51 protein-coding genes and 1 pseudogene (1 of these 52 running past the window's edge) are annotated in these 57,671 nt (G+C 61.5%); 11 read left to right on the top strand and 41 right to left on the bottom strand.

The window, feature by feature from the left end; genetic code table 11:
- Window positions 1–630 carry the 3' end of an ABC1 kinase family protein gene (locus tag J2858_RS23765; RefSeq protein ID WP_210107360.1) on the top strand. The gene continues 690 nt to the left of window position 1, outside the view, so 630 of the gene's 1,320 nt are visible here — the last part of the coding sequence; the start codon falls outside the window, past its left edge; the stop codon is at window positions 628–630.
- A 75-nt stretch (window positions 631–705) separates the two neighbouring features.
- On the opposite strand, the gene J2858_RS23760 is transcribed toward J2858_RS23765, so the two are convergent.
- Window positions 706–1,650 (bottom strand): MarR family transcriptional regulator, encoded by a 945-nt coding sequence (locus J2858_RS23760; RefSeq protein ID WP_210107359.1) that lies wholly within the window; start codon window positions 1,648–1,650, stop codon window positions 706–708.
- 341 nt (window positions 1,651–1,991) lie between these two features.
- Here J2858_RS23760 and J2858_RS23755 point away from each other — a divergent pair, with 341 nt between their 5' ends.
- On the top strand, window positions 1,992–3,728 hold the full coding sequence (locus J2858_RS23755; protein ID WP_210107358.1) for a ShlB/FhaC/HecB family hemolysin secretion/activation protein: 1,737 nt from the start codon (window positions 1,992–1,994) through the stop codon (window positions 3,726–3,728).
- Between the two features lie 66 nt (window positions 3,729–3,794).
- Entirely contained in the window at window positions 3,795–7,706 is a 3,912-nt protein-coding gene (locus J2858_RS23750; RefSeq protein ID WP_210107357.1) for a GLUG motif-containing protein, read from the top strand.
- Window positions 7,707–8,192: 486 nt separating this feature from the next.
- Here J2858_RS23750 and J2858_RS23745 read toward each other — a convergent pair whose 3' ends face one another.
- The 7 genes from J2858_RS23745 to J2858_RS23715 are packed head-to-tail and all read right to left on the bottom strand — an operon-like array spanning window position 8,193 to window position 15,852.
- Window positions 8,193–9,695: a tripartite tricarboxylate transporter permease gene (locus J2858_RS23745; protein WP_210107356.1), complete on the bottom strand. Its 1,503-nt coding sequence runs from the start codon at window positions 9,693–9,695 to the stop codon at window positions 8,193–8,195.
- Window positions 9,695–10,348: a tripartite tricarboxylate transporter TctB family protein gene (locus J2858_RS23740; RefSeq protein ID WP_210107355.1), complete on the bottom strand. Its 654-nt coding sequence runs from the start codon at window positions 10,346–10,348 to the stop codon at window positions 9,695–9,697. The genes J2858_RS23745 and J2858_RS23740 overlap by 1 nt, the downstream gene beginning before the upstream one ends.
- Before the next feature lie 28 nt (window positions 10,349–10,376).
- On the bottom strand, window positions 10,377–11,357 hold the full coding sequence (locus J2858_RS23735) for a Bug family tripartite tricarboxylate transporter substrate binding protein (protein ID WP_210107354.1): 981 nt from the start codon (window positions 11,355–11,357) through the stop codon (window positions 10,377–10,379).
- 42 nt (window positions 11,358–11,399) lie between these two features.
- On the bottom strand, window positions 11,400–12,248 hold the full coding sequence (locus tag J2858_RS23730; RefSeq protein WP_210107353.1) for a fumarylacetoacetate hydrolase family protein: 849 nt from the start codon (window positions 12,246–12,248) through the stop codon (window positions 11,400–11,402).
- Window positions 12,249–12,289: 41 nt separating this feature from the next.
- Window positions 12,290–13,867, bottom strand: coding sequence for a bifunctional 3-(3-hydroxy-phenyl)propionate/3-hydroxycinnamic acid hydroxylase (locus J2858_RS23725; RefSeq protein ID WP_210107352.1), 1,578 nt, complete (start codon window positions 13,865–13,867; stop codon window positions 12,290–12,292).
- 33 nt (window positions 13,868–13,900) lie between these two features.
- On the bottom strand, window positions 13,901–14,794 hold the full coding sequence (locus J2858_RS23720; RefSeq protein ID WP_210107351.1) for a VOC family protein: 894 nt from the start codon (window positions 14,792–14,794) through the stop codon (window positions 13,901–13,903).
- Window positions 14,791–15,852, bottom strand: a complete 1,062-nt coding sequence (locus J2858_RS23715; protein WP_210107350.1) for an amidohydrolase family protein — start codon at window positions 15,850–15,852, stop codon at window positions 14,791–14,793. The genes J2858_RS23720 and J2858_RS23715 overlap by 4 nt, the downstream gene beginning before the upstream one ends.
- A 121-nt stretch (window positions 15,853–15,973) precedes the next feature.
- On the opposite strand from J2858_RS23715, the gene J2858_RS23710 reads away from it, so the two are divergent.
- The gene (locus tag J2858_RS23710; RefSeq protein WP_210107349.1) at window positions 15,974–16,699 is read left to right on the top strand and encodes a GntR family transcriptional regulator; all 726 of its coding nucleotides are present in this window, start codon (window positions 15,974–15,976) and stop codon (window positions 16,697–16,699) included.
- A 10-nt stretch (window positions 16,700–16,709) separates the two neighbouring features.
- Here J2858_RS23710 and J2858_RS23705 read toward each other — a convergent pair whose 3' ends face one another.
- From J2858_RS23705 to J2858_RS23675, 7 genes are all read right to left on the bottom strand, one after another.
- Window positions 16,710–17,654, bottom strand: coding sequence for an alpha/beta hydrolase (locus J2858_RS23705; protein ID WP_210107348.1), 945 nt, complete (start codon window positions 17,652–17,654; stop codon window positions 16,710–16,712).
- Between the two features lie 90 nt (window positions 17,655–17,744).
- A complete protein-coding gene (locus tag J2858_RS23700) occupies window positions 17,745–18,179 on the bottom strand; it encodes a GlcG/HbpS family heme-binding protein (RefSeq protein WP_210107347.1) in 435 nt (144 codons plus the stop codon).
- A 31-nt stretch (window positions 18,180–18,210) separates the two neighbouring features.
- Window positions 18,211–18,978 (bottom strand): ABC transporter permease, encoded by a 768-nt coding sequence (locus tag J2858_RS23695; RefSeq protein WP_210107346.1) that lies wholly within the window; start codon window positions 18,976–18,978, stop codon window positions 18,211–18,213.
- A complete protein-coding gene (locus tag J2858_RS23690) occupies window positions 18,975–19,745 on the bottom strand; it encodes an ABC transporter permease (RefSeq protein WP_210107345.1) in 771 nt (256 codons plus the stop codon). Before J2858_RS23690 ends, J2858_RS23695 begins: the two co-directional genes overlap by 4 nt.
- Window positions 19,742–20,527, bottom strand: coding sequence for an ABC transporter ATP-binding protein (locus J2858_RS23685; protein ID WP_432443398.1), 786 nt, complete (start codon window positions 20,525–20,527; stop codon window positions 19,742–19,744). The genes J2858_RS23690 and J2858_RS23685 overlap by 4 nt, the downstream gene beginning before the upstream one ends.
- A 43-nt stretch (window positions 20,528–20,570) precedes the next feature.
- Entirely contained in the window at window positions 20,571–22,316 is a 1,746-nt protein-coding gene (locus J2858_RS23680) for a thiamine pyrophosphate-binding protein (protein WP_210107343.1), read from the bottom strand.
- Between the two features lie 78 nt (window positions 22,317–22,394).
- Window positions 22,395–23,321: an ABC transporter substrate-binding protein gene (locus tag J2858_RS23675; protein ID WP_210107342.1), complete on the bottom strand. Its 927-nt coding sequence runs from the start codon at window positions 23,319–23,321 to the stop codon at window positions 22,395–22,397.
- A 131-nt stretch (window positions 23,322–23,452) separates the two neighbouring features.
- Between J2858_RS23675 and J2858_RS23670 the strand changes: the two genes are divergently transcribed.
- A complete protein-coding gene (locus J2858_RS23670; protein WP_210107341.1) occupies window positions 23,453–24,388 on the top strand; it encodes a LysR family transcriptional regulator in 936 nt (311 codons plus the stop codon).
- 207 nt (window positions 24,389–24,595) lie between these two features.
- Here the strand turns inward: J2858_RS23670 and J2858_RS23660 are convergent, their stop codons facing one another.
- From J2858_RS23660 to J2858_RS23600, 13 genes are all read right to left on the bottom strand, one after another.
- On the bottom strand, window positions 24,596–25,672 hold the full coding sequence (locus J2858_RS23660) for an ABC transporter ATP-binding protein (protein ID WP_210107340.1): 1,077 nt from the start codon (window positions 25,670–25,672) through the stop codon (window positions 24,596–24,598).
- A gap of 12 nt (window positions 25,673–25,684) precedes the next feature.
- Complete coding sequence (locus J2858_RS23655; protein ID WP_210107339.1) at window positions 25,685–26,518, bottom strand: carbohydrate ABC transporter permease; 834 nt, start codon at window positions 26,516–26,518, stop codon at window positions 25,685–25,687.
- A 4-nt stretch (window positions 26,519–26,522) separates the two neighbouring features.
- Entirely contained in the window at window positions 26,523–27,461 is a 939-nt protein-coding gene (locus J2858_RS23650; RefSeq protein ID WP_210107338.1) for a carbohydrate ABC transporter permease, read from the bottom strand.
- Between the two features lie 107 nt (window positions 27,462–27,568).
- A complete protein-coding gene (locus J2858_RS23645; protein WP_210107337.1) occupies window positions 27,569–28,828 on the bottom strand; it encodes an ABC transporter substrate-binding protein in 1,260 nt (419 codons plus the stop codon).
- Window positions 28,829–28,873: 45 nt separating this feature from the next.
- A complete protein-coding gene (locus J2858_RS23640; protein ID WP_210107336.1) occupies window positions 28,874–30,043 on the bottom strand; it encodes a PLP-dependent transferase in 1,170 nt (389 codons plus the stop codon).
- Window positions 30,040–30,759, bottom strand: a complete 720-nt coding sequence (locus J2858_RS23635) for a FadR/GntR family transcriptional regulator (protein WP_210107335.1) — start codon at window positions 30,757–30,759, stop codon at window positions 30,040–30,042. Before J2858_RS23635 ends, J2858_RS23640 begins: the two co-directional genes overlap by 4 nt.
- A gap of 776 nt (window positions 30,760–31,535) precedes the next feature.
- Window positions 31,536–32,588: an ABC transporter ATP-binding protein gene (locus tag J2858_RS23630; protein WP_210107334.1), complete on the bottom strand. Its 1,053-nt coding sequence runs from the start codon at window positions 32,586–32,588 to the stop codon at window positions 31,536–31,538.
- A gap of 16 nt (window positions 32,589–32,604) precedes the next feature.
- Window positions 32,605–33,447, bottom strand: coding sequence for a carbohydrate ABC transporter permease (locus J2858_RS23625; RefSeq protein WP_210107333.1), 843 nt, complete (start codon window positions 33,445–33,447; stop codon window positions 32,605–32,607).
- Window positions 33,437–34,372, bottom strand: a complete 936-nt coding sequence (locus J2858_RS23620) for a carbohydrate ABC transporter permease (RefSeq protein WP_210107332.1) — start codon at window positions 34,370–34,372, stop codon at window positions 33,437–33,439. The genes J2858_RS23625 and J2858_RS23620 overlap by 11 nt, the downstream gene beginning before the upstream one ends.
- Window positions 34,373–34,382: 10 nt before the next feature.
- Entirely contained in the window at window positions 34,383–35,645 is a 1,263-nt protein-coding gene (locus J2858_RS23615; protein ID WP_210107331.1) for an ABC transporter substrate-binding protein, read from the bottom strand.
- Window positions 35,646–35,694: 49 nt separating this feature from the next.
- On the bottom strand, window positions 35,695–37,296 hold the full coding sequence (locus J2858_RS23610; RefSeq protein WP_210107370.1) for an FAD-dependent oxidoreductase: 1,602 nt from the start codon (window positions 37,294–37,296) through the stop codon (window positions 35,695–35,697).
- 5 nt (window positions 37,297–37,301) lie between these two features.
- Complete coding sequence (locus tag J2858_RS23605) at window positions 37,302–38,360, bottom strand: LacI family DNA-binding transcriptional regulator (RefSeq protein WP_210107330.1); 1,059 nt, start codon at window positions 38,358–38,360, stop codon at window positions 37,302–37,304.
- 826 nt (window positions 38,361–39,186) lie between these two features.
- Window positions 39,187–39,603 (bottom strand): DUF6640 family protein, encoded by a 417-nt coding sequence (locus J2858_RS23600; RefSeq protein WP_210107329.1) that lies wholly within the window; start codon window positions 39,601–39,603, stop codon window positions 39,187–39,189.
- Window positions 39,604–39,679: 76 nt separating this feature from the next.
- On the opposite strand from J2858_RS23600, the gene J2858_RS23595 reads away from it, so the two are divergent.
- Window positions 39,680–40,081: a winged helix-turn-helix transcriptional regulator gene (locus J2858_RS23595; protein ID WP_245367241.1), complete on the top strand. Its 402-nt coding sequence runs from the start codon at window positions 39,680–39,682 to the stop codon at window positions 40,079–40,081.
- Here J2858_RS23595 and J2858_RS23590 read toward each other — a convergent pair.
- Window positions 40,068–40,997: an AraC family transcriptional regulator gene (locus J2858_RS23590; RefSeq protein WP_210107328.1), complete on the bottom strand. Its 930-nt coding sequence runs from the start codon at window positions 40,995–40,997 to the stop codon at window positions 40,068–40,070. The genes J2858_RS23595 and J2858_RS23590 overlap by 14 nt on opposite strands.
- Window positions 40,998–41,093: 96 nt before the next feature.
- Here J2858_RS23590 and J2858_RS23585 point away from each other — a divergent pair, with 96 nt between their 5' ends.
- A complete protein-coding gene (locus J2858_RS23585) occupies window positions 41,094–41,831 on the top strand; it encodes an SDR family oxidoreductase (protein WP_210107327.1) in 738 nt (245 codons plus the stop codon).
- A 14-nt stretch (window positions 41,832–41,845) separates the two neighbouring features.
- Here J2858_RS23585 and J2858_RS23580 read toward each other — a convergent pair whose 3' ends face one another.
- The 3 genes from J2858_RS23580 to J2858_RS23570 form a co-directional block, all read right to left on the bottom strand.
- A complete protein-coding gene (locus tag J2858_RS23580) occupies window positions 41,846–42,991 on the bottom strand; it encodes an epoxide hydrolase family protein (protein WP_210107326.1) in 1,146 nt (381 codons plus the stop codon).
- A 39-nt stretch (window positions 42,992–43,030) separates the two neighbouring features.
- Complete coding sequence (locus tag J2858_RS23575; protein WP_210107325.1) at window positions 43,031–43,474, bottom strand: ester cyclase; 444 nt, start codon at window positions 43,472–43,474, stop codon at window positions 43,031–43,033.
- Between the two features lie 64 nt (window positions 43,475–43,538).
- A complete protein-coding gene (locus J2858_RS23570; protein WP_210107324.1) occupies window positions 43,539–43,910 on the bottom strand; it encodes a nuclear transport factor 2 family protein in 372 nt (123 codons plus the stop codon).
- A 112-nt stretch (window positions 43,911–44,022) separates the two neighbouring features.
- On the opposite strand from J2858_RS23570, the gene J2858_RS23565 reads away from it, so the two are divergent.
- Window positions 44,023–44,478, top strand: coding sequence for a MarR family winged helix-turn-helix transcriptional regulator (locus tag J2858_RS23565; RefSeq protein ID WP_210107323.1), 456 nt, complete (start codon window positions 44,023–44,025; stop codon window positions 44,476–44,478).
- 474 nt (window positions 44,479–44,952) lie between these two features.
- Here J2858_RS23565 and J2858_RS23560 read toward each other — a convergent pair whose 3' ends face one another.
- The 7 genes from J2858_RS23560 to J2858_RS23530 form a co-directional block, all read right to left on the bottom strand.
- Complete coding sequence (locus J2858_RS23560; protein WP_210107322.1) at window positions 44,953–46,131, bottom strand: phosphopentomutase; 1,179 nt, start codon at window positions 46,129–46,131, stop codon at window positions 44,953–44,955.
- Window positions 46,132–46,141: 10 nt separating this feature from the next.
- Window positions 46,142–46,885, bottom strand: a complete 744-nt coding sequence (locus tag J2858_RS23555; protein WP_210107321.1) for an ABC transporter permease — start codon at window positions 46,883–46,885, stop codon at window positions 46,142–46,144.
- Between the two features lie 2 nt (window positions 46,886–46,887).
- The gene (locus tag J2858_RS23550; protein ID WP_210107320.1) at window positions 46,888–47,892 is read right to left on the bottom strand and encodes an ABC transporter substrate-binding protein; all 1,005 of its coding nucleotides are present in this window, start codon (window positions 47,890–47,892) and stop codon (window positions 46,888–46,890) included.
- A 4-nt stretch (window positions 47,893–47,896) separates the two neighbouring features.
- Entirely contained in the window at window positions 47,897–48,688 is a 792-nt protein-coding gene (locus tag J2858_RS23545; RefSeq protein ID WP_210107319.1) for a nucleoside phosphorylase, read from the bottom strand.
- Window positions 48,685–49,449, bottom strand: a complete 765-nt coding sequence (locus tag J2858_RS23540) for an ABC transporter permease (protein WP_210107318.1) — start codon at window positions 49,447–49,449, stop codon at window positions 48,685–48,687. The genes J2858_RS23545 and J2858_RS23540 overlap by 4 nt, the downstream gene beginning before the upstream one ends.
- The gene (locus J2858_RS23535; protein WP_210107317.1) at window positions 49,449–50,222 is read right to left on the bottom strand and encodes an ABC transporter ATP-binding protein; all 774 of its coding nucleotides are present in this window, start codon (window positions 50,220–50,222) and stop codon (window positions 49,449–49,451) included. The genes J2858_RS23540 and J2858_RS23535 overlap by 1 nt, the downstream gene beginning before the upstream one ends.
- A gap of 186 nt (window positions 50,223–50,408) precedes the next feature.
- Entirely contained in the window at window positions 50,409–51,296 is an 888-nt protein-coding gene (locus J2858_RS23530) for a helix-turn-helix domain-containing protein (RefSeq protein ID WP_348635526.1), read from the bottom strand.
- A 337-nt stretch (window positions 51,297–51,633) separates the two neighbouring features.
- On the opposite strand from J2858_RS23530, the gene J2858_RS23525 reads away from it, so the two are divergent.
- From J2858_RS23525 to J2858_RS23515, 3 genes are read left to right on the top strand one after another with little or no spacing between them, the layout of a single operon-like run.
- On the top strand, window positions 51,634–52,482 hold the full coding sequence (locus J2858_RS23525; RefSeq protein WP_210107315.1) for a dihydroorotate dehydrogenase electron transfer subunit: 849 nt from the start codon (window positions 51,634–51,636) through the stop codon (window positions 52,480–52,482).
- Complete coding sequence (locus tag J2858_RS23520; protein WP_210107314.1) at window positions 52,482–53,417, top strand: dihydroorotate dehydrogenase; 936 nt, start codon at window positions 52,482–52,484, stop codon at window positions 53,415–53,417. The genes J2858_RS23525 and J2858_RS23520 overlap by 1 nt, the downstream gene beginning before the upstream one ends.
- Window positions 53,414–55,069, top strand: a complete 1,656-nt coding sequence (locus J2858_RS23515) for a Zn-dependent hydrolase (protein WP_210107313.1) — start codon at window positions 53,414–53,416, stop codon at window positions 55,067–55,069. The genes J2858_RS23520 and J2858_RS23515 overlap by 4 nt, the downstream gene beginning before the upstream one ends.
- Before the next feature lie 381 nt (window positions 55,070–55,450).
- On the opposite strand, the pseudogene J2858_RS23510 reads toward J2858_RS23515, so the two are convergent.
- Both J2858_RS23510 and J2858_RS23505 read right to left on the bottom strand, forming a co-directional pair.
- A pseudogene (locus tag J2858_RS23510) lies at window positions 55,451–56,166 on the bottom strand (alpha/beta fold hydrolase).
- Window positions 56,167–56,693: 527 nt separating this feature from the next.
- A partial coding sequence (locus J2858_RS23505; RefSeq protein ID WP_210107312.1) for an SAM-dependent methyltransferase occupies window positions 56,694–57,671 on the bottom strand: 978 nt, incomplete at its 5' end.

The raw sequence follows: 57,671 nt of genomic DNA, 5'->3' as shown, positions 1-57,671 counted from the left end.
CCTGTGGAAGAACTCCTGCGTCCCACGGTGCTTCCGATGGACTTTGTCGAAGGCGTTCCAATCGAGCGGCTCGCGGTGGTGCCGGAGGCAACGCGCGAGACCGCCATGCGGGCGCTTGCCGATCTCGCCCTCTCCGAACTCTTCACATTCGGCGTAATGCAGACCGACCCGAACTTCGGGAACTACCTCTGGCGGCCCGAGGATGGGCGCATCGCGCTTCTCGATTTCGGCGCCGTGCGGCCTGTCATGCCCGATAGTGCCGAATCCTATCGCAGGCTGTTGCAGGCGATCCTGAGCGGCAGGAACGAAACGGTCCGCGCGGCTTTCCTCGACATGGGCTATCTCTCGTCGGCGCAAGTCGCACGCCATGGCCGCATGCTCGACGAAATGATGTCGACAGTGCTGGAATACGTGCTTCAGGCGCCGGAAGGCCTGGTCGATTTCAGCGACCGCGGACCGCTCGTTGCCGTGCGTGAGAGGTCGCAATCGCTCTTCGCGGACCGGTCTCTCTGGACGTTGCCGTCTCCGGACAAGATGTTTTTGCAGCGAAAGATAACCGGCATGGCGCTTCTCGCCCTGAAATTGCGCGTTCGGTTACCGGTTGTCGAAATGCTGTCCCGCTACGCATAGGGCATTGGACATCCGGAAAGGCGATCGGGTTGGCGGTCTTTGACCCGCCGCTCATGGCCCGAAGCCAGCCTCGTTCTATGGGCTGCTCGGCGACGAAGCCGCCCCGCCAGGCACAGGCACAGGCAGAAGCTCCGCCATCGCGCGATAATGGGCCATCTGTCCCGCCACGAATGTGCGAAACTCCAGAAGCAGCTCCGGGGACATATCTTCGAGCCTGCCATTGACGACCCGGAACAGGCCGGCGGCCTCTCCTTCGGCATAGAGGTTGCCTATATGCTGGCGCGAGACCTGAAAGCGACGCGCCATGGCGTGATAGCTGAGCGACACGTCCCAGCGTTCATCGCCGCAGCCGCGGGCCAAGGCAGCACCCACCACGGCTGTCAGGATCAGGTAGCCGGCATCGCGACCGCTGAAGCTGACGATGGTCGGAAACGGACGAAACAGGATGTCCTGCGCATGAAACTGCCGGGTCGACAGGCCAAGCAGGCGGCATAGCACGTCGGGATCCTCGAGGAGGCGCAAATGCAGCCTGTCGGCTCCAGGCGTGATCGCCTCTGCGACCTGGAGGGCCGATAGCGGCGAACGGGCAATCTCCCGTACGAGCGACGGGCTTGGGACCAGATGCAGGGCACGGGCGTCCTGCCCGTCACGCCGGGTCTGTACATAACCGCCCGCCCTGAGGCCCCGGATCTGGTCGGCCACCTGGCGAGGGCTTGCGGGAACGACCGCCTGCAGTGCGCTAAGGCTTGGAACGAAGGCCGGATCGTCGAGTGACCGGGCATAGTTCCCGATCAGACAGTAGCAGGTGATATACCGGATCTTCTGGCCGAAAATCTTGGTCGCCGGCCAGTGGAGGTCCGGCGGCGCGCACATCAGCCGGCAATAATCGAGCAGAGCCTCCGGAAAGTCCGGCAGCGCCAGAAACGCGGCGGCCCGCAGCCACACATCCCGGTCTCGATAGGCAGAAACGGTGTGGTACAGCACCGTATCACCCGGAATGCTGTCTCGCCTCGACTGCATGAATGTCACCCTCCCCAATCCCTTCGCCGATGGCGATAACCGCGCTGCTGCACCGCACAACCGACATTATTCGGCGAACGATATATCTTGGCAAAGCATTCGTCACAAAAGACAGACTGGGCAGGCAAGGCAACCGCCCTCGCCTCTCTATTCATAGCCAGACTGAATAGCGGCAGAGTTTAGACTTTTCCATGCCCTGTGCCCCCTTCTAGAAGTTGCAGGCATGCCAGAGGTCCACAGGGGGACGGCTCATCACTGCGGATCCATCCGCGCCGACCCTTCCGGCGGATGGCTGCCGTCGTTCGGAGCCGGTTCCGTCCGCCATCATCGTCGAGAGCCTGATGACCGCAATTTCACGTCCGCATCTGCGCCTGCTGCTTGCCACCTCGTTCGCCATCGCCGTTGCCCCGCTGGCAGCGCTTGGCCAGACGGCCGGTCAACTCGTCGCGCCGACCTATGCGCCGAACCTGCAGCGTCCGGGAGGTGGGCTCGAACTGCTGGCAAGCAACGGGCTGGAAACGCCGCCGGGCGCCGAACAGCTTTTCGTCACGCCTGCCGGCCTTGAGGTCGAGGGTGGATTGCCGGCCATGGCGGCCACCACGCGCGAGATCGAGGCCCGCCTCAGGGGACACCGGGTTTCGGGGGCCGATCTGTTTGCCGCGGCGCGCGATCTGGAACGGGCCTATGCGGAGGCCGGCTATGTTCTGGTGCGCGTCTCCCTGCCGCCCCAGACCATCGTTGATCATGCCCCGCTGCGGCTGCTGGTCACCGACGGTTTCATCCAGAGGGTCGACACGACAGGGGTGCCGGCCGGCGTCCGGCCGCGTGTCGATGCCTATGCCGCGCCGCTCGTCGGACGAACGGGCATCACGCGCGCACAGATCGAACGGCAGTTGCTTCTCGCCGGCGATACGCCGGGGCTCGCGCTACGCTCGACCATCAAGGCCGGGGACAAGACCGGGGCTGCCATTCTGGTGCTGGAGGGCCGCTATGATCCTGTGGCGGTGACCCTGTCGGCCGGCAACGGACAATCCGATGCACTCGGCGACTATACGGTCGGCATCGGTGCGGATCTGAACAATCTCGCCGGCCTCGGCGAGATCAGCTACTTTCGGTTCAGCGGCTATCCCGGCCTGACCGACGGCCATCTTTTTGCAGAGTATCCGCGCAACAGACAGATGGTTGCCGGCATTCTCCTGCCGCTTGGCTTCGATGGCATGGCGCTGAATGTCGAGGCGACCGACTCGCGCAACAGGCCGGACAATGACGATCTTCTGGAGATCGACGACCACTATCGGCGTCTGTCGACGCGTCTGTCCTACCAGTGGATCCGCTCCCGCGCGTTCAATACCGCCACAGAACTCAGTCTCGACGTCATCGACGAAAGACAGACGCTCGACTTTGGCGGCACCGGGAGTCCGTTCACCAGGGATTCGCTCCGGGTTGTGCGCCTGGGCCAGAGTTTTGATTCACTGACCGCTGCGAGCGCCAGCATCGATGGGCGCGTCACGGCTTCCTTTGGCCTGGATGCGCTCGGGGCCCGCAGCGCCACCGCGGACCTGCCGCTGACGCGTGCCGGCGCGGAGCCCGATTTTCAGAAGCTGGACGCCAGCCTGCGTTACCGGCAGGCCCTTCTGAAGCGGCTGGACTTTACCGCGGCGGTGCGCGGTCAGGCCTCGTTCGGCCAGGCGCTCCCCTCGTCGGAACAGATCGGTCTTGGGGGAAGCGGTGCCCTGTCCTCGTTCGACTCAAGCAGCCTGCAGGGCGATAGCGGTGTGATGGCGCGCCTCGACCTCGCCCTTCCGATGCCGCTGGTCTCACGATCGCCGGATCGGCTGATGGATGGTGTCTGGGCACCCTATGTCTTTGCCGCGGCCGGGATCGTGGAACTGGCCGCGCCGACGGCACTGGAGCACAAGGTCATCCGCGGCGCCTCGCTCGGCCTTGGCATAAAGCTCAATCTTGCCGAGACGCCGCTCGCGGGCAACAGCCTGCTGACCCTGGAATATGCGCATGGTTGGGCGGACGGCGAAGATCAAAGCAACCGGCTGCTTCTCAATACGGTGTTCAGGTTCTAGCCGGGACACGGACTTCCCGAAACCATTACGGGGCCCTCAAACGGCTCGCCCCACAGGAGGAAGATCATGAAACCGGTCACGCGACTGACGATGTCCACCCCGCCTTTAGCACAACGCCGCACTCTGCGCCGGCAGATGCTGTGCCAGACGGCCCTTGCCGGCGCAGTCGGTCTCTCGGGCGGCCTGTTCATGCCAGGTGCGGCCGCCAGAGCCGATTCGCTGCCGGTGGCGCCGACCGTCGTAGCCGGCAGCGCCACCATCAGAACCGGTGGTAACGAGATGACAGTGAACCAGTCGTCGCATAACGCGATCGTCAACTGGAACAGCTTTTCCATCGGTGCCGGCCACGGAGTGACCTTCGTGCAGCCCGATACATCCTCTGCCATTCTCAATCGCGTCAACGGCAGCACCGCCTCGACCATCGCCGGACGTCTTTCCGGCAACGGCCAGATCTATCTCGTCAATCCAAACGGCATTGCCATCACGCCAAGCGGAAAGATCAAGGCGGGTGGCGGTTTCGTTGCCTCGTCGCTCGACATCGGTGACGACGACTTCATGGCGGGCCGGCGCACCTTTTCCGGCACGGATAGAGCCGGTTCGGTGGTGAATGAAGGCGAAATAGCCGTCGGATCCGGCGGGTATGCCGCGCTTCTCGGTCGGAGGGTCCGCAATGACGGTCTGGTTTCGGTCCCTCTCGGCCGGGTCGGCCTCGGTGCGGGCCAGCAGGCGACACTCGATGTATCGGGCGACGGCTTCCTGCAGGTTGCCGTGCCCGACCCGACAGCCGGCGAGGACCCGCTGATCGTGCATAACGGCCGGCTATCCGCCGATGGCGGACGCATCGTCATCTCGGCGGCAACGGCCCGCGAGGCAGCAAGACAAGCGGTCAACATTGCCGGCGTGACGGAAGCGAAATCGATCGGCGGGCGCAATGGCGCCATCAGTATCGGCGGCGGCGAAGGTGGCAAGGTTTCGATCCGCGGCAAGGTCGATGTCTCCTCGGGTACAGGCAAGGGTGGCAGCATCACCGTCTCCGGCCGCGATGTCGCGCTGAGCGGGGCGACACTCGACGCGTCCGGCAGAGAAGATGGCGGCGATGTCCGCGTCGGCGGCAATCGCAAGGGCGCGGCGGGGTTGCAAACGGCAGCGACGACATCCGTCGATGCCGCAAGTGTCATCCGCGCGGACGCAACCGGATCCGGCACCGGCGGCCAGATCGTCATCTGGTCCGACCTCGCCACGAACTATGCCGGCACCCTCAGTGCGCGCGGCAAAGGCTCAGGCGCAGGCGGCGAGGCGGAAGTGTCGGGCAAGGCCGGGCTCGACTTCATCGGAGCCGTCGATCTCTCCGCCGAAAGCGGCGTTTTCGGCAATCTGCTGCTTGATCCGTACAATGTGACGATCTCCAGCGCAGCATCGACCAATGCCTCCGGCGTGACACCGACCGGCAACGACAGCATCATCAACGTTGCAACGCTGCAGAACGCCCTTGCCAATGCCAATGTGACGATATCGACAGGCAGCGAAGGATCTGCCGGCAACCAGGCTGGCGATATTCTGGTCGCTTCCGACCTCATGTGGAACCAGGGCACCAGACTGACACTGTCGGCCTATCGCAACATTGCGCTGAACGCCAACCTGAGCGGCGGCGGAGGTGCCTCCGTCGTGCTGCGGGCGGACAATGCCGGCACGGGAACAGGCACAGTCACGGTCGCCGGCGATCGTCGGATCACCGCAGATGGCGGCGTCTCGATCTATTACAATCCTGCGGGCAAGGATGCCGGCAGCGTCAATACCGACAGCTACCTCAACCTCCCGGACTTTTCCGGGATCGGGGGAACCCGCACCGCGGTGACCGCATACGCGCTGGTCAACACCATCTACGACCTACAGAACGTCCGAAACAACAAGACCGCCAATTACGCCCTCGGCCGGGATATCGATGCCGGCGTGACACATGACTGGAGCAGCGGGTTTCTCTCGATCGGCGGCAACCGCACGATGGGCTTTTCCGGCACCTTCGACGGTCTTAGCCATGTGATCACAGACCTCTATATCGGTCGCCAGCCACTGATGGGTTATGGCTCGACGGGTCTGTTCGGCCTGACGGCGAATTCTGCACTGATCCGCAATATCGGCCTGGTCGATGTGGAGGTGGAAGGCAATTCCAGCAACGACATTGGCGCACTGGTCGGTGCGCATTACGGCCGGATCGAGAACGCCTACTCCACGGGCAGTGTTACATCCGATGGCATCGACATCCTTCGCGCCTTCAATACGGGCGGGCTGGTTGGCTATCTCGGTGGCACCATCGACAATTCCTATTCCACAGCTTCGGTGCGCAGCGGAACATATGTGGGCGGCCTCGTCGGCTACAATGCAGGCGGCACGATCAGCCGTTCCTATGCGACCGGTCCGGTCTCCGGTCAGGAGGTTGTCGGCGGACTGGTCGGCGGCAATTCCCTCGGCGCCGTCAGCACCTCGTGGGCAACAGGCACGGTGCGCGGCGATTTTCTGGTCGGCGGCCTGGCAGGCATCAACGTGGGAGGACAGATTACGCAGTCCTTCGCGACGGGCGACGTCAGAGGTACCGTCGATGCTGTCGGCGGCCTGGTGGGCAAGAATTACGATGGCGAGCGGGACGGCGTGATCTATGGAGGAAACATCAGCCAGTCCTATGCTCGCGGGTCGGTCGCAGGTGGCACGAAGGTTGGCGGACTTGTCGGCTGGAATGTGGCAACCGTCACCCAGTCCTATGCGACGGGCAGCGCGACAGGCAGCCAACAGGTCGGCGGCCTCATCGGCCTCCATTCCGGCAGCCTTGCCGAGACCTATTCGGCGGGCGAAGTTCAGGGGAATTCCGAGCAAGGCGGCCTGGTCGGCGCCAGCAATGGCGGGCGCGTGACCTCGTCCTACTGGGATATCCTCGGCTCAAGTCTCTCCACAAGTGCCGGCGGCGTCGGCCTCAGCAGTCAGGCGATGCAGGACAACAACAGTTTTACTGGCTTCGACGGCACCGTCTGGGCGCCGGCATCGGCCGGTTATGCGCCGGAACTGTTCGGTGTCTCGGGTGTGGTTGGCGTCCGCGAGACGGCCGTCTACGGCGACACCCCCACCGCCAGCCTCTATGGCAGCGGCGTCTGGAACACACTTTCCGGCACGTATCAGGGTGTCGGCAGGACCACCGGCGTCGGCAGCTACGATATCGACCTCACCGGCATGCAGGGTCAGTTCCGGGGCGGCGGTTCAACCCGTTTCGTTTCACTCGGCGCCACCGTGACGCCTCGCACTCTCGTCATTGCGGCCAACAACCAGACCCGCGATGTCGGCGCGACAAATCCGCCACTGAGCTATTCCGTCGGCGGCATGGGGCTCGTCAACGGCGACAGCCTCAGCGGCGCCCTTGCGACCTCGGCATCGACCGGCTCAGGTGCCGGAACATATGCCATCACGCGCGGCTCTCTGACCGCGTCGGCCAATTACAGCCTGCAATTCATCGGCGGCACTCTGACGGTCAGAACAGTGACACGGCCCCCGACAACGCCGCCCAGCGAGCCGCCGTCGCCGGCAGCGCAGCCGCCACGCGTGAACACGCCCTCGACCAGCACGCTGGAACAGGAGTTATCAGCGCAGTCGACAGGCTTGGGGCAACCGTCAGCAGACCAGATCGTCACCGACTTCATCCAGCAGATGGCCAATAACCAGCAGAGCCAGGCAGCCTCTTCCAGCCAGCAGAGCGGCACCAAAACGCCGGACGACGTTTTGGGAGAGGTCATGCTTCAGGTGGCAGCACAGATGCGCGCCCAGGCTTTGGCAGAGAGTCAGCAAGGCAGGAGCCAACCAATCCAGCAACGGCCGGGAGCAGATTCATCTCTCCAACAAAGTGCATCGGTATCATTTGTTCAGTCAATCATCCAAGGCATCGTGGGCGTCGTCGGGATGCAATTGAAGCAGCCACCGCTCAACAAGCTGCGGTGAAATGCCTTGGCAAACGCGGCGGGCCGACCTCTGACGATCTGAAGCAGGCTGCCGGCAAACGTGGCCGATGAACCGCGGGATCTGCCTCAGGCCGCTTGGTCTGAGGCATGCGGCCATGGCTGGTTCGTCCGCATGGCATCGGTCTTCAGCCTCGGCTGGCGGAGTGTTTCCGATACGCTCCATAAGGCGGCGGTTGTTGGACCCTTCGCCCGTTCGAGCCAGCGAATTCCACGGCTTCGACGTTGCACCACGGCATGTCTCGTCGGCGAGAGCGTTGTCACAGGGATTGCCAACGCTTCCGACCCAACGTCTCACGAGTTGGGGTCTCCGGCAAACCCGGTGCAGTTCACGCCTGCCATCAGGTCAGAGTAGAACAGCGAAGTGCTTAGGGTGACGGGCAAAATACGCCGAACAAAATGCGGTAGTGCATAATCCTCAAGCCGGGTGTGAATAATCAAAGCCGTCCTTCTATGTCTCAGTCCAACACTATTCGGCAAAGGCCTCCTCACGCCCCCTGCGGATGTTCGGGACGATGGCGGCGACGAGCAGGATGGAGGAGACGGCAAGCAGGCCCGCGCTGATCGGTTCCGTCACGAAGGTCGTGAGAGAGCCGCGCGACAGGATCAGGGCCCGGCGCAGGTTTTCCTCCATCAGCTTGCCTAGCACGAAACCGAGCAGCATCGGGGCGGGCTCGAAGCCGCAACGGATGAGAATGAAACCGGCAAGGCCGAACAGGCCGATGAAGAGAACATCGGTGACCTGTCCATTGATCGAATAGATGCCGATGCAGCAGAACAGTAGGATGACCGGAAACAGCAGGCGATAGGGAACCTGCAGCAGCTTCACCCACACCCCCACCAGCGGCAGGTTGATGACGAGAAGCATCAGGTTGCCGATCCACATCGATGCGATCATGCCCCAGAACAGGGAGGGGTTTCCGGTCATGACCTGCGGCCCCGGAATGATGCCCTGGATCGTCATCGCGCCGACCATCAGCGCCATCACGGCATTGGCGGGAATGCCGAGCGTCAGGAGCGGGATGAAGGAGGTCTGTGCGCCGGCATTGTTGGCCGATTCCGGCCCGGCCACTGCCTCGATCGCACCCTTGCCGAAGCGGCTCGGATCAGCGGCGAGCTTCTTCTCCACCGCATAGGAGGCAAACGGGGCAAGCACTGCGCCATTGCCCGGCAGGATGCCGAAGGCGGAGCCGAGCAGCGTGCCGCGCAGGATGGGCGCCAGCGACTGGCGCATTTCCGCCTGGCTCGGCAGCAGGCGCCCGATGGTGCCCCGCACCAGGTCGCGGTCTTCCGGCTGGCCCAGATTGCGTAGGATCTCGGCAATGCCGAACACGCCCATGGCCAGCACGGCAAAGTCGATGCCATCCCACAGGAAGGGCTGGCCGAAGGTCATGCGCTGGTCACCTGTCTCAAGGTCGGTGCCGACAGTGGAGAGCAGCAGGCCGAGCATGATCATGGCGAGCGCCTTCAGGATCGATCCGCCGGCAAGCACGACGGCGAAGATCAGGCCCATCACCATCAGCGAGAAATATTCGGTCGGCCCGAACAGAAGGGCGGCCTTGGTCAGGGGCGCGCCGAGCGCCGCAATCAGCATCGTCGCGACGGTCCCGGCAAAGAAGGAGCCGATGGCGGCAATGCCGAGCGCTGCGCCGGCCCGCCCGCGCCGGGCCATGGCATGACCGTCCAGCGCCGTGACGACGGAGGTTGCCTCGCCTGGGATATTGACGAGGATTGCCGTTGTCGAGCCGCCATACTGCGCGCCGTAATAGATGCCTGCCAGCATGATCAGGGCACCGACCGGATCAAGGCTGAAGGTGACGGGAAGCAGCATGGCAATGGTGGCCACCGGCCCGACGCCCGGCAGCACGCCGATCAGCGTGCCGACCATGCAGCCGACGAAGGCAAGCCCGAGGTTCTGCAGGCCAAGCGCCACCGAAAAGCCGAGCGACAGATTTGAGATGAGCGTATCCATCAGTCTTTCGCCTTTGCGTCGTCTGTTGCAGATCGCGCGCCGCTGAAGAACAAGAGCGCCGCAACGGCGAGCATGGTGGCTGCCGATACCCGCAGCATGGCCTTTTGCGACCAGCCCTCCGGGAAGAGATCCATCAGCGCGTCGGGCAGCATCGGAATGGTCAGGTTCAGGAGATCGCCGAACAGGACCATGCAGGTCGGGGTCAGCGCCAGAGCCAGGACGACCAGTTCGCGCAGGCGCGCCTCGCGGGTGGCAAAGCCGCAGATGATGATCGACAGAGGTGCTGCGACGATCAAGCCGAAGCCGGGAAGCGAGACGGATCCCAGCGAAAGCGGTCGGATGGTTGCGGCAAAGATGACAATCGCCAAGATGACGAGGGACGGTCCGCGCAGCGGCAGATGCTCCAGAACCGGCCCCTGGTGGAAGAAGGACGAGGCCGCGACAAGCGCGCCCAGAAGGCCAAGCCCGACGGCCAGAACCCGCGGCATCAGGGCCGAGCCCATGGCGCCAAGCGTTCCGGCATTCAGATCGCTCAGCAGCCATAGCGCAATCGCTGCTAGGGCCACAAGGATCAGGCCGCCTGCAAGGTTTTGCGACACGCGCACCGGACTATCCGGTGCCGCGCCGCCGGGCTGTGTGTCGTGCTCGCGCATGGAGCCTCCCCCCTTTTCCGATTGCAGGTCAGTTCGGCTCGATGCCGAGCGACTTGATCACCGTGCCCGTATAGGCGTACTGGGCATCCAGAAACGCCTTTGCACCGGACGGGCTGATCGGCTCGCCCTTAGCGAGTTCGAAGCCCAGACCCGGTGCGCGCTCCTTGACGTCCGGCTCGGCGATCGCCGCAGCAATGGCCTTGCTCATTCTGTCCAGAATGTCGGCTGGCGTGCCGACCGGCGCCATGACCATGAACCAGCCCTGCAGTTCGACGCTTTTCAGCATCTCGGCAATGGCCGGCACATCGGGATGCGTGGAAATCCGTTCGTTGCCGGCCACGGCAATGGCACGCAGCGAGCCATCCTTGATGAAGGGTTCAACGACGGAGGCGGACTGGATGGTGACCGGCGTGCGGCCGCTGATGCTGTCCTGCACGGCGTTGGAAATGGTATTGTAGGGCACCAGCACCATTTTCGTGCCTGCCTGCTTGTTGATTGCCTGCGCAATGAGCCCCGAAATATTGCGGGGGCCATCGACGGCAACGCTGAGCGAACCGGGCTTTTCCTTTTCGAGTGCAATCAGCTCGGCAAGGCTGTTGGCCTTCACGTTCGGGTTGACGAGTAGGAGATGGTGGCTCTTGGCAACCATGGCGACGGGCACGAAATCCTTCAGCGGATCATAAGACAGGTTCTTGATCGTGTAAGGATTGGTGACGAGCGCCGCCGAGGTGGCAAAGACGAAGGTATAGCCGTCATTGGCCGCGCGGGCCGCCGACTGCATGCCCACGACATTGGCAGCACCTGGGCGGTTGTCCACGACGAATTGCTGGCCGAGCGCCCGTGACAGCTTGTCGGTGATGATGCGGCACAGCACGTCCGGGCTGTTGCCGGCAGCCTGTGGCACGATGACCGTGACCGGTTTCTGCGGCCAGTCGGCGGCCGCAGCCGGCCCACAGGCAACCAGCGCTCCCAGTCCCGCCAGAGCCATTCGTCTCGATAGTATCAGCATGTCTTCCTCCCGTTGAAGTCAAGTGTCGTCGACGCGCAGGCCTCACCCCTGCTCGTTGACGATCGGATTGCGCAAGATGCCGAGCCGGTCGATTTCGACCTCGACGATGTCGGCGGGCTTCATCCAGAGCGGCGGATTGCGCTTGGCGCCGACCCCGCCCGGCGTGCCGGAGGCAATGACGTCGCCGGCCTCCAGCCGCGTGAAGCTCGAGCAGTATTCGATCTGGCGGGCGATATCGAAGATCATCTGGGCAAAGGTGGCATCCTGCACCACCGCGCCGTTAAGCCGCGTCTGGATGCGCAGGTCGTCAAGCGGGCCGAGTTCGTCCGGCGTCATCATCCAGGGACCGAAGGCGCCGGTATCGGGGAAATTCTTGCCGGGCGTGAACTGGTGCGTATGGCGCTGGTAGTCGCGCACGCTGCCATCATTGTAGCAGGCAAAACCGGCGACATGGCCAAGGGCATCCGCGCGGGAAATGTAGCGGCCCGGCTTGCCGATGATGACGGCGAGTTCCCCTTCATAGTCCAGTTCGGTCGAGACCTTCGGCCGGATGATCGGCTTCAGATGCCCCGTCTGGCTGTTGGAATAGCGCGCAAAGATGGTCGGGTTTTCGACTTCGGCGCGGCCGGTCTCCTTGCGGTGCATCTCGTAGTTCAGGCCGACGCAAAGGATCTTGTCCGGGTTCGGGATGACCGGCAGCCATTCGATCTCGGAGAGCGGAAAAGCCGCGGCCTTTTCAGCTGCCTCGGCAACACCGTCGAAGCCTGCGGTCACGGCTGCCTTGAGGTCTGCGTACCGGCCGGCCATCGCAGCGCCCGTATCGCGAAGGGTCTCGCCTTCGATCACGCCCCAGGTCGTGCGTCCGGCTATTCTGACGGTGGAAAGTCTCATGAGGATACTCCTTTGATTGGGCTGGCCGGATCGTTGGCGTCTCAGGCAAGATGTGCGCGCAGATCCTGTATCTGTTGGCGAAGAGCATCGAGATCGGCAGCAGCCCCGAACACGTAATGATCCGGCCGTACGAGTGCGGCGACCGCGCCATGCCGCTCGAACCAGCCGGTCAGGACGCCATCCTTTTCGCGCACTGCCGTCTCGTCGGCCGTATCCGCGTCTTCCGCTGCGACGGCAACAACCGTCATGCCCTGGACTTCGGCTGCAAGCGCCCTGCCTTGCGTCTGCGTGGCACGGCGAGCATCCAGCACCAGCCGCCACGTGGCACCGGTGAGGTGATCGAGAAGCCGGCTTTCGCCCTTGTCGAGAATTGCCGGCTGGGGGAAGAGCAGGCCGCGGGCCGGCGTGCCTTCCGCGGCAATCAGGCCCTGTTCGAGCGGCGGAACGATGTCCTGCCGGGTGATCACCAGCGGCTGCCCGCCCCCCTCGGCCAAAATGCGGGCATCGCGGGCCGCGGCCGCCTCAGGATTGCGTTCGCAGATCGCCTGGCCGATGGCCTTGATGCGGCCCGTCAGCGTCTCAACATGGCGCTTGCGCTCCTCGGTATAGCTTGCCAGCAGGTTTTCGTCCGACTGGCCCTTCAGGATACGGTCAAGCCGCCAGGTCAGGTTGGAGACGTCGCGCAGGCCCTGGCACATGCCCTGGCCGATGAAGGGCGGCTGCTGGTGGGCAGCATCGCCGGCAATCACCACCCGGCCTTTTGCCCAGTCGTCTGCCACCAGCGCATGGAAGCGATAGGCGGCGGCGCGCCACAATTCGCCATCCTCAGGCGTCAGCCACGGCGACAGGAGCCTCCAGACATTGTCCGGCTTTTCCATCTGCCGCGGGTCTTCGCCCGGCAGAAGCATGATTTCCCATCGCCGATGGTTCTTCGGTCCCATGATGAAGCTTGCGGGCCGGGCCGGATCGCAGAACTGCGCAGAGGTCTGAGGAAGCTTGGCAAGACCGGCATCGTTCACCAGCACGTCGATCACGAGCCACGGCTCGTCGAACACCAGATCCTCCAGGGTGATGCCGGCAAGCTCGCGTACGCGGCTCGAGGCGCCGTCGCAGCCGATCAGGTAGCGGGCGGCGACCTTGCGGATCTCGCCCGAGGCCTCCTTCAGCGTCGCGACGACCTCGTCCTTACGGCTGTCGAGATCGATCATCTCGACGCCGAGCGAAACCGTGACGCAATCAAAGCCCTCGGCATGGGCGCGAAGCGCCGCCTCCACCGGCGGCTGGGTAAACACCATGCTCGGCGTGTAGCCGAGCGGATAGGGTTCCGGCACCATATCGATGCGGCGGATCAACTGGCCCTTGGCGCCAAAGTGCTGCGAGGCGGTGAAGGGGGCAACATGGGGCAGAACCGCCTCGGCAATACCCATATTGTCGAAATGACGCAGGATCTCGTGATCGATGGCGATGGCACGCGGTTTGTCATAGATCGTGGTCAGGCGGTCGATGACCAGCGTGGAATGGCCGCGTGCCCCCAGCATGCCGGCGGCGACGGCGCCGGCGGGGCCGAAACCCACCACCAGCACATCATAACGGTCTGCGATTGAAGTCTCGTGCGTCACGGATAAGCCTCTGCAATAGATGGGACGGCGGCATCAGGTGCCGGAAAATCCGATGGAAATCTGGGCTTTCTTGCAGGCCTCGCTTTTCGGCGGCGCAATGCCCCAATGGTCCGTCCGGCCGGGTGGCCACACCCATTCGTCCGGTCCCTTCACGCGGTAGCTCTCGTTCACCTGCAGGACTTCAGCGGTGTATTCGATGACCACGCCCATCGGATCGACGAAGTAGGCGAATACATTGTCGCCAGGGCCGTGGCGTCCGACGCCCCATCCGATCGGCGTGCCGTGATCGACGACGAGACCGGAGCCCCGCATCACCGATTCCAGATCCGGCATCAGGAAGGCGATATGGTTGAGGCCGTGGTTCGCCGCCTCGGCCAGCACCACGGCGTGGTGGTCGCTGTTGCAGCTGAGGAAGGCCATGAGCTTCGATCGGTCGGTGAGGCGGAAGCCGAGCACCTTGCGGTAGAAGTCGGACAGGGCCTCGATGTCGGCGCTGTTGATGTTGACATGCGCCAACCGCAGCACCTTGTTCGGCACGATGCGGGCCTCCTTGCGGCGGTCGCCATGCACGAATTCCAGAACGGAGCCTTGCGGTTCGCGGATGACGAACCTGCGCCCGCCGGTCAGCGGATCGGCAGCGCCCGGCTCGCGCAGCACCGTGCAGCCGAAGGCCACCGCCTTTTCATAAAGCGCGGCGAGATCGTCGGCGCAGCGCGCGCGAAAGGTGATCTTGCGCAGTTCCGAACGTTCGCTCTGCTTCAGTTCCAGCACGTGGCAGTCATCGCCAGTTGCGGCCAGAAACACCTTGTTCTCAGCCTCTGCAACCTTCTCCAGCCCCCAGACCCGGGTGTAGAAGTCCACCGATGCGACAAGATCCGGCGTGCCGAGTTCCACGCTGCGCAGGGCCGATACGGGAAAGTCCGTCATCTCGATACCGTCTCCTCATCCAATCCAAGAAAGGCCAGCGCATTGGCGAAGGTCAGCCGCTCGCGCAGCGTGGGATCCGCAAAGGCCTGTTCAATCCGTGCCACCGGTTCCATCTCGCGGAAATTGAACGGGTAGTCCGTGCCGAGCATCACCCGGTCCTCGCCAAAGACCGAGACGATGCGCTTCAGCATGTCCTCGTCGAAAACGAGGGCATCCACGTAGAGCTTGCGCGCCTGCTCCAGCGGCGCCTCGGGCAGGCTGTCGCGCACGGCCGGAAAAGCGTGGTAGCCCTGCTGGAGACGTGGCAGAAGAGCCGCGAAGGTGCCGCCGCCATGGCTGAAGGCGATGCGCAGGTTCGGGAATCTCTGCAGCAATCCGCCGGTGATGACCGAAGCGGCGGCAAGCCCGACATCGGTGGGATAAGCCAGCACCTGCTGCAGCGCCGCCGGGCCGACCAGCCGGTCCATGCCGGTCGGGCGAACCGCATGCACGAAGACTGCGGCACCCAGCCGTTCCGCCTCGGCGAAGAGGGCATGGAAGTGCGTATCGCCAATGGCGGTGCCGTTGATATTGCTACCGATCTCGACGCCGCAAAATCCGGGAAGAGCCATCAGGCGCTGCAATTCGGCAATAGCAAGATCGATATCCTGCATGGGCAGGCCGCCGAGGCCGACGAAACGCCCCTGCCCTTCCTGCACCAGTGCCGCAATCACATCATTGACGTGACGCACGAGATGCAAGGCCGCTTCCGCCTCGATCCAGTAGCCGAATAATTCCGGCATGGGCGAAAGCGCCTGAACGGCGATGCCGGCGCGGTCCATCTCCGCGATCCGACGTTCAGCCACCCAGCAGGCATCGCTGACTGTGCGATACGGCCTGTCATCAATGACGACCGTTGCATGGCAATCCTGGACAGCAGTCATGGACGGCCAGCCGGAGAGCGGCGTTGCGCCGGGCACCGGCGGAAAGCTTGAGGGAACGACATGGCAATGAACGTCGATGCCGACGCAACCACAACCGCTCCTGAAGCGCCCTGAACTGTTCAGTCCGTGCCGCATTCTTTCCTCCTCCGATGCCCTTTTCGTAATCTACAAAATTTCTTCCGTAAAGCAAAAATTTATAAATTTTGCCTTTGCTCATAAACGGTGTATAGAAAATGCACGACAGCGGTGGAAACTGATGAAGATTGACGTGCCGAACAAAGGGGTCGACACCCCGGCCACGCAGGCAACCAGCATCTACGAGCGCCTGAAGGGGGATATCCTGTCAGCGGTGCTGGAGCCGGGCCGCAAGCTGCAACTGCGCTTCCTGATGGAACATTACGAGGCGGGCCAGACACCGCTGCGCGAAGCGCTGAACCGGCTGACGACGGAAGATCTGGTGATCGGCAAGGAGCAGCGTGGCTTTTTTGTCAAACCGATCAGTCTGGAAGAACTGGGTGAGTTGACCAAGACCCGCTGCTGGGTGGAGGGGCTGGCGCTGCGGGAATCGATGGCCAATGCCAATGCCGCCTGGGAGGAGGCCCTGCTGGTCGCGCATCACCGGCTGGAACGTGCGCCTCGCTCCCTCAATCCCGACCGTTTCGAGAGCAATCCGGAATGGGAGCGCCTGCACCGGGCCTTCCACGCGTCCCTGATCAACGGCTGCGGGTCACGCCCGCTGATCGGCTTTTGCGAGCAGTTGGCAGACCGGTTGAACCGGTATCGCGCGCTCTCCAGCCGAAAGGCGTTCAGGGTGCGAAAGGTCAACCAGGAACATGGCGACATCCTGAAGGCGGTTCTTGACCGCAAAACCAGCGAGGCTCTCGACCTGCTCCAGTGGCATTACCAGCAGACCGCCGAGTTTATCCGGGAGGATCTGGAAAAGACGGACGGGGGCGCGTTGGAGCCACCAACGTCCGCCTGACACCGGGCAGCTACTTCGCCAGGTTTTCCCGAATGAATTCCAGGATATCCGGGCCGAGGCTTTCGTCGGCCGTGCCGAAATGCTCGATGATCGATATATGGTTGTGCCCCAAGGCTGTCTTGAAGATCGGCAGCTTGCCGTCCCGCTGGAAGAGAGCATCAAGGAGCCGCTTGTTTTGCCTCTGAATGGACGGCATGTCGTTTTCCGCCACCGCCATGAACACCGGTAGCCTGCGGTCACCGACATGGCGGATGATCGACATCTGCGGGTACTGGCTGGCATCCTCTCCATAATAGATCTTGTCCTGCGGGCCGAGATCTTCGGAATCCGCAGTCGGGATCGATATCAGGATCAGGCCGCGCACGCCGTCGTCGGATGTTGGCGCCGAACGAAGGAATCCGTAGGTGGCGGCGTGCGTCGCCCCGGCGGAATTGCCGGACACGAAGATGGAGCGGATATCGCCGGAATGGGCAGCGGCATTGGCTTTCAGCCAGGCGACCGCCTTGCCGACATCCTCTCCCCCGGAAGGAAAGCGCGCCTGCGGCGCAAAGCCGTAATTGATCAAGGCAGTCGCGATGCCGTGCTGGGCAAAGTAATAGCCGAAATGTGCAACATCCTGCTTGTCGCCCCGAACAAAGCCGCCACCATGGGCAAACAGCAGGATCGGCACCTTTGCACCAGCCGGTATGTCGGTGGGCACATAGAGATCAAGCTTCTGCCTCTCGCCCTCGCCATAGGTGATGTCCCTGGTCACGATGACACCATCCTTTGAGGCTGCCTCGTGAAGCGGACGATAAAGCGCGGTCACGCCCTTGACGACATCGGGACCAAGGCGGTCGTCAAAGGCGCGAACGCCCTCCCCCACCTCCGGCGGGTTTGACGACATCTGCGCCTGGGCCGCCGTGCCCATGGCCACGCCGGCCAGGATGGTGAGCACTTTATGAACCGATCGCATGTTTTCCTCCCTCATGCGTGAACCCTTCTTTGTCTGGCGCCAGTGTCGGGAGAGGTGCCGCCTCCTCGCGGCGACCGCCCCGGCAACCGCTTATGCAACAGCCTTCGGAGCCGCGCGGAATCCCGCTTTTTCGATCCCGAGGATGGCGCAGATTTCGTCATTGTCGCCAATGTCGCCGGAAATGCCGACGGCACCGATCACCACGCCCTGCGCATCCACGATCAGAACGCCGCCCGGCGAAGGCACCATGCGCCCGCCGCTGACAGTCGCCAAAATAGTGATGAAGGCAGGGTTCTTTGCCGCGCGCTCCGTCAGTTCGCGGGTGCCGAACCCCATGCCGAGCGAGCCCCAGGCCTTGCCATAGGCGATATCGAAACGGACGATACCGGCCCCATCCTCCCGCTTGTAGGCGACGAGATGACCTCCGGCATCAAGGACGGCGACGGCGAGCGGCGCAAAGCTGCGGGACCGCGCCTCGGCAAGGGCGGCGTCGATGATGATCGTGGCGTCAGAGAGCTTCAACATGGGACGATCCAGTTTTCGGTGATTTTTGAAATTAACGGGTAACGGCCTGCCAACGCAGCAACCGTTGCTCCGCAAGCGATAGCAGGCCGCTGCCAACCAGGCCGATGGCGCCGAGGATGACAATGCCCGCGAACAGATCCGCCGAACGGAAGCTGCGGCTTGCGAGCAGAATGCTCTGGCCCAGCCCCTCGCGACTTGCCAGCATCTCGCCAACGACGGCAAGGATCAGGGAAATGGTGAGGCCGAGACGCAGGCTGGCAAGGATCATCGGCATGGCGCTTGGCAGGGCGAGTTTCCGGATGACCTGCAGACGGCTGAGACCAAGGACGGCGCTCACCTCATAAAGCCGGGGCTCCATGGCCGAGAAGCCGTGGATCGTTGCAAGCAGCATCGGCCAGAGCGCACCAAAGGCGATCACCACCAGCACCATCTGGTCGGAGAAACCCAGAAAGGCGATTGCGATGGGGATCATCGCGGAGGCCGGAAGCGGACGCAACAGTTCCAGTGTTGGCGCGATGAAGGCACGCGCCCGGCGTGACACGCCGATGAGGGCGCCAAGCATGATCCCGGCGAGCGAGGCAAGAAGCCAGCCGAGCAGCATGCGCTGTACCGTCTCCAGGGTCTGCGCCAGAAGCGGACCCCCGGCAAGACCTTTCAAGAGCGCGGTCCAGGTGCGCGCGGGGCTTGGGAAGAAGATCGGCGAGACGAGCTTAAAATCGGTGATGACCTTCCAGACGAGGATGAACGTCGCAAGGCCGAGCAGCCCCAGCAGAAGTTTTTGCATGGAAAGTTGCTTCATCGTGTCTCTCCCTTGGCGAAGGCCGGGAAGAACCGGCGTTGCGCTGCCATCAGCACAAGGCTGACCAGCCAGCCGATCACGCCGATCCAGATGAGGTAGGCAAACATTTCCGCCGGCCGCAGCGCCTGCTGCGCCATCATGATGCCGTAGCCGAGGCCGAAGGGATTGGCGGTGATTTCCACCGTCACCGCAACGACGAGGGCATAACCGGCGGCAAGTTTGAGCGACATGAAGAGTTGCGGCAGGATGGCCGGCAAGACGATCTTCGAAAGTCTGGCCGGAAAGCCCAGTTGCAGAACGGCCGAAACCTCCATCAGCCGTGGCTCGACCTCCCTCACTGCCGTGCGCGCCAGAACGACCGAAGGCCAAAGCAGCCCGAGCGCGATGATGACGATCTCCATGCGCGCGCCAAAGCCCAGCAGCATCATCACCACCGGAATGAGCGCCACCACGGGAACGGGCCGCAGCAGTTCGATGGTGAGATCGAGTGCGTCATCGGCCAGGCGAAAGAGCCCGAGGAGGATGCCGAGCAAGGAGCCGGCGCCGACACCGATGACACAGCCGCAGAAGGCGGCCATCAGTGTATCAAGGGACGCCCGCATGAGGGAACCATCCTTGAGGACGGAGAAGAAGGCCGCAACGATGGCAAGAGGGCTTGCGAGGCTGTCGCTTTCCAGCTGCGTGACGGTCGCGGCGACCTGCGCCGCCACAATGACGACGACCGGAAGCAGGGCAGCCCGCCAGCTGGTTCTGAACGCCGCCCTCATTGGTGATCATCCTTGATGAGATCGTAGAGCTCTCTGCGGAGGCGCAGGAATTCCGGGTCCTCGCGGGTGACAAGCTGATCACGCGGATGCGCCAGCCGGACATCCACCATGCGGCCGACACGGCCGGGATTGGGCTGGAGGCAGACGATGCGATCGCCCAGATAGATCGCCTCCTCCAGATCGTGGGTGACGAAGACCATGGTTGCACCGGTCGTTGCAACGAGCGAGAGAACTTCGTCCTGCAGGGCCTGCCGTGTCATGGCGTCCAGTGCACCGAAGGGCTCGTCCATCAGAAGCACCTTCGGCTCCTGGGCAAGGCACCGGGCAATCTGAAGGCGCTGCTGCATGCCGCCCGACATTTCCGAAGGATATTTGTCCGCATGGCGGCCGAGCCCGATCTTTTCCAGAAGCTCGCGGATGATCGGCGGACGCTCCCGGGCGGGGCAGCCGCGGGCTTCCAGTGCCAGCGACACGTTTCCGGCCGCCGTACGCCACGGTAGGAGCGCCTTGCCATAATCCTGGAAGACGATCGCCACCGAGCGATCCGGCCCACCGAGAGCCGATCCATCAAGCTCCACGGCACCGGATGTGGGCCGCGCCAACCCCGCAAGCATGCGCAGCAGGGTCGTCTTGCCGCAACCGGAGGGGCCGATCACGCAGAGGCTTTCCCCCGGCGCAATGTCGATGCTGATGCCGCCGATGATCTGGAGGGCGCCATAGGAGAGTGTGACATCGCGAATGCGGATGCGCGGCTCTGCCGCATGCGAAACGGGGCTCGCCATCTCGACCTGTCCGGCCTGCACGTTCATTCGGGTCATCGACATGTCAGGCTCCCTTCACGAGTGCTGCATGCGGCCCGGCGCCGGCGCCCTTCGGGTATCCATAGGCGTTCATCCGCGCGAAATACGGCATGCTGGGATGCGCCTCGAAACGGACGCGACAATCGATCACCGCGGGAAGACCGGACACCATCGCCCGCTCGAGAGCCGGCTCCAGCTCTTCCACCGTCGTCACCACTTCACCATGGCAGCCGAAGCCGCGGGCGATCTGCGCATAGTCGGTGCCCTCCAGGTCGGCGCCGAAGGAGAAATCGAAGGTCTTGCGCTGGCCCATCTTGATGACGCCCCAGGAGGCGTTGTTGTGGATGATGTTGATGATCGGCAGCCCGTAACGCCGCGCTGTATCGAGCTCGGAAAGGGTAAAGCCGAAGGCGCCGTCGCCGCAGATGTTGAAGACGGGCCGCTGCGGATACAGCAACTTCAGGGCCACCGCATAGGGGGTACCAAAGCCGAGCTGGCACATGCCTGGCTCGTGAAAGCGCGTCCGCTCGATGGGGACCGGCGTCAGGTCATTGCTCCAGAAGGAGGTGTGTCCGCCGTCATAGGCGATCAAGGCATCGTCCGGCAGCAACCTGCCGAGTTCCCGGCCGAGGCGCGCCGGATGCATGACTGCGCCATCGTCCTCAGCCATCGTCTCCAGCTTTGCCTGGTATTCGTCGTGGACGCCCCGCAGTTGGGCAAGCCAGGCGGAGCAATTGGTCATCGCCCGGGATGCGAGTGCAGACAGGAGATCCTCGAGTGCATCGGCTGCATCGGCCCATATCCCGAGCGCATGCGGGGTGTTCGCGCCAAGGCTCATCGGGTCGATGTTGATGTTGATGAGTTGGGCGTCACCCTTGGTCAGCGCGCCGCCGTCATCCCACAGCCAGGAGGAAAAACGGCAGCCGACGGCCAGGATGACGTCCGCCTCCCGAAAGGCCGCCTGAATGGCGTCTCCGCCGATGATGCCGCCCTGGCCGATGAAGTAGGGCGAATCGGACGGTACGGTGCCGATGCCCATCTGCGTCGTCAGCGCCGGTGCCTGGACGAGATCCATGAGCTTGCGGAACAGGTGTCCGCCTTCGGCCGATACGACGCCACCCCCTGCCACCAGAAGCGGGCGCCTAGCCCCCGCCAGCATCTCGGCGGCGCGTGCGATCTCTCCGGCCGGCGCCCGTGGGCCAGCCACCGATCGATATTGGTGCGGCGCAAGGGAAAAGGTGGCTTCATCGAACTGGAAGCGACCGCTGAGAACCTCCTGCGGCACGTCGAGATGAACCGGCCCCCTCCGTCCGGTCAGGGCCTGGCGAAAGGCATCCCGCACGAGATCGGGCAGCCGGCGCCCATCGTGAACCACGGCGCTCCATTTGGTGAGCGGCTTCAGAAGCGCGTGGGTATCGAGATCCATGAACATGCCGCGGTTCGGATAGGAGGCGGCGAGATGATTGTTGGAGGTGATCAACAGGAGCGGCAGATTGTTGTTGAAGGCGGTGCCCAGCCCGCCGACCAGGTTGGAGGAGCCCGGCCCCATTTCGCCGAGCGCCACACAGATCCGCCCGCTTGCGGCGGCAACCGCAGCGCCCATCAACGGGCCCGCGGCCTCGTGGCGAACGCCGAGGTAGCGGATCGACGGCTCGCGGGAAATTGCATGCAGCAGCGCGTTCAACTTGCCGCCCGCAATGCCGAAAACGAAAGGAACGGCTTCCGGAACGAGCAACCGGGTCAGCGCCTCTGCGCCTGTCATCTCAATCATCATATCACCTGTCTGGGAAGAATGGCGGGCAATGACGTGTCCCACCCGCCAAAGATGGTTGGTCGGTCGGGCTAAGGGTCAGGGCGCGATCAGGCCGGCGGTATCGATCTTGCTGCTCAACATGCCGCCCTCTTGCATGGCCTTCTGCAGATAGTCGAGCGCCGAGACCGTCGGGGTCGGCTTGCACTCGGGCAGCTCGATCTTGCTCAGGACCTCCACCGGCAGACGCGTATATTTCGAGACGATCTCGCGGGTCTTGTCCTCGTTCTTGCCGATGAAATCCGCCGCCTGGCCGAAGGCCGTACGGAAGGAGGCAATGGTCCCGGCATTGGCCTTCGCCCACTCCCGTGTCGCCACAAAGGTCGTGTAAGGAAGGTCCGCCGGGATTTCCGACATGAAGTTGAAGGCCACCTTGCCATTCGACTGGGCGACAGCACGACCGAGCGACGGCTGTCCTGCGATAATGGCATCGATCGTGCCACCCTTCAGCACATCAGCAGTGTTGGGGATCGGGACCTCGATGAAGGTAATGCTTTTCTCGGACACGTTTTTCTGCTTCAGCCACTGCCGGAACAGGATGTCGAGCGTGCCGCCGATACTCGGCGTTCCGACCTTCTTCCCAACGAGATCCTCAGGCTTTTCGATCGCCACCCCTTCTCGAACGGCAAGCCCCACATTCTTGGCGGTGCGCGGCGCTGTCACGCCGCAGTTGGCAACGACGACGAGATCGATGCCGCTCTCCACCGCCTGTAGCAGAACGGTCGGCGACACCGCAACGATCTGATGAGAGCCGGCGACCAGGGACGCCACCAGCGTCTGGTTCGAGCCGGTGGGCAGGAACTCGACCTGCAGACCGTTCTTGTCGAACAGGCCCTCATCCTTGGCGACAAAGGCCGCCTCGACTTCCGCGATCGGCGGTGTGCCGATGGCGATTTTCGTGTCCGCCAGAGCCGGAATGGCGGCGACGGCGAACGTGCCCGCGATGATGAATGCGCGTTTGAACATGGTTTCCTCCTCGAAGACGGGCTCCTCAACCCTTGGATCCTACTATTCCAACGGACTTGACTTTCATCAATAGACAGAGCGGCAGTTCAGTTATAACTTCAGATGCATATCACCGGTCTGGGATGCTTCTCGTGAACCTGCGCAAATGGGAATATTTCCTGAAAGTCGCCGAGTTCGGCAGCCTTTCGCGCGTCGCCGAAAAGCTGGATATGTCGCAACCGGCGCTCAGCCGACAGATTGCCGCTTTGGAACAGGAGATTGGAGCCTCTCTGTTTCATCGCACGGGTCGCGGCCTGACACTCACGCCGGCCGGCGAAGTGTTTCGGGTCCGGGCAGAGGCGATTCTCGAGGAGATCGCGCGGGTTCCGGGAGAGGTGACCTATGCGGCCAATACGCCGTCCGGCCGGCTTGCCTTTGGCGCCCCACCCTTCATGGGCCGCGTGCTGACAGGCGAACTGGTGGCGAGCTATGTCGAGACCTATCCGCATGTGCGGCTGCGCGTGCGCGGCGCCCATTCGTTCCAGCTGCGCGAGGCGATCTTCTTCCGCGATATCGATATCGGGATTCTGGCCGCACCGCTCACGGAACCGGACCTGCACACGGAGCCGCTGCTGATGGAGCAGCTCTATCTGGTCGGCCCGCTCGATAGCGGGCTTTCGGTGGACCAATCGATTTCCGTCGATCGGGTGGCCGACTGCCCGCTGATCCTAACGCCCCGGCCGGATGGGCTTCGCACCCTGATCGAAGGTGAATTCGCCCGCATCGGCCGCCGCGCCAAGATTGCCGTCGAGACGGAATATGCACCGATGGACGACCTCATCCGCCGCAAGGTCGGATACGCCATCATGCCCTATTGCGGCATGGTGAACTCGCCCTTGACGCAATTTGCCTGGGCACCGATCGAGGGACTGTGGGTTACCTGGCTGATCGCGACCCTGGACAATGCCGAACGGACACTGGCCTCCCGACGGTTCATCGACATGCTGCGAGACGCTGCGCGCCACAGTATCGAGCAGGGCCGATGGTCTGCGCGTTATCTCAATCACGCCGAAAAGCGAGATCGTTGAAGGGATGTTGGCGACATTGCGGGAGCCGCATGCTGGACGATCTGGAAAGCCGGATTTGGATTGGCGGCGGGGCAGCATGTCGGGCTGATCAGTGCGGACGAGAATGACGTCGGTCCTCTTGCCCGGCGTAAGAGAGCCGATCTCTTTGGAAAGCCCCAACACATGAGCGCCGCTCAAGGTACCAACACGAATGGCATCTCGATCGCCTCAGCGCCTAACCTTCTGGCCTGCAGCGTCGAAGAAATGCAGATGGGCCTGCGGAAAGCTGACATCGATTTCGCCCTGCATCCCCAGAAACTTCCGATCAAGGGTGAACGCCTTGAAAGCGACAGCGCCAAGCTTGAGGTGAACGATGATGCCAAAACCGGTGGGCTCGACAAGATCGACGGATGCTTTCAAACGGTCAGGTCCCTCCGCGCCAAGGACGACATGCTCCGGCCTGATCCCAAGCGTTCCCGTTTGCCCTTCGCCAAGGCCGATAGCCCTGCCGAGTGGCAGGACTGCGCCTCCATGAAGGGCAAAGCGGGCAGCGCCGTCGATTGCCTCGCAGCGACCTTCAAAAAAGTTCATCCCGGGCGAGCCGATGAAACCTGCCACGAACAGGTTGGCAGGATTGTCGTAAAGCTCGAGCGGACTGCCCACCTGCTGGATCACGCCACCGTGCATGGCAACGATGCGATCGGCCAGCGTCATCGCCTCAATCTGGTCGTGGGTGACATAGATGGAGGTTGCTCCAAGATCCTTATGCAGTTTCTTGATCTCGGCGCGCATCTGTTCGCGCAGGCGCGCGTCGAGGTTTGAGAGCGGCTCGTCAAACAGGAAGGCCTTCGGCTGGCGCACGATGGCGCGGCCCATGGCAACGCGCTGACGCTGGCCGCCGGATAGCGCCTTTGGCCGCCGTTCCATCAAGGGGCCGAGGCCGAGCTTGGCGGCAGCGCCGGAGACCAGAGCCTCGATCTTCTCCGTGGCAAACCGGCGGATCTTCAGACTATAGCGCATGTTGCCGGCCACGCTCATATGCGGGTAGAGCGCATAGGACTGGAACACCATGGCAATGTCGCGGTCCTTAGGCGCCCGTTCGTTCACCCGCTCTCCGTCGATGCGGATCTCCCCATCCGTGACGTGCTCGAGACCGGCAATCATGCGCAGCAATGTCGACTTGCCGCAGCCCGAGGGCCCCACCAGCACCACGAATTCGCCGTCTTCGATCTTGAGGTCGACATCATTGAGTACCGGTAGGATGCCGTAGGATTTTTGGATGTTGGCGATATCAATCGATGCCATGGGAATGCTCCATCAGCCTTTTACGGCGCCGGCCGTCAGGCCCTGAACGAGGTAACGTTGGATCAGCAGGAAGAACAGGCAGGCCGGCACGAGCGCCATGACGCCAGCCGCCATCATCTGCCCGAAATCGACCGAGAACTTTGACACGAAAGACAGTAGCCCGACCGGGAAGGTTGCCGATGCATTGCCCGAGATCAGCATGAGCGAGAACAGAAGTTCGCTCCACGCTGCGGTGAACACGAAACCAAGGGTGGCGGCGATGCCCGGAAGCGTCAGCGGCAGGATGATCTGCCGGAAGGCACCGAACTGGGTTGCGCCATCAATCATCGCCGCCTCCTCCAGATCCTTCGGAATGCCGTCGAAGAAGGACTGCATCAAGAAGGTGGCAAAGGGCACGTTGAAGGCGGAATAGACGATGACCAACCCGGTCAGGCTGTTGGTGAGGCCAAGCGGGGAGAGGATTTTGAAAATTGGCGCCACCAGCATGACAAGCGGGAACATTTGAGTGAGCAACATCAAACCGATCAGGGCGTATTTGCCACGGAATTGAAATCGCGACAGGGCATAGCCAGCCGTTGAGGCAAACAGCGTCACGATGATGGCGGTCGAGCCGGAAACGATCAGGCTGTTCTTGAAGAAGATCGGGAAATCGCTGTGCTTCAGCACGAAATCGAAATGTTCGAAGCTGGTGCGTGAAGGCCACATGCGGATGCCTTCGGAATAGAGCAGCTTGTTGGGCGTGACCGAAACCTTCAGCAGCCAGTAGAGCGGAAAGAGTGCGAAGACGAGATAGATAAGGATTGCAACGCGATGGGCTGCAATGGCGAGGACACGTTTGCCGGTCATGGGTTCAATCCTTGCTCAATAGCCATTGGCGCAAGACAACAATCAGCATCGAATAGGTGATCAAAAGCACCAGAAGCACGAGCGCGATGGCCGAGGCATAGCCGAAATCCAGCCGCTTGAAGGCCTGGGTGAAAATGTAGCTGGCCACGATCTGAGTGCGGTCGGCGGGCCCGCCATTGGTCATGACGATAATCAGGTCGGCAAAATTCGACACCCAGACGGTGCGCAACAGAACCGTGATGGCAATGGTCGGCGCCAGAAACGGCAGGGTGATCGACAGGAACCGCCGCAGGGCCCCCGCGCCGTCAATGCTTGCGGCCTCATAGAGATCGCGTGGAATGGCCTGAAGTGCTGCCAGGAGCGTAATGGCGAAAAACGGGATGCCCCACCAGACATTGGCGACAATCGGACCCCACATGGCAAGCTGCGGATCCGACAGGATGTTTGAGGGTGCCGGCAGGATGCCGAACGAAAACAGCCAGTGGGGAATGGGCCCGACCACCGGGTTGAACAGCCAGGCCCAGTTGAGGCCCGCCAGGAAACTCGGCACCGCCCAGGGCAGGAAAATCAGCGCCTGCACGACGGCCCGGCCGAAAAACGGCTTGTCCAGCAAAAGCGCCAGGATCAGGCCGAAGACGAATTGCAGGACAACCGATGCCCCCGTCCACCACAGAGTATTGCGCAGCGCCCGATAAAAGGCCTGATCCTTCGACAGGGTGACAAAATGATCAAGGCCGATGAAGCCGCCCGAAAACGGCTTCAGCAGTTGCACGTCGCGAAAGGCATAGGAGATGCCGAGCACCAGGGGCACCAGCATCACGGTGACGATCAGGATCAGCACCGGCGCGCTATAAAGATATGGCGCGGCTGCATCGGCGAACCGCTTTTTCAGCGTCCGGCGATCGCCCAGGTGGCCGGGGCGGATGGCAGCGGTTGAGGACATGGGTCGGGTATCCGGTTCGCGGCCGCCGGGAGCAGGCCGGGTTCACTGTCGGTCGGCGTGCCGGGGCCAGCAGGCGGCAAGTCCTGCGGGCCCCGGTTCCGATGCTGCTACTTGGTGGCGAGGAACTTCTTCTGCGCCGCCGTCAGGTACTCAGCCCACTGCTTGGCCAAGTCTTCGGGCGTGATATCGCCCAGCATGGCTTCCTGCGTGGTCTTGATCGCCAGGCTGTCCTTGAAATAGGCGAACTCTTCCAGATAGGTCGGCATGACTGTCGGGATGGCGTTCTTGTCGGCAAGTTCATCGAACCAGCCCTTGAACTGCTCTCCTGCATAGAAGGGATCTTTTTCCGCAGCCTTCAGCGCCGGCAGCGCGCCGATGCGCTTGTTCCACTCGATATTGCCTTCCGGGCCTTCGAGTGTTGCGATCAGTTTCCAGGACAGGTCCTTGTGGGCGCTGGCCGACATCATCGACCAACCGGCATAACCGATCGTCGGGAAGGTCTTGCCCGACGGGCCCTTGGGCATCGGCACGACGGCGTAATCGGCCGCATTCATGCGCTCGCTGATGGCGATCAGTGCATCCGGATCCTGGTCGAGCATGGCGCAGGTGCCCGTGTAGAAGCCGGCCACGATCTCGTTGAAGCCCCAGTTGACGCTGTCCTTCGGTGCATAGCCCTTCTTGTAGAGATCGACCATCCAGGTGATGCCCTTGACCCAGTCCGGCTCGCTGAACTTGGAGGTGCCATCGGCATTGAAGAAATTGTTGTCGCCGGCCATGTTGGCCGCAAACATCATCCAGCCGTTGAGGCCGCCCGGGCCGCCGCGCATGCAATAGCCATATTTGCCCGGCAGCTTGGAGATCTTTTCCGATGCCGCAACGAATTCGTCCATGGTCTTTGGCGGTCCGGAAACGCCCGCCTCGGCGAAGATCTTCTTGTTGTAGAACATCGCTCTCAGATAAAACCCGTAGGGCAGCATGTAGGCGGTCTTCTTGACGTCGCGGCCAAGTTCAAGGGCCCGATCGGTCAGGCCGCCCGTGTGCTCCCAGGTCTTGAGATAAGGTTCAAGGCTCTCGACCATGCCGTTATTGGCATAAAGCGACAACCAGGTGTCGGGCATTTCCATGACGTCGGGGATCTCGCCGGCCGACACCATGGTCGCGAACTTCTGGAACGCCTCGCCCCAGGGCAGCGAGATGATTTCGACGGTGGTGCCGGGGTTGGCCGCCTCGAACTTGGCCACGATCGACTTCAGCGTTTCCGTGCGCTCCGGGCTGGTGATGACTTCCACCAGTTTCAGCTTGGTATCGGCCAAGGCCGTGCCGGCCATCAGCGCTGTAAGAGCGGTTGCAAGGATCAGTTTCTTCATGTTCTTCCCTCCTGGTTGGTTTTCTGGCTTCAGTTGTCTTGAATGTCAGTCTGTCGCGGCGGCAAGTGCTGCCTCGAGATCACTCCAGAGAACCTCCGTTCCCTCCAGCCCGACGTGGAGCCGGACCGAGCGCGCGCTGATTCCAAAGGCTTCTGCGGAATTGGGCTGCGCCTTCTGCGCAAGCACGACTTCACCGGGCACGATGAGGCTCTCATGCCCGCCCCAGCTGACACCCAGCTTGAAAAGCTGCAGCGTGTCGGCAAAGGTGCGGACATTGACGCCTTCGCGCACAATGAACGAAAACAGGCCGGATGTACCGGTGAGGCCCGGCGGCAGTCGGTTGGCAAGACCCGGGTAACAGACGGTCTCGACAGCAGCATGGGCCTGCAGCCGCCGTGCGATCTCCACCGCCGAACGCTCATGCGCCTTCATGCGGATCGGCAGGGTGCGCAGACCACGGATCAGCAGCCAGGCATCGAACGGCGAAAGCTTGCCGCCGAGATATGGATAGGCCTCGGCGCGGATGCGGCCGATCAGGTCTTTCGATCCGGCAACAACGCCTGCTACCACATCGCTGTGGCCCCCAAGATATTTGGAGGCGGAGTGGATCACGAGATCGACACCGAGCCCAATCGGTTGCTGGAAAATCGGGCTTGCCCAACTGTTGTCGATGACGCTGAGCACGCCGTGGCTGCGGGCCAATGTGGCAAGTGCTGCGACGTCATGCGTTTCCATTATCCAGCTTGTGGGGCTTTCCATGTAGAAAAGCTTGGCGCCCGGCAGCGCGCGTGCGACCTGCGCCTCATCGCGCCCATCGACATAGGTGACCTCGACATTCATGCGCTTGAGCAGCGTGCCGAACAGCCGGTAGGCATCGGGATAGACATGGCGCACGGCAACGATCCGGTCTCCCGGCTGGACAAAGGACAGGACCGTCGAGGAAATCGCCGACATGCCGCTCGCAAAACCGAGCGCATCCTCTGCCCCTTCGAGCTTGGCCAACATCTCCTCGAACATCCGGACGGTGGGGTTCAGCCCGCGCGTATAGATCGGCCGAACCTTTTCGCCGCGATAGGAGGCGACCATGTCGTCGTAATCGGTGAAGGTGAAAAGCGAGGTCTGCACGATCGGCGGTACCACCGCGTCATAGGCATTGTTCTCGTCATGGGCGACGATGAGGGAGGCTTGCTCGAGCGGATCGAACCCGTCATTCATTGGGACATGTCCTTGATGTCTTCCTCGACAATGGCGAGGATCTTCAGTGTTTCTGCGCGTGCCGCCTCGGGATCGCGGGCGGCGATGGCGTTAAACAGCGTGCGGTGGAAGGGAAACGAGCGACGGGCGAAATCCGGTCGGTCGAACGGCCTGTCCCAGAAGCGCTCGAAGGCGCCGCGCATCTGCTCCAGCAACTGCTTGAACAGCGGGTTGTGAGTGGCGTCATAGATCGCCAGATGGAACTGCAAGTCCTCGGGGCCGGATGTGCCCTTGGACAGATGCACCCGCTCCATCTCGTTGAGCTTTCGTTCGATGTCCTCAAGGTCGGCGTCCGTGCGCCTGAGCGCGGCCACCATGCCCGCCTCCGCCTCGATGCCGCGGCGCACCTCCAGCGTCTGCAGAAGAGCGTCCCGAAGATGGGCGGTTTCCATCGATAGCGGCATGTGAATGGTGGTGCCGGAAATCGCCCGCAGCAGATAGGTTCCACTGCCCTTGCGAGCCTCAACGACACCAAGCGCCTGAAAATGCCGAATGACTTCGCGGATGGTGGATCGCCCGACTGCCAGCGCCTGCATCAACTCGCGCTCGGCAGGCAATCGATCACCGGGCTCAAGCCGGGCGCGCGCGATGTAATCTGCCAGAGCAGCCATGACCTGCTGCGCCCGGTCCGCCGTGGGAAGGGGCACAAGGACCGCTTTGTGATCCAAATTTGTCATCCGGCATCAGCTCCGATATCAGAATTGGTCTGACATCTGAGCAATAATGCAAATCAGGCCAAGCCGTCAAGGCATCAAACAGGCCAAAATAGACGGCACCCTCGGGCGAGGAACGGCGGATTGGTGCTTCGAGATTTGCGGGCCGCCCGCGTCGCGCTCATGTCAGTTGCGTCAACGCTGCCTCTTCTGGACAGTAAGCCGATCAACAAAGCAGTGGAGACGGCGTTCGGGGGACACCTACAGTTGCTATCGTGGGTTCTGCCGAGCTGAGGATACCACTCGGGAAAATCGTTCCTTACCCAGTGCCGTTTTACAAACGACAGCCCCCGGCTTTGGCATCCGGCCGTTGCATCATCCATCTACATTTGCCGTGAGTGCTTTCTCGCATGGGCAGGAATTGATTTATATTCTAACCGGTTACTGGGCGTCAGCGCATGGAGTTTCACAACTCCTCGCGCTGCTCTTGAAGGGGATCCTACCATCGACACCTTCCGGAGAACCGGAAAAGTGCAGCGGATCGGCATAACTCACAGACCCGCATGCGAGTCTTGTGTTCCGTCATTATGCCGCTAATCGGTTGGACCGTGAAACGGTTGCGCTTGACTCTCTGGTCCTCTAGCGGGCCAGGGCTTACCTCAAAATGGATTAGGTTTGCCGGGCAAAGTCAAAAGGCGCAGCTCTGCCTTGAAGGCGACTTTTGCTGGTGATTCATCCTTGTTCGCACACGTAAACCCAGACTGCTAGTACTTCGTCCGGGTGTCGTGATGTCCATTGGGCTAATCGAGACGCTGGCCACCATCCGTATCGAACAGATGGATGGCCGCAACGTCCGGCATCACATTGATCACCGTATCTGGCGACAGGTCCACGCGCTCGCGAAACACGCCGATGACCTGTGTGTTGCCAAGCAGCATCGTGACCTGCGTTTCGGCACCCATCGGCTCGACCAGCAGAACTTCCGCCCGTATGCCGGCCGGATCCAGCCGGAGATGTTCGGGCCGGATGCCTAGGATAGCCGGCCCGCCGACATGGCTTTGCGCTTTAATCGGCAATGGTACAGTCAAGCCCGCCGTCGCAAAGCCCTCCGCGGTGATCGTTCCTTCAATGAAATTCATCGAAGGCGAGCCGATGAAGCCGGCAACGAAACGGTTGGCCGGACGATCATAGAGATCGAGCGGCGCGCCGATCTGCTCCACACGTCCGCGGTTCAAAACGACGATGCGGTCGGCCATGGTCATCGCCTCGACCTGGTCATGGGTAACATAGACGGTGGTCGTCTTCAGCTTCTGGTGCAGCGACTTGATCTCGCCGCGCATAACGACGCGCAGCTTGGCATCAAGGTTCGACAATGGTTCATCGAACAGAAAGACCTGCGGATTGCGGACGATAGCTCGACCCATCGCCACGCGCTGGCGCTGACCGCCGGACAGCTGACGCGGGTAGCGGTCGAGCAGGGCTTCGAGGCCGAGAATGCCGGCCGCCCAGTTCACCCGCTCCTCGATCTCGGCCTTGCTCCCGCCGCGGTGCTCGAGCGAGAAGCCCATGTTGGTGGCCGCCGTCATGTGCGGATAGAGCGCATAGCTTTGGAACACCATGGCAATATCGCGATCCTTCGGATCGAGATCGTTGACGATGCGGCCGCCGATATCGAGCGTGCCGCCGGTGATGGTTTCGAGCCCGGCGATCATCCGCAAAAGAGTGGACTTGCCGCAGCCGGACGGACCGACCAGCACGACGAACTCGCCGTCGTTGATCTGTAGATCGACGCCATGGATGACGTTGACGGAGCCATAGCTCTTGCGAATTTCGGAAAGGGTGACCTGAGCCATGATGGGATCCCGTTGTTCAGCCCTTCAGGCCGGTATGCGCCAGTCCTTCGACGAACTGCTTCTGGGCGATGATGAAGACGATGAGAACGGGCAGCGCCGTCAGCGTGGCGGCGGCGAGCTGAATGTTCCACATCGGCCCGCCATAGGCATCAGTGTATTGCGTCAGCGCCTGCGGCAGGGTGAATTTGTCGGCACTCGACAGGAACACGATCGGTTCGAGGAACAGGTTCCACGAGTGCAGGAAGGTGAAGATCGCCACAGAGGCCAGCGCCGGCTTTGCCAGTGGCAGCGCGATCTTGCGGAAGATCTTGAAGCGTCCGAGACCATCGACGCGAGCGGCCTCCTCCAGTTCGGCCGGCAGCGTGACGAAGAACTGCCGCATCACGAAGGTGACGAACACGCTCGGTGCGCCGAAGATCGGCACCAGGATCAGCGGCCAGTGGGTGTTGACCATGCCTGCCTTCAGGAACATCTGAAACAGCGGCACGATCGTCACCTCCGAGGGGATCAGGAGGCCGAGCAGGACGATCATGAAGATCGTGTCCGCGTAGGGAAACCTGATCCGCGCGAAGGCATAGCCTGCCATCGACGACACGACCATGGTACCGATCGTGACGACAGCGGCGATATAGGCCGAATTCCAGTACTGCTGCACGAAGGGCTGCAGTTCGAAGACTTTCGAGTATGTCGTCCAGTCGTAGTTCTGCGGGATCAGCTGCGGCGGAAAGGCAAAGATGTCGCTGATCGGCTTGATCGACGAGGTGACCATCCACCAGGTCGGAAAGACGAACGGGATGAGCAGCACGCACATCAAACCGTAGAGCGCCACCCGCAGGCGCGGCGAAAGGTCAGTTTTCATAGAAGACGATCCTCTTGCGCATCTGCCACTGGGCAAAGGTCAGGACGGCAACGATGACGAAAAGCAGGATGGAGAGCGTCGAGCCGTAGCCGAAATAGTCGAACTGGAAGGCCTGCTGGTAGAGGTAATAGACCAGCACCGTGGTCGAGAGGCCGGGGCCGCCTTGGGTGAGCACCGCGATCTGCGCGAACACCTGCAGCGAACCGACGATGGTGATGATCGAGGTCAGGAGGATGGTCGGGCTGATCAGCGGCAGGGTAATGCGGCGGAACTGCTTGAACGCCGGCGCACCATCGATGCGGGCGGCTTCGTACAACTCCTTCGGCACGCCCTGAAGGGCGGCGAGGAACAGGATCATGTTGAGCCCGACATTCTTGAAGACCTGCACGACGATGACTGAGATCATCGCGGTCACGTCCTCGCGCAGCCAGTTCGGGCCTTCGATGCCGACCATCAACAGCATGCCGTTGATGCCACCGTTCTTCTGCAGGAGAAAACCCCAGACAATCGTCCAGGCGACCAGCGAGACCACGACCGGCGAGAAGAACAGCGCGCGGAAGACGGCGATGCCGGCGAGCTTCTGATTGAGCAGGACGGCCAGCAGCAGTGCCAGCGACAGGTTGAGTACGACGAGGCCGACCGAGAAGATGGTCGTGGCACCGAGCACCTCGAGCAGGTTGGTATCTTCAAGTACCATGCGGTAGTTCTGGCTGCCGGTGAAGGTGAACGTGTTGGCCAGCACGTTCCACTCATGCAGCGAATACCAGAATACCAGGCCGAGCGGCACCAGCACGAAGGTGATGATGCCGATCAGTTGCGGCGCGATGAACAGGAAGCCGGCGAGGCTGTCGCGCCGCGCAATCGTCCAGAACGGCGGCGGTGTGCCGGCCTTGGGCGTTTCGTGATGCTGATGCGCGACAGCCATGACGATCTCCTCAGCGCTTCAAGAGCGGGCCGATCTGGCCGCAGATGTTCTGCAGCGTGCCGGGCACGTCCGCTTGCGGGCGCCAGATGGCGTCGAGGTTGGAGCGGACCATCTGCTGGATCTGGGCAAAGCCGCTATGACCGGGCATGACCTTGCCGGTTGCGATGCCGTTGATCACGACCTTTTCAATCTGCTCCTGGCTGAGCAGCGGATTGGTCTTCTTCAGCACCTCGGCATTCAGCAGCGACTTGCGCGCCGACGGAAAGAACTGGCTGAGCTTCGCCGAGTTTTCCGGGTTGGTCATGTAGGCGACGAACTCCGCCGCCGTCTTGGCGTTCTTGCCCGACTGCATTACGCCGATCCCGGCCTGGCCGATCAACGCATACTCTCCGGCCGGTCCCTTCGGCAGCGGCACGAGATCCCAGGAAAATGGCTTGTCCTTCGGCAGCAGCGAGGCGCGGCTGATCTGCGTGATGGTCATCGCCGCATCTCCGGCGAAGAAGTCGACCATCTCGCCAGGGCCGGGCATCGCCTTCTTGGTGAAGATGGCGTCGTGGATGAAGGACAGGGCGTCCGCCATCGGCTTGTCGGCCATGCTGCAGGTCTTGCCCTCCTCGCTCCAGGGCGACGCGCCCCAGCCGTTCCAGACCGAGGTCAGGTACTGCCAGTTCTGATAGTTGAAGTCGCGCACGACCAGGCCGCCCTTGCCGGATTTGCCGACGGCCGATGCGGTTGCGATGGCGTTCTCCCAGGTCCAGTCGCCGCTGGCGATCATCTCGGCCGGGGTCTTTGCACCGGCGGCCTTGATGACGTCGTTGTTGACGAACATCGCAAAGGGCGAGGTCGAGAACGGATAGGCATAGAGCGCGCCATCCTGTGTCCAGCGTTCGGTCGCACCGGCGCTGACCTCCTCGAGGTTGTAGCCCTTGGCCGCCTTCAGCGTGTCGGTCAGCGGATAGAGCGCTCCGGACTTGACGAAGTCGTAGGCCGAGGTCTCGAAGATCCAGGCCATATCGGGGGCGTTGCCACCGGCAATCTGGGTGGTCAGCGCGGTCGTATAGGTGTCGAACGGCAGCGACTCGTAGGCCACAGTGACGTTCGGATGCTCCTTCTTGAAGCCGGCGGCGATATCGTTGAACAGCTTCAGATGCGCCTCGTTGGCACTCCAGATGGTCATCCGCAGGTTGACGGCGTCCTGCGCCTGGGCAATGCCGCCCAGCCCCAGAAGGCCGAGCGCGAAGACAGTAAATTTCAACGTCGGGTGATAGAGCATTCCCAGTCCTCCTCCAAAGATGGGTTCGAGCTACAGATGGTAGTATGACTTAATAAGCCGCGACCTCCGGCCAGCGGATCTCGATGCCCTCGCGGGTCAGTGCTGCCTGGAAGTCGTGAAGATGCTTGTCGTCGGCCTGCACCTGATGCGGCGCTAGGCCATTTTCGAGGCTGAAGGCCGCCAGCATTCCGGCGACCTCGCCGATATTCCATTCAACCGGATGCAGGCGGTAGCAACCGTTGGTGATATGGGTGGTACCAATGTTCTTGCCGGCCGGGATGAGGTTCTTCATCCGTTGCGGCAGAAGTGCACCGAGCGGGATTTCGAACGGGCAGGACGGCACGTCGACATAGTTGTCACCACCGGTCGAAGGGTGCAAGTCGATCCGGTACATGCCGATGCCGATACTGTCGCGGTAACGGACAGCACCCTTTTCGCCGCGCACCGTGAAGGACAGGTTCTGTTCGACAATGCGGGTGACTGGCTTGATGCGCCGGCTTTCACGCACATAGGGCGCCATGGCGAGGCCGTGCTCGGTGCCGGTGATGTCGCCACGCAGGCGCAGACCGCGATACCCCTGTCCGCCATCGAGGCGCGGTGCTTCCGTCTGCAGCCAGTAGAAGACTGAATAGGAGAGGTCGGCGGCCGACTTTAGGTGCCGTGCCTTGTCCGCCTCGGAAACGTCGATGATCGTGCCGTCCATGTAGTCAATCATCGGCCAGTTCACGAGGCAGATGTCGGATGCATAGAAGCCGGGCGCAAAGTTCTTGCGGGCGGCGATGCGCCGGAAGATCCAGAGGTTCTCGTCACCGCCACCCTTGCGCTGGTCGGCATCGACAAGAAGCGGATCATCGTCGGGGTTGGGCGTGAAGGAGCGGGTCGTGTGCTCCAGCGTGCGCGGATGCGGCGCGGTCAGGCCCAGCATCGGGCCACCCCAGAAATGCGGCTGGTATCGTTTCCAGTAGTCGTAATTGTTGGGCTTGTTGATCGTCTGGTCGCCATCCACGTGGTCGATCGCAAAGCAGATCGACACGGCCTGGACATTGTCCGGCTGCGCCTCTGGTGGGGCACTCGGCTCGCCCGTGTCGGACTGGGCCTCGAACCCCTTGGCATATTCGGTGCCGGTCATCGGCAGGAGATCGCCAAGCTCTGTCGCATCGAGGATGTAATCGGCGAAGATCACGATCTCGGCGCCACTGTCGCGGTGACGGACGGTGATCGAACGGACGGTATCTCCGTCAACGTCGGCCTCCACCGGCCGATAGGGTTGTAGCACCGTCAGGCGGTCAGCGCCGCGATAGGGGGCGAGCATGCTTTCCATGACGGCAAGGCTGACGCGTGGTTCCGCACAGATGCGGCTGACCCAGCCGCCGCCGGGATTAAGATCGCCCCAGGCGCGGGCGCCTTCGGTGAGCGGGTAGTGGTCGCGATAATACTGGCGAACAGCCTGGCGCAGCTTGCGATAGGAGCGGGTGATGCCGAATTGCTCGACCCATGTATGCTCGTCGGACGGCACGGCCTGACTGGTGAGTTGACCGCCGATCCAGTCATATTCCTCCGTCATGATGACGCGTTTGCCGGCGCGCGCAGCACCGAGTGCTGCCGCAACCCCACCAAGACCGCCACCCACGACAAGAATATCTGCTCGCATCTCTTTCACGTCATACCATCCGTTTTTTGTTCTCGATTTGAAGGACAGGGTCCCAGTGTCTCTCCCGCGACGGGCTCGCAGGGAAGAAGGATCTGGCTGCCGGCAGCGCCGGTCTCGATGCGGGTCACCAGCATGGCGGTCGCCTGCCGCCCCATCTCCTCGCGCGGGATCTCGTAGGAGGTGAAGCGCACCGCGCTGCGTCCGGCGCGGATGTGACTGCCGAGCACGATCATCGACAGGTCGCCGGGCACCGAAATTCCACGCTCGCGCGCCAGGATTTCGACGCGGACAGCGTCTGCCAGTTCTATAAAGAAGGCAGCCGTTGCGCCCGAGGACAGGATCGAATCGAGGATTTCGTCGGCCGGGCGATTGACGGTGGCGATATGCAACATCTGTTCCGCACCGGTGACCGACAACGCCGCCTGGTACCCGAGCCAGCGGTCAGCTATCGATTCCGCCGGACCTTGCGGCCCGACATAGGCCATTTTTGAATGGCCCAGCGAACGGGCCTTCTCGACCAGCGCGCGGGTGCCGGCTGCATAGTCGCCGCCGACGTAAGGAACGGGTCCGCCAGCGTCCTCACGTCGGCCGATCGCAACAAATGGGTAATCCTCGGCCACCAGCCGGGCGAGTTCTGCGCGATCAAATTCGCGCCCGAGCACAAGGCAGCCGTCGGCAATGCGCAGCCGGTTGCCCTCGGAGAAGATCTTGCGGTTGTTGCCGACGCCGGCGCTGGTCAAGAGCAGCAGGTCGTAGTTCTGCTGCTGCGCCTCTTCCTCGATGCCGAGCAAAAAGGGCGTAAAGAAATCCGCCTGGGCGCTGGGGAAAGCCGGCTCATAGGTGAAAACGCCCAAAATCCGGTTGAGGCCCTTGGCCATGCGCCGGGCGATCGGATCTGCGACGTAACCGGTCGTGCGGATGACCTTCTGCACACGTTCACGGGTTTCCGCCGGAATACGGGCGAGAGCCGTCGGCGCACCGTTCAGAACGAGCGAAACGGTGGCCTGGCTGACGCCGGCGATCTTCGCGATATCGTTTTGGGTCAGACGCTTGGTTGCTGCCACGGCCCCTCTTCAATCAGGCTCTCTTTTGCTAATGCGTATTAGCTGCTAATGCGCATTAGCAGTTTACGGACCTGTCTTGTCAAGCGAAAAATCAACGACCCAACCAAGCACGGCATCGAGCAGCTGCGGCTTGCGGTGACAGGAGGCTTGAATTCGATGGAGCTGCGCTGGGAAGGCGCTGGCTTTGCATTGCGGCTGTTCTCGCCGCCCTATCACGCTAGCCGATCAAGCGCAGATGCGCATTTTCGAAAGCGTAGCCATCATCATCTTGGGGACGGCGTGAGAGCTCCTGAAATCCGAGCATGGTAACAAGCCATTGCCTGCTGATTGTCGGTGTAAACCTCCAACTCGCGCCTTGAACCAGTTTCGAACCGTCGACCCGCCAGTAATGGGGCAAACCTGGAGATAAACGAGGCATATCAAGCATCTGGTCTATTTGGAATGTCCGCACTGGGGCCGTGACCGGACTTGCAGCTTTCGATGGACAGCGATCTAGAACGCTGTAAGTCGTGGCTTTCACGATCGCTTCCGTCCATTGGTGCCTTCTGACTTGCCTTTGTCGTAGTCGAAATATGCCGTTCGTTCGGGTCCGGGTGCTGCCTTTATTGCGGACTGCTCGGTGGGGGATGTGATGTCGAGCGCTAGGTGAAAGCTGCCACCGTGAGAGGTAGAAGGCAGACGGCACGCCTAGACGAGTTAGCGAACTCGTAGGCACACTTGTCGCGATCCTTGTGACGAGGATTGAAGATGCGGAGGCAGTTCACCTTTTCACACCGTAGACCCGGTTACCGGCGGTAAGCAACAGACAACCCATACGGCTCTGCGTTCATATCGTGGACCGCAAGCCCCAGAGAAAGGCAATCGCCGTGACGGAGAGAAAGACGATCTGGAACATGGCTTGTGCGGGCAATCCAAGAATGTAGTTTATGGGCACGTCGAATTCGGGATCAAAGAAAAGCGTGTTGGGGTAGCAGATCGCGACGCTCTGGCTGATCCAGTAGATCGATCCGAAGCCCGCTGCGGCGAGAAGATTGGTCAGCACGTCGCCGCCGGGACGCCATGCAAAGAAGAGGGTGAGCACTCCCAGCAGCGCCGCAAGCGCCATCGTATGGCCGGCGTGGTATTTGGCGTGACCTGGCCACGCTGGGTTGAATAAATGGGTTGAGCTGTAATCAGCGAGATGCGCGCCGATCGCTGTGATGATCGCGACGAATGAAAACATCAGGCTGCTGGCGATGGGCATGACTTCTGCTCGCGTTGAAGTTACCGTTGGTTGCTAGTGAGTACGAAGCATGGCGGGTTGGCAAGGAGTTACCTTTTTGAAACCGAGTTACGTCGAGCTGATGATCGAAGGAGACTGCGCCGAAGTCGGCGGCATTCTCTCGCGCGTCGGCGACAAGTGGTCCGTCCTAGTTGTCGTCGCATTGGCGGATCGACCCCTGCATTTCAACGAGCTCAAACGGCTGATCGATGCAGTCTCCGCCAAAGTCCTCACCTCGACATTGAAGGCGCTGGTTCGAGACGGGTTTATTATCAGGCATGAGATCTCCGCGATGCCTACGCGGGTCAGCTACGAGCTGACGCCATTGGGACGAGATCTTCTCACCGTCGTCAGGGACCTGGCGCTCTGGTCTGTGCGAAACCGGTTTGCGATCCGGGAGGCGCGCAAGACCTACGATGCGTCCACCCCCCCTGCGAGAAGATTGATCAAAGCGGTTTAGAGCCGCTCGGGAGAACGTTATGACGCGGCGCTCCGTAACGCCTTGGCGATAGTCCGTAGACCCGCTTGAATGCGTTGCCAAATGCGCTTTCCGATGAATATCCGACCGCGTTGGCAGCGCTGGCGACGGTGAAGCCGCGCTTCAGCATGTCGCGGGCAAGCCGCAGACGCCAGCGTAAAAGATAGTCCCGGGGTGGATATCCGACCAGCAGGGAGAAGCGCTTCGTGAAGGCCGATCGCGACATGCCGGCGCATGACGCCAACTGATCGATAGACCAGTTGCTTTTCGGATCGCCGTGCATCAAGCGGATCGCTTGTCCGATCCGGGCGTCGCAGAGCGCACCAACCCAGCCAAGATCGTCGTTGCTGTGCTGATCGTGCGCGGCGCGCAGGACCTGGACGAGAAGCATATCCGCAAGTCTGCCCGTGAACACCGAAGCGCCGATCTCGGTACTGCCGATCTCGCCGGCCATCAGATGCAGGGTCGAGGCGATTGCCGGAGCCTGCGGAGAGCTGGAGCAGATCAGCAGGAAGGTTGGAAGCTTGTCAAGAAGCAGGCCTGCGTCGGAAGGCTCGAAGCTGAAGCTCCCTGCAATGATGACCGTGTCGTCACCCTGGTGGTGTGCCGTGTCGGAGTGACCCCAATCGAACTGCGCGATGCCATCGGCGGGAGGGACGCCCTCGTCGTTCGCGAGAACGTAACCGGGCGCGTGTGCCATGAGGAAGGCGTCCCCGGCGGCAAGCTCATGCCTTGAACCGTTCTCGAAATCGACATGACAGCGTCCGCGCAGCACCGCGGCGAACTTCAACGCGGCTTTCGAGGGAAACCGGAATGCCCAGGTCCCGCCGGCTTCAAAGCGCGTGCAGCGCGCGGCCCGAATATCCAAAAGTGCAAACGCTTCCGATAGCGGGTCCATATTCGATCCGTTCGCGACGATTATCGGGCTTTTCTCGCATAGCTTACATCCGGCAGCCAGCTAGATTCGAGGGATCAGAAAACGAGGAGACAAATCATGGCCGAAATTGAAGGCAAGGTCATCGCGATAACAGGCGCCAGCAGCGGTATCGGCGAGGCAACCGCAATGCTTCTGGCTGCACAGGGAGCAACTGTCGTGCTCGGCGCGAGACGTGAGGACAGGTTGGCCGCCCTCAGCGACCGCATCGTCGAACAAGGTGGGACAGCAAGTTTCAGTGTCACGGATGTCAGCCGGCGCGAGGACGTTTCCCGCCTCGTGAATTTGGCGGTAGAACGCCACGGCAAGCTGGACGTCTTGATCAGCAACGCCGGGATCGCGCCGATCTCTCTGCTGGACGACCTGCGTGTCGAGGACTGGGAGACGACGATAGACGTCAACGTCAAAGGCGTTTTCTACGGCATTGCAGCGGCACTTCCCCTCTTCCGCCGGCAGGGATTTGGCCATTTCGTCCATACGCTTTCGACTGCCGGACTGAAGATCGTGCCGACGATGGCCGTCTATGCCGGGTCGAAGAACGCGGTGCGGGCGATTTCCGAGGGGCTCCGTCAGGAGGCGGGCGCAAATCTCCGTGTCACGACGATCTCGCCCGGCTATGTCGCAACCGGGCTGTCATCGTCGACGACCGACGAGACCCTGCGCAAAGGCATGCAGGCCGGCATGGACACGATGGCGATCCCGCCCCGTGCGATTGCCGATGCCATCGCCTTTGCCATCGGTCAGCCATCAAATGTCGATGTCGGCGAGATCGTCGTGCGGCCGACCGCCCAGGCCTGACGGCGCGCCGGGTTTTACCGGATTGGGCGAAAGAACGCCCTGATCTCTTCGGCCAGCAGTTGCGGCTGTTCGAGCGCCGCAAAATGTCCGCCGGCGGACATTTCGGACCACCGCGTCACCGTTGCGACCCGCTCAAGCCAAGAGCGGGGAGGAACGGGCAACTCCTTGGGGAAATGCGCCATCCCGACCGGCGGCTTCAACCGTTCTCCGGGTGCAAACACCAGCGGGTCCAGACGGTTCTCCTTATAGAGACGCAACGAAGCATTCAGGTTGTTGCCGAACCAGTAAAGCGAAATGTCGGTCAGGATCGTGTCGAGCGACAGAATACTTTCAAGGTCACCGTTGCAGTCGCTCCAGGCCTGAAATTTTTCGATGATCCAGGCTGCAAGGCCTGTCGGCGAGTCGGAAAGAGAGTAGGCCAGCGTTTGAGGTTTGGTTGATTGGAGTGCGGAATATGCACCTTCCTTGGCCGCCCAGTCAGCCGCCGTCTGGCGAAAGCGTGCCTCCTCAGCGGTCATCTCCTCATGCGGCAGAATGGTCGGCTGTAGTCCCGCCGATACATAGTTGAGGTGCGCCCCGATCACATGGGCTGGAAAGAGCCTAGCAAGCCACAGCGAGACGCCCGAGCCGATATCGCCGCCTTGCGCGCCGTAGCGTTCGTACCCAAGAGATGTCATCAAGTGATGCCACATCCCCGCAATGGTTCTCGATCCGGTTCCGGTCATCCTCGGCGCTGAGGAAAAGCCGAAGCCCGGCAAGGACGGCACCACCACACTGAACGAATCCCGGGGATCGCCGCCATGGGCGCCGGGGTCGGTCAGCAGCGGGATGATCCGCTCGAATTCGGTAAAGGACCCGGGCCAGCCGTGCGTGAGAACCAAGGGCATCGGCGCCCGCCCAATGCCTTTCACGTGGACAAAGTGGATAGCGAGGCCATCAATGTCTGCCACGAACTGCGGCAGTTCGTTGAGGCGCGCTTCCTGTCTGCGCCAGTCGAAACGCGTCCGCCAGTGATCAACGGCTTTCCCGGTAAAGGTAAGACTCGCCCCGTCGTCCCAGGATGTTTCGTCAAGCGAGATGGGAAGCCTTGCTGCGACAAGCCTCGTCCTCAGATCCTCGAGAACGTTATCAGCTATCGTAATCTTGAACGGTTGTACCACTACAGATTTCCCAAAAAGAACGCCTACAACTTCATGCCATCATCTACCCTCAGCACCCAACTGCCGCAGGAAACTTCGATAGTCGGTACGCACAAACTCTTCGATCAGCTTGCCTTCGTCGTTGAAGCGGAAGATGTTCATGAGGTCCCAGATCACGCGCGCACCATTGGCCGGAAGGGGCCCTGCCGGGGACATGGTGAAGTCTCGCACAAACGTTCCTTCAATCCAGGTCTGACAGGCAATGAGCCCCCTATCGGCGATGATGATGCCCCTCCTGATAGAGCGATCGTCGAACGCATACCTAATCGACGCGAAATAGGCATTCAATCCAGCAAAATTCGTCTCGAACCCGTCGGGCCCATGAAACCGAAAGTTGTCCGTGTCAAAATATTCGGCCAGTTCAGCATCGGATGCACCGGCCACTTCGAGCTCCCCGGCCTTGATCAGTCGAGCGATGAGTTCATTTTTTGAAAGCGTGGTCATGTGTTGCCTATCTTCCAAGGGGGCAGATCTCTGAATATGCATCAGTACTTCTGATGTTGCCTGATCAGCCGACATCGAAACGGACGACTTTCCCGTCCTTCATCCGAAAGGTGTGTTGAACTGTCCTGTTCCTGAGCTCATGTTCCTGTTCGCCTTCAAGAGGCCGTCCATCGAGATCGTAAATGCGCTGCTCCACTTGAACGACGACGTCGCCAGAATGGGATTGTGAATAGTCCTTCGGCGTCACAACCGGGCGAACCATTGCAAACTGACGAGTCCAGTACGCCTTCACGGCCTCGTGCCCGTGCTCGTGACCGCCCTCCATTGCGTTTGCCCATTCCACGTTCTCATCGAGAGACTCAAGGACCCCGTCAATGTCCTGGGCGTTGAAGCGGACATAGAGCTGAGCAACGGTCTGGATATGATGTTGAAACATTTTATGCTCCCAGAGTTATGTGCAAAAATAGCGTTTTGAGCACTGAACAGCTCGACGACGTTATGCATATGTGCATATATAAATGACGTCAAGCAGCGAAGGGAGTGAGCTATTGGACGAAGAGGTGCTCAAGACCCCTGGCCATCTTATCAGTATTGCTGCACGAGCTTTTACACGCCTCAGCGAAGAGCGCCTGGGACCGTTGGGATTTGGGGCTGGACATGTACCGGTTCTGGTTGCCTTGGAAAATGGCGTCGCTAGCACGCAACGGGACCTTGCTAAGTTTGCAAAGGTCGCCCAGCCGCCGATGGCACAAATGCTTGCGCGGATGGAGCGAGATGGTTTGATTACGAGGACGCCCGATCCGCACGACGGACGCAGCAGTCGCGTTGTTCTAACGCAGGCTGCGCGGGAAAGGTTGCCGCAAGCCTCCGCAACGCTGTTCCAGGGAAATAGAGAAGCCATGGCGGGTTTCTCAAACGAGGAACAGCAGAAGCTAGTCGAACTTCTTAGTCGACTCATCGCCAACCTAGATCAGCTTTCCGATGCTGAAGATGGGACAGACTGACCTAAACATAGACGTTTAATGCCGGGATCCAGCGGTATCTGAAGCAAGTCAATGGCTGTTTCCCCAATCCCGTTGCTACAAGCAGAACTACTTCCAGCGGCCCGTATAGCTATTGGTCCAGACGGAACCCATGTCCGCTTTGTGGGCGCGAATCCGTCGTAGGCACGACCCGCAGCAAGATCGAGCAAGATGCTGACCAGCGTCTTTCGCCTTGAACGGAATCGGACCGTCAACCCGCTATTATTTCGGATGTAACTCAGTAGATAAACGAGGCGGATCAAACACCTAAATTAGCACACTAAAATCCCGGTTCCACTTTATCCGGCCGAGCCGTGTCGACAATGCCACCGCCCGTGAGTTCGGAAATTGACTGATGATGCAAGGGCGGAGGGATCGCGCCCTTTCGGCGATGAGCTTCCAGAGCGGTTCATGATCGCATCGAAAGCCTGTGGTACGATCCTGTCCGGCGAGGCCTTACCGGCAGCTCAGATGAAAGGCTGTCAGTTGCGCGACGGCAGTAAAAGGGAGGATCCCCAGTTCGCGCGCCGTCACGCGGGGTCCGGTTACCAGCACCGGCACCCGCTCGCGCGTATGGTCCGTTCCGGGCCAGGTCGGATCGTTGCCATGGTCGGCGGTGATGATGAGAAGGTCGCCATCGCGCAGCCGGCCGGTCAACTCCGGCAGCCGGGCGTCGAAAAGCTCGAGCGCGCGCGCATAACCGGAAACATTGCGGCGGTGACCCCACAGACTGTCGAACTCGATGAAATTTGCAAATACGAGATCGCCGTCGGCCGCCTTGTCGGTCCATGCAAGCACATGGTCGAAAAGCGCCATGTCATCTTTGCCCTTGGAGACATCGGTAATGCCCTTCATGGCGAAGATATCGCCGATCTTGCCGACGGCATGCACCGCACCGCCCGCAGCCACCACCCGGTCGCAGATTGTCCCTTCCGGCGGAGCGATGGCGAAATCCTTTCGATTGGCGGTGCGGATGAAGCTACCGGGCGCCTCGCCGATAAAGGGCCTGGCAATAATGCGGCCGACATTCAGCGGATGGAAAATATCGGCGGCGATGCGACAAGTTTCGAGCAGGCGATCGAGACCGAAATGGACCTCGTGCGCGGCGATCTGCACGACGCTGTCGGCCGAAGTGTAGACAATCGGCTTGCCGGTGGCGATGTGTTCGAGACCGAACTGATCAAGCACTTCGGTACCCGAGGCATGATTGTTGGCTAGGCTCCCGGATATCCCGGCGCGGGATACCAGCTCCGCCATCAGCTCGGCGGGGAATGCCGGCTCGGTGCGCGGAAAATAATGCCAGTCTCGTGTGACGGGTACGCCCGCAAGTTCCCAATGACCCGACTGGGTATCCTTGCCGGCGGAGACCTCCTGCGCCGCTCCCCACCACCCGCCGGGCACGGCAGTAAGGCCGGGGGCAACTTCGCCGGAGGCGAGTGTGATCGCGACGCCGAGGCCAAGCGCATCGAGGTTCGGAACCTTCAGCGGACCGCTCCTGCCGTCTTCTGCACGACAGGCGGCACAGGCTTCGGCGATATGCAGCAGCGTGTTGGATCCGTTGTCGCCGTAATGCGCCGCATCAGGCGCACCGCCGCAACCGACGGAATCGAGAACGCAGAGGAAAACGCGGGCCATCCCTTCGAACTCAGGAAAGCTGGAAACGGCCGAGCGAACGGCGGCGGATGAGTTCGATGACTTCGTAGAACGCCCAGCCGATCAGCGACAAAAGCATGACCATGCCGATGACGACCGCAGTATCGCTGTTCTCCTGCCCCGAGGAAAGAAGATAGCCAAGGCCCTCGTTGGCACCGATCAGTTCGCCGATCACCGCCGCAGTCATCGCAAGCGTCGTCGCGACTGCCATGCCGGCAAGTACGGATGGCAGTGCAGAAGGTAGTTCGATATGCCGGAAGCGCTGCCAGGGGCTGAGCCTCAGCACAGAGGCGAGATCACGAAAACTGCCTTCGCCATAGCGCAGGCCGGTTACCATTCCCTGCATAACGGGGAAGAAGGTGACGATCGCGATCAGTACGATCTTCGGCGTCGGGCCGATGCCAAGCCAGAGAAGAAGAAGCGGCGCGATCGCGATCTTCGGAGCGGTTTGTAGAAGCAGAATGAGTGGCGTGGCAAAGCGCTCGATGCGGGGAGCGCGTGCGAAAATGACGCCGGCCAGGATGCCGCCGGCGGTTCCGAACGCAAAGCCCCCGATGATCTCCGAGAGCGTCACCCAGATATGCCGGGTGAGCTTGGCGTTCTCGAAAAGGAAAGCGACGCGATCGAACACCTCGACCGGGCCCGGCAGCAGAAACGCCGGGACCTTGAAGATGAAGACGATCGCCGTCCACAGGACGAGGGTCGCGACCAGACCCGCTATGCCACGCAGGACCATGATTACTTACCGATCGTGGACGGATCGACGACGAAATCAGCCGCCTTCGGAGCGCTGTCGATCACCTTGTATTGCGCCAGAATGTCGGCATTCTTCTGCCAGCCGGCCATATCGGCCGCGCCGAGGCCCTTTTCCTTGGTGAGCGGGCTCTGCCAGACCGACGGCACGAAGGTCTGTTCGAAAGCGGTCGTCAGGATGGCCTTCTGGTCCTTCGGCCAGGTCGGCGTGTATTTTGTCAGCGAAATGTCAAGCGCATCCGGAATGTGGCCGTCGAGAACCCACTGGTAGGATTGGGTGACGGCGGTGGTGAATCGCTTCACGAGGTCCGGGTTCTGGGCAAGCTTCTTGCTGCTGGTAACGACGACGTTGCCGAAGGAGGGTAGGAAGTCGTTCGACAGGATCATCGTGACCTTGGTGCCGTCGGCTTCGAGGTTATACTTGCGCAACTCGGAAAATACGATCGCATCGACCTGCCCAGCTTGCAGCGACTGGACGATGGCACCTGTGGCAACGACTTCGACGGAGACGTCCTCAAGCTTCAGGCCCGCCTGCTGCAAGCCCACCTGGAGCTGCAGATAGTTCGGGCTGGCAAGGCTGGTAACGGCGATTTTTTTGCCCTTCAGGTCCTTGTAGGTCTTGATGCCGCTGGATTCCTTGGCAAGCAAAGCGCCGATCCCGCGCTGATAGGTCGTGTGGACGACCTTCACCGGCAGCCCGTTGGCGGCGGCGGCCACCACGGCGTCACCGTTCGGAAAGCCGAAATCGACATTACCGGCCGCGATGTTCGTCAGGATGTCGGCAGCCGCCGCATAGATGAACTCGACCTCGATGCCGTTCTTCTGGAAAACGCCCTTCTCGACGCCGGCATAGAGCGGAGCATAGAACGGAGCGGCCGCACCATCAATCTGCAGCACGACCTTATCGGCAGCCTCAGCGATTGTAGCGAAAAGCGGCGAGGCGATGAGGGCAAGCAGGCTTGCGGCGGTCGTTACGCGAAACTGTATCATGTTATTAGCTCCTGAGTTCCCATTCTTTGGAGGAAAATGCCCTTCCCGCAATGCGCAGAAGGTTTCGTTGGGTTGCCTCATAGTCGTCGAGCCAGTCGTCTGTGGCGCGATTTCCATGGACACCAAGTAGGCAGCCTGTCTCGAGGCCTATTGCTCCGCCGACAGTCAAGATGATCTCGCTTTCCATCTCGACGCCGATGGCGCCCTCCGCCTGAAAGCGGTCAATGAAATTGCCGGAAAAGTCCTGCCCGTCGTCGACGGGGCGATAGCGGCGGTCCTGCCCGAGATAATAGCTGTCGGTGGAGGCAACCATCCCGGGGCGGCAGGTAAGCCCGAGTTCAGCAGCCGCGCCGACGAGACCAGCAACCACACGGGGTGAGGCTATCGCCTCCCCGCCGGCGGCGCGATAGGTGTGGGCCGTGCCGGTATCTCCGATGGCGCGATCGACAGCCACGAAGGAGCCGGTCGAGTATTCCGCCGCGAGCGCGGACATGCCGCCGATGCGCACCACCCGCTTTGCGCCGAGCATCGCGAGTTCCACCAGCGCAATTTCGGTGGAAGGGCCGCCGATGCCGGTGGAGCAAATGGTCAGGCGCGCACCTTCATACATGCCGGTAATGAGGGCGAATTCGCGCTTGCGGCCGAAATCGGTTACGTCTTCTAGCATGTCGGCAAGCAGTCGCACACGATCCGGATCTCCCGGGGTTAGCACGTTTTCCGCAACATCGCCCGGGCCGCAAGGCAGATGCGGTGGCCGGCCGTTCTTCCAAGGAAAGGCGGCGCTCGTCCTGATCATTTCTTCGCACCCTTCCAGGACAGTAGCCGATTTTCCAGCATGGTGAGCATGACATGCAGGAGAAGTCCCAGCACGACCGTCATCAGCACCGCAGCAAAGAGAAGCGGCGTCTTGTAGGTGGCCGACGCGAAGGTCATCAGGTAGCCGAGGCCGAACTTGCCGGACATCCATTCCGCGAGAACCGCACCCACCAGCGCCTGCACTGCGCCGATTTTCAGGCCGACTAAGACTTCCGGCATGGCCGACGGCAGCTCGATCTGGCGGAACCGCTGAAAGGTGCTAAGACCCAGGAGCTTGGCGAGATCCTTCAGCTTCGGATCGAGCGAGCGGAAACCCGCGACCGAGCCAATGAAGACCGGAAAGAAGACCAGCGAGAAGATCAAGATGATCTTCGACAGGATACCGAAGCCGAACCAGACGACGAAGAGCGGCGCCAGCGCAATCTTCGGCGCTGTTTGCAGAATGACCAGCGGCCCGTCCAGCCAGACGGCAAGTTTCGGAAAGCGCGTCATGAGGTAGGCGAGCGCCACCCCCGCAACGCACCCGAGAACCAGGCCAAGGACGATATTCTGCAGCGTGAAGCCGAGATGCACACAGAGTTCGCCGGTCACCGCGATGCCGACCAGCGCGTTCCAGGTGCGCAAGGGCGACGGCAGGAGATAGGTAGGCATTTCCATCGGCCCGGTCGCAAACCACCAGGCGGCCAGAAGCAAGATGAGTGCCAGCGCGTAATCGACCCAGGCAGCGAGGCGCTTGGCCATCAATGCGCCTCCCCACCGGAAGTACGAAGATCGCGGCGAAGCTGGGCGACCAGCGCGTGGTAGGCCGGATCGAGCTTGGTTTCGTCGCCGCGCGGGCGGGCGAGATCAACGTTATGGATGCATTTCAATTTGCCGGGCCGTGCGGTCATCACCATCACCCGGTCGGCGAGGTAGGCTGCTTCGTCTACGCTGTGGGTCACGAGCAGAATCGTTTTGCCGGTCGACAGCCAGATGCGCAGCAGCTCGTCGTTTAATGTATCGCGGGTCATGAGATCCACCGCCGAGAAGGGTTCGTCCATCAAAAGGATCGGCGGATCGTCGGACAGCGAGCGGGCGATCGCCGCGCGCTGGCGCATGCCACCCGACAATTGCCGCGGCAAGGCCTTCTCGAAGCCGGCTAACCCGACCATTTTGATGAGGTCGAGCGCGATCTTGTCGCTCTGGGCGCGGCTCACACCGGCTGTATCGAGCGGGAAACGGACATTCTCGATGATAGTCTTCCACGGCAGCAGTACCGGCTCCTGGAAAACGAAGCCGACAGGGCGCTTGCGCCCAGCCGTATCAAGGGCGATCGTACCGCCGCTCGCCTGGTCGAGCCCGGAAATCAGGCGCAGCAGGGTGGACTTGCCGCAGCCGGAAGGGCCGACGATCGAGATGAATTCGCCTGCCTTGATGGTGATGCTGACCGGCTCCAACGCCGTCACTGTGCCGTGGTCTGCCACAAATGTCTTGTGAACACCCGCAATATCGATCATCCGCTCCGATTGCGCCACCAAAAACTCCCATGCCTAGCAGCGGGGGCGCCAATAGTTTTTCGGAGGATCGAATATCCTCTTGCGTCATTGGCCCGCCCGGGAAAGAAGCCAAGCTTTCACAAAACTATCATAGACGCAACCGAAATCTCAAAGATGAGATTTGTATCAAATTGCAGCACTGGACCTGCAACATGAGAACGACCCTCAGGCCGCAGCCTGACGGTGAAGAATGTTCTCCTCGATGAAGTCGGCGGCCTGATCGCCCTTGAGGCTGCGCCGCCAGAGCTGATCTGTCATGCTGCCATAAAGCTGCACGGCCTCAGCCGCACCCGTGATCGTCGCGACCCCGAGACGGATATTGGCGAAGGAGCCCAGCCGGAACGGGCTGACGGCGACCTGCGCCTTGTCGGCCCGCTTGAATACCTGGAAGCTCGCGCCCGGCATGGAATCGATCACCACACCGATCTGCACGCCGATCGGCTGCTCGCGCAGCATACGAACGATATTGTGGATTTCGTCATGAGCTGCCGCCTGCCGCTCGGCCAGGTTGATACCGGGCGGATTATGGGCACCAACGAAGCCGACGCGGCCGAAATCTTCCAGCTCCGCGGCCGAGACTAGGCTTACGATATTGGGGCTTCGGCGGCGGAAAGTCTCCTTGCGGGTTTTGAGGATTTCAATCAGCGCGACGATTTCGCGGATTGCCGCCTTCCGGTCGCCGACATCCTGCGGAATGCTTTCATCGAGCACTTTCGGCAGGAGTTCGTCATAGCGATCGGTCGTGAGGAGATAGGAGATCGGTCCGAACATCACCGTGATCTGATCGACATCCTCTTCCATCTGACGCATGCGCTCGAAGAAACTGATGGCCGAAGCGATGTATTCCACTCCAACACCCAGCAGCGTCGGCAGTGAAACTCCAAGTAGGTCGGCGATCTTCCCGAGCGTATCGACCTTCGGCGGCTTGCCCGATTCATAGCGGTAGATTGCAGCTCGCGACACCCCGGCCTTGGCCGCAAGTTCTTCCGGGGTCAGACCGGCCCCCATACGGAAAGCGCGAAGGCGACGACCGACATCCTCTGTGGAACTCACGAAGTCCAAGGCGATTCCTTCCCATATTATGGCTAAATCTTCGACTGTTTATACAAAAAATGGACAATTCGCAATGAAGATAATTTTTATGCGAATAATCTCATTTTTGAGAATTGTCTTGACAGCTTTCGCGTTTCCAAATTAGGCTCTGTTTTTGAACGCATGGAGCACCCTATGACGTCCGGTCGCCTTTCCGCTCTACGCTGACCATAAGCGATCGGCTGCGCGCGACGAGCGGGGTTTGAACCCAGTTCCCCGTCGCCCCTCCCCACAGACATGTCCTCGACCGGCGGCCAGATTCGCCGACGCGCCTATATTTCTTAGTTCGGAAGCCCTTATGCCAGCCAGTCTCTGCGTCGTCCCTGATTCCATTTCTCCCTGCACCTCGCGGCAACCCTCGATCCACGAGGTCGAAGCCCGGGTGAAAACCCATGAATGGGTGAATGGCCAATACCGCCTGCTCGTGCTTGCAGCACCGGCTTCTGTCCTCGACTGCGAGCCGGGCCAGTTCTTCCATCTTCTTTGCCCACAGACGGATCGCTTCCAGCCCTATTTGCGCCGGCCGATGAGCATCTATTCCTATGATCAGATGAAAGGGGAGCTTGCCTTTCTCTATAAGGTCGCGGGCACCGGCACCGGCGCGATGGCCGAACTGAAACACGACGAAAGCCTGAATATTGTCGGCCCGCTCGGGCAGGGCTTCGAAATCCGGCCCGAATGGCGCCGACCGCTGCTCGTCGCGCGTGGCGTCGGACTTGCGACGCTCGCCCCACTCGCCCGCGAATGCGCGCAACTCGGCCGGCCGCTGACGGCGATCTGCAGTGCCCGTTCGCCGGATCTTCTGATGTCGACCGACCTCTTCCGCTCCTGCGGCGCCGAGGTCATAACCGTCACCGATACAGACGGCAATTCCAGCGTCGAAAACCTGACCGCATTGATCGAGGGACTGTTCCGAAGCCGAGGCATTGATGCCTTCTTCACCTGCGGCTCGACACGGCTCCTGCGCATGCTGCAAGAGATCGCCGCCCGCCACGGCATTGGAGGACAGGCTGCGCTCGAACAGCATATGGCCTGCGGCATCGGCATGTGCCAGGCCTGCGTGCGGCCCTTCCGGCGCGAGGACGGCGCGGTGAATCTGCGCGTCTGCCGTGAAGGCCCCGTCTTCGATCTGCAGGAGGTGCTGTGATGGTCGACCTCACCACGAAGATCGGCGCACTGATGCTGAAGAACCCGATCATGCCGGCGTCCGGCACGTTTTCCGAGGAACTAGGGGAAGTCTTCGATCTCGACTGCCTCGGCGCGCATGTGACAAAAACGATCACCCAGGCAAAGCGCGCCGGCAACCCCGTGCCGCGCGTCTGCGAGGTCAACGGCGCGATGCTGAACTCGATCGGCATCCCGAGCAAGGGTGCCGAATGGTTCCTGAAGAACATCGTGCCCTTCTATGCGGATTACGGAGCGCCGCTGGTGATCAGCATTTCCGCCAATACGGCGGATGAATTCGCCCGTTTTGCCGAAGAAGTCGGCGTGCCGGGCGTTGCGGCGATCGAGGTCAATATCTCCTGCCCTAATATCGAGGACGACGGCAAGGCGTTCGCCATGCGGCCCGGACCGACCCGGGACGTCATCCGCAAGATGCGCGGCGCCACCGATCTGCCGCTCTGGGCAAAGCTTTCGCCCAATACCGGCGAAGTCGTGGAGGTAGCGCAGGCGGCGGAAGCCGCAGGAGCAAATGCGCTTGTCACCGCCAACACCATGCTCGCGATGGCGATCGACAGCCGTACCGGCCGCGTCCGACTCGGCAATGTCATGGGCGGGCTTTCCGGACCGGCGCTGAAACCGATCGCCCTGCGCATGACCTATCAGTGTGCCCGGGCCGTCGCCATTCCGGTGATCGGCTGCGGCGGTATCTCGACCGTCGACGACGTGCTCGAATACCTAATCGCAGGTGCCCGCGCCGTGCAGATCGGCACCGCAACTTTCATCAGCCCCACCACCATGCCGCGCCTTGTCCGTGAGCTTGAACAGGAACTTGAAAGACGCGACCTTCCCTCCGTCGACGCCCTGATCGGTACGGTCGACATCGCCGACGAAGCCATTACCCTTGCGGAGTACGCATGATGACCGCCGCCGTTCTCGAAAAACCCGCCTGCTTCGATATCGCCGATACGGCAACCTGGCTATTTGCCGAGATCGCTACGCGCACCGCCGATATCGAAGGCGTGAGCCGTCCGGCGTTTTCCGAGATCGAGACGGAAACGCTCAATTTCCTGATCGAGTTCGCCCGTTCCGAAGGCCTTTCCACGGAATGGGATGCCGGCCGCAATGTCGTCTTCTCGCTGCCCGAACATACAACGGCCGAACGTTACATCCTCGTCGGTTCGCATGTCGACAGCGTGCCGCGCGGCGGCAATTTCGACGGACTGGCCGGCGTACTGGCCGGCCTGCTCTGCCTCGTTCGTGCCCGGCGCGAAGGCATCCATTTCCCCGAACCGGTAAAAGTCATTGCCATGCGGGGCGAGGAAAGCGCCTGGTTCGGCCCTTGCTACATCGCGTCCAAAGCCTTGCTCGGCGCCCTCTCGGAAACCGAACTTTCTGCGCGCCACAAGAAGGACGGCCGCACGCTAGACGACCATATGCAGGCAGTCGGCATAGATATGATGCCCATCCGCGCCGGTAAACCGCTTCTCGACCGGACAACGGTGAAGGCCTATGTAGAAGTGCATATCGAACAGGGTCCGGTCCTGATCGAGCGCAATCTGCCGGCGGCGATCGTTTCCGGCATCCGCGGCAATTTCCGGTACAAGAAGATTTCCTGCTTTGGTGAAGCAGGTCATTCCGGCGCCGTCCCCCTCGCCTATCGCCACGATCCGGTGCTCGCCATGGCGGAACTCCTGAACGTGCTGGACGCCGCCTGGCATGACTTCGTCGCGGGCGGCCATGACCTTGTCGTCACCAGCGGCATGGTCTCAACCGACCAACAGAAGCACGCCCTCTCCCGCATCCCGGACAGCGTGGAATTCAGCCTTGATGTCCGCAGCCAGGATCGCGAGATGCTGGAGATGATGCATGCGCTCACGCTGAAACAGGTGGCCCGCATCGAGACGGAACGCGCGGTCCGCTTCGTTCTCGGCCAGGCCCTGTGGACCAGTCCCGCCGTTTGCAGCCAACCGCTGATAGCCCGACTTACCGAAGCAGCGGAAACCATCGACGTCCAGCCAGCCGTGATCCCGTCCGGCGGCGGCCACGACGCTGCCGTCTTTTCCGAAGTAGGCATTCCGTCAGGGATGATCTTCATTCGGAACCGCAACGGATCGCACAACCCGCAGGAGGCGATGGAGATCGACGATTTCCAGGTCGCCACCGCGATCCTCCATCAGTTCCTGACCAACCCGAACCCATCCTCTAACGAGGCCGAAACCGCCGGCCAGACGGCAAAGGAAACAGGTCCCATGTTCACCAAGATCACTGATATCATCCGTCAGAAAGGGAATGCCGTAAGAGCCTATCAGGCGGCGTCTATTGCTGCGCGCGAGGCTGCTGTCGCCGATCCAGAGCGGGCGGTCGGCTACTTCATGTTGGCTCAGTCCGCCCAGGTTTTTGCAGACCGCTACTATGGCGTAGCGGCTCAAGCCGCGTTGTTCGATGAAGAACTTGCACGGTTTCAGCAGATCGCTGTGCGGCTAGAAGAAGCATTCAATCACAAGGACAAATCCGAATGGCTCAACGTCACCTCTGCTTTTGCCAGTCAGCTCTGCCGCGAGACATCGTAGGCCAGATATTTAATTGCTCTCGAAGGGATTCGAACCGACGACCCGTCAAAACTTCAGATCCAAGTCGGCGGAAAAACAAGCCAGATCAAGCATCTGGTTTAGTTGGGATGTCCGTAAAGGGGCCGTTACCGGCACGGCGGCTTTCGAGTAGCCGGAATCCGATAGCTGCCGCTCATTGACGAGCGTGTCAGTCAGGGTAAAAAATTCAGAAAATCTGTAGGAATCGAAACAATCGTGTTGAAGGCCTCTTCGACCCAGTGCTCCCTGAACAAGGTGCCGCCGCATCCCGAGCTGGAGCCGGGGATGCGGCGGAGAACTATTTGAGACGACGTCACTGCCGCAGAATTGCCGGAGGCGTCGATCCCCCGGCTAGCATTGGCGTCAATTGGTAGCCAGCGTCTTTGCCGCGTCGTCGATGGTGTCCGCGATCTCGTTGGCGCGCGTGATGAAGAGAGCGTGACTACCGGAAACCTTGGTAATCTTGGCGCCTATGCGTTCGGCCATGTGTACGAGCATCGCTTGATCGAACGCCTTGTCTTCCGTGGCGATCACGGCCCAGCTCGGCTTGCTGTGCCAAGCGGCATTCTTCAGCTTCGTTGCGAACACCGACATGTTGATCGGGACCTGGGAGTCGGCCATGAAAGCCGCTTGCTGTCGCTGACATCATGGGCAAAGCCCTGCTTGAACATTTCCGGCTTGACGAAGCCGAAGCCGTCTTTCCCGATTTCGAGGACGAATTCCGGCGTCGGCGCGAAACCTTCATATTGCTGGGCAGTGGTTTCCCCGGCATCCGGGGCCAAAGCCGAAACATAAACCAAGCCGGCGACCTTGCTGTGCACACCGGCTTCCGTGATCACCGTACCACCCCAGGAATGGTCGACAAGGATCGTCGGGCCGTCCTGAAGGTCGAGCAGGCGGTTGGTCGCAGCGACATCGTCTTCAAGCGACGTGAGCGGGTTCTGAACGATCTTGACGTGATATCCGCGCTTCGTCAGTTCTTCGTAAACTCCACGCCATCCAGCGCCGTCGGCTAAGTCACCATGCACGAGAACAACATTCTTCACTGGTGCAGCCGTCGCAACGGCAGGGGTAAACATCGCAAGCGCCAGTGTGGTGGCGCTTGCTAGGGCGAGGGTGAGCGGGGCGAGTTCCATGATGGTTCTCTCTTTGATGTTGAAAGGTAAAGTTTCAAATCTGTCTCCTCTCCGGGCAACGGGTGGGGAAACCGTTGCCCGGCCGAAGGTTGCTGAAGGAGACTGCTTGGGACGGGACCGGAGGTCGTCAATCAGTATCAGCAGGATTGCAGGCATCTCCTGCGCCAGATATCGGGCTTTCGTCTCACCCGGGCATCCGATGGTATTAGCCATCTAAGCCTTGTGGCGGCTCTGAGGACAAGGAACCCGAGAGCACTCAAATTGCCTGTGCCAAACTTACGCATCTGACGCTCACTCGGCGGGATGGGATAGAAATCACCGGAGAAATGGCTGGCGGTCCGAGCCTGCATCATCAAACTTGCGACTTCTTGATCGGGCCAGCCACTAGCGTCTGCGGCAATCCGGCCACTGCCTGGATCACATCAAATCTCGCGATCGCGAATCCATCCTTCGCGGGGAGCGCCCCATCTTTAGGGCAGTCTTCCGAAGACAAAAGTTGCAACCGGGGTCACGCTCATACCGATGTCGACATATCCTCGGGCTTCCATCATCGCCTTCATCTCGGCCGGATCGCTTATTTCGCCGCCGCTTCGTAGCATCCTCAGATCGGCCATGAGCGCCAGGAACTGGTCCTCCGGTCGAGTGTATATGCCAGCGACAAGATAGGCATCGCTGACCGAAGCGCGCGCGATGCGGTCAAGCGCAGCCTCTATGATCTCGCGTTTTAGAAACATGGTCGGAAGCCAGGCCAGCGAGTACTTGTTGTTCTCGTCAAGCTCTGCAACATCAAGGTTGCGCACTGTCACGCGGTCTGCATAAGGGCTCTCGGCGACATTTTGTCGGGCGAATTCCAGAGCGGGCTCCCAGATGTCGATGCCGTCAACCTTGATGTCAGGGCAGCACTTGGCCACTTCGAGCGCGATGCCCGCAACCCCGGTGCCGACATCCAGAAACGTGCCCTTAAACGTTTCCCGCAATTGCGGGTCAGTCTCGGCAATGGATTGGATGCGAGTGAAGACGCTTTTGGAAGAGCGGCCCATGGCCTGCATCTGAGCGGCATCCACAATCTCCCAGTTTGATCCCCGGTCCGGGTTACGAAACAGTTCGCCGGCCTCGCTCAACGCCATTTCGACCATGACCAGGGCAAGCGACATCTGCTCCTCATCACCTTCATCCAGAACCTCACCCAAGGCCATTCGTGCACCGAGTTCGATCTGCTCGCGAATGGCCGGCAGGACTGAAGCGTCTGAGCGCAACTTGATGGAGGCGCCAACGAGCGCCAGCATTCTCGCGGATTTGGCGAGTTCTTGTATCCGCGGGATGAATGTCTCCGACATCTCGTATACCTCGTACTGAACCGCGCCGGGTTTGCCGGAGGCCATTTCGTTTAAGTTATGCGGCCCAGGCTGGTGCGTCCAGCATGGCGTAATACTGCTCCTCGGCTTCGG

The sequence above is a fragment of the Neorhizobium galegae genome, assembly GCF_017877135.1.
Lineage (GTDB): Bacteria > Pseudomonadota > Alphaproteobacteria > Rhizobiales > Rhizobiaceae > Neorhizobium > Neorhizobium galegae_A.
Note: the sequence above shows the minus strand (reverse complement) of the source record. Positions and strands in the feature narration are given on the sequence as shown.

Coding starts and splice junctions, on each gene's coding strand:
- J2858_RS23760 (WP_210107359.1), bottom strand. CDS start 1,650: ATGCAGTCGAGGCGAGACAGCATTCCGGGTGATACGGTGCTGTACCAC.
- J2858_RS23755 (WP_210107358.1), top strand. CDS start 1,992: ATGACCGCAATTTCACGTCCGCATCTGCGCCTGCTGCTTGCCACCTCG.
- J2858_RS23750 (WP_210107357.1), top strand. CDS start 3,795: ATGAAACCGGTCACGCGACTGACGATGTCCACCCCGCCTTTAGCACAA.
- J2858_RS23745 (WP_210107356.1), bottom strand. CDS start 9,695: ATGGATACGCTCATCTCAAATCTGTCGCTCGGCTTTTCGGTGGCGCTT.
- J2858_RS23740 (WP_210107355.1), bottom strand. CDS start 10,348: ATGCGCGAGCACGACACACAGCCCGGCGGCGCGGCACCGGATAGTCCG.
- J2858_RS23735 (WP_210107354.1), bottom strand. CDS start 11,357: ATGCTGATACTATCGAGACGAATGGCTCTGGCGGGACTGGGAGCGCTG.
- J2858_RS23730 (WP_210107353.1), bottom strand. CDS start 12,248: ATGAGACTTTCCACCGTCAGAATAGCCGGACGCACGACCTGGGGCGTG.
- J2858_RS23720 (WP_210107351.1), bottom strand. CDS start 14,794: ATGACGGACTTTCCCGTATCGGCCCTGCGCAGCGTGGAACTCGGCACG.
- J2858_RS23715 (WP_210107350.1), bottom strand. CDS start 15,852: ATGCGGCACGGACTGAACAGTTCAGGGCGCTTCAGGAGCGGTTGTGGT.
- J2858_RS23710 (WP_210107349.1), top strand. CDS start 15,974: ATGAAGATTGACGTGCCGAACAAAGGGGTCGACACCCCGGCCACGCAG.
- J2858_RS23705 (WP_210107348.1), bottom strand. CDS start 17,654: ATGCGATCGGTTCATAAAGTGCTCACCATCCTGGCCGGCGTGGCCATG.
- J2858_RS23700 (WP_210107347.1), bottom strand. CDS start 18,179: ATGTTGAAGCTCTCTGACGCCACGATCATCATCGACGCCGCCCTTGCC.
- J2858_RS23695 (WP_210107346.1), bottom strand. CDS start 18,978: ATGAAGCAACTTTCCATGCAAAAACTTCTGCTGGGGCTGCTCGGCCTT.
- J2858_RS23690 (WP_210107345.1), bottom strand. CDS start 19,745: ATGAGGGCGGCGTTCAGAACCAGCTGGCGGGCTGCCCTGCTTCCGGTC.
- J2858_RS23685 (WP_432443398.1), bottom strand. CDS start 20,527: ATGGCGAGCCCCGTTTCGCATGCGGCAGAGCCGCGCATCCGCATTCGC.
- J2858_RS23680 (WP_210107343.1), bottom strand. CDS start 22,316: ATGATTGAGATGACAGGCGCAGAGGCGCTGACCCGGTTGCTCGTTCCG.
- J2858_RS23675 (WP_210107342.1), bottom strand. CDS start 23,321: ATGTTCAAACGCGCATTCATCATCGCGGGCACGTTCGCCGTCGCCGCC.
- J2858_RS23660 (WP_210107340.1), bottom strand. CDS start 25,672: ATGGCATCGATTGATATCGCCAACATCCAAAAATCCTACGGCATCCTA.
- J2858_RS23655 (WP_210107339.1), bottom strand. CDS start 26,518: ATGACCGGCAAACGTGTCCTCGCCATTGCAGCCCATCGCGTTGCAATC.
- J2858_RS23650 (WP_210107338.1), bottom strand. CDS start 27,461: ATGTCCTCAACCGCTGCCATCCGCCCCGGCCACCTGGGCGATCGCCGG.
- J2858_RS23645 (WP_210107337.1), bottom strand. CDS start 28,828: ATGAAGAAACTGATCCTTGCAACCGCTCTTACAGCGCTGATGGCCGGC.
- J2858_RS23640 (WP_210107336.1), bottom strand. CDS start 30,043: ATGAATGACGGGTTCGATCCGCTCGAGCAAGCCTCCCTCATCGTCGCC.
- J2858_RS23635 (WP_210107335.1), bottom strand. CDS start 30,759: ATGACAAATTTGGATCACAAAGCGGTCCTTGTGCCCCTTCCCACGGCG.
- J2858_RS23630 (WP_210107334.1), bottom strand. CDS start 32,588: ATGGCTCAGGTCACCCTTTCCGAAATTCGCAAGAGCTATGGCTCCGTC.
- J2858_RS23625 (WP_210107333.1), bottom strand. CDS start 33,447: ATGAAAACTGACCTTTCGCCGCGCCTGCGGGTGGCGCTCTACGGTTTG.
- J2858_RS23620 (WP_210107332.1), bottom strand. CDS start 34,372: ATGGCTGTCGCGCATCAGCATCACGAAACGCCCAAGGCCGGCACACCG.
- J2858_RS23615 (WP_210107331.1), bottom strand. CDS start 35,645: ATGCTCTATCACCCGACGTTGAAATTTACTGTCTTCGCGCTCGGCCTT.
- J2858_RS23610 (WP_210107370.1), bottom strand. CDS start 37,296: ATGCGAGCAGATATTCTTGTCGTGGGTGGCGGTCTTGGTGGGGTTGCG.
- J2858_RS23600 (WP_210107329.1), bottom strand. CDS start 39,603: ATGCCCATCGCCAGCAGCCTGATGTTTTCATTCGTCGCGATCATCACA.
- J2858_RS23590 (WP_210107328.1), bottom strand. CDS start 40,997: ATGGACCCGCTATCGGAAGCGTTTGCACTTTTGGATATTCGGGCCGCG.
- J2858_RS23585 (WP_210107327.1), top strand. CDS start 41,094: ATGGCCGAAATTGAAGGCAAGGTCATCGCGATAACAGGCGCCAGCAGC.
- J2858_RS23575 (WP_210107325.1), bottom strand. CDS start 43,474: ATGACCACGCTTTCAAAAAATGAACTCATCGCTCGACTGATCAAGGCC.
- J2858_RS23570 (WP_210107324.1), bottom strand. CDS start 43,910: ATGTTTCAACATCATATCCAGACCGTTGCTCAGCTCTATGTCCGCTTC.
- J2858_RS23560 (WP_210107322.1), bottom strand. CDS start 46,131: ATGGCCCGCGTTTTCCTCTGCGTTCTCGATTCCGTCGGTTGCGGCGGT.
- J2858_RS23555 (WP_210107321.1), bottom strand. CDS start 46,885: ATGGTCCTGCGTGGCATAGCGGGTCTGGTCGCGACCCTCGTCCTGTGG.
- J2858_RS23550 (WP_210107320.1), bottom strand. CDS start 47,892: ATGATACAGTTTCGCGTAACGACCGCCGCAAGCCTGCTTGCCCTCATC.
- J2858_RS23545 (WP_210107319.1), bottom strand. CDS start 48,688: ATGATCAGGACGAGCGCCGCCTTTCCTTGGAAGAACGGCCGGCCACCG.
- J2858_RS23540 (WP_210107318.1), bottom strand. CDS start 49,449: ATGGCCAAGCGCCTCGCTGCCTGGGTCGATTACGCGCTGGCACTCATC.
- J2858_RS23525 (WP_210107315.1), top strand. CDS start 51,634: ATGCCAGCCAGTCTCTGCGTCGTCCCTGATTCCATTTCTCCCTGCACC.
- J2858_RS23520 (WP_210107314.1), top strand. CDS start 52,482: ATGGTCGACCTCACCACGAAGATCGGCGCACTGATGCTGAAGAACCCG.
- J2858_RS23515 (WP_210107313.1), top strand. CDS start 53,414: ATGATGACCGCCGCCGTTCTCGAAAAACCCGCCTGCTTCGATATCGCC.